The organism is Pseudomonas frederiksbergensis (assembly GCF_003732665.1).
Lineage (GTDB): Bacteria > Pseudomonadota > Gammaproteobacteria > Pseudomonadales > Pseudomonadaceae > Aquipseudomonas > Aquipseudomonas frederiksbergensis_G.
In genome coordinates this window covers 171,036-228,706 of sequence record NZ_MOBP01000005.1, presented here as the reverse complement: position 1 = coordinate 228,706, position 57,671 = coordinate 171,036, and the positions used below count along the sequence as shown (strand labels likewise).

Annotated in this window: 44 protein-coding genes and 1 pseudogene (1 of these 45 only partly in view); 18 read left to right on the top strand and 27 right to left on the bottom strand. The window is 53.4% G+C overall.

All coding sequences use genetic code 11. The annotated features are described in order from the left end of the window. Positions 1 to 45: 45 nt before the first annotated feature. Positions 46 to 255 (top strand): hypothetical protein, encoded by a 210-nt coding sequence (locus BK665_RS08820; protein ID WP_075948110.1) that lies wholly within the window; start codon positions 46 to 48, stop codon positions 253 to 255. A gap of 106 nt (positions 256 to 361) precedes the next feature. Next, the gene (locus tag BK665_RS08815) at positions 362 to 1,303 is read left to right on the top strand and encodes a protein NO VEIN domain-containing protein (RefSeq protein WP_123404670.1); all 942 of its coding nucleotides are present in this window, start codon (positions 362 to 364) and stop codon (positions 1,301 to 1,303) included. 57 nt (positions 1,304 to 1,360) lie between these two features. Here BK665_RS08815 and BK665_RS08810 read toward each other — a convergent pair whose 3' ends face one another. From BK665_RS08810 to zorA, 4 genes are read right to left on the bottom strand one after another with little or no spacing between them, the layout of a single operon-like run. Next, complete coding sequence (locus BK665_RS08810; protein ID WP_123404668.1) at positions 1,361 to 5,122, bottom strand: SNF2-related protein; 3,762 nt, start codon at positions 5,120 to 5,122, stop codon at positions 1,361 to 1,363. A gap of 11 nt (positions 5,123 to 5,133) precedes the next feature. Then, entirely contained in the window at positions 5,134 to 6,792 is a 1,659-nt protein-coding gene (locus BK665_RS08805) for an EH signature domain-containing protein (RefSeq protein ID WP_123404666.1), read from the bottom strand. Beyond that, entirely contained in the window at positions 6,789 to 7,499 is a 711-nt protein-coding gene (locus tag BK665_RS08800; protein ID WP_123404664.1) for an OmpA/MotB family protein, read from the bottom strand. Before BK665_RS08800 ends, BK665_RS08805 begins: the two co-directional genes overlap by 4 nt. A gap of 3 nt (positions 7,500 to 7,502) precedes the next feature. Continuing rightward, positions 7,503 to 9,539, bottom strand: a complete 2,037-nt coding sequence (gene zorA, locus BK665_RS08795; protein WP_123404662.1) for an anti-phage ZorAB system protein ZorA — start codon at positions 9,537 to 9,539, stop codon at positions 7,503 to 7,505. Positions 9,540 to 10,128: 589 nt separating this feature from the next. On the opposite strand from zorA, the gene BK665_RS08785 reads away from it, so the two are divergent. Further along, complete coding sequence (locus BK665_RS08785; RefSeq protein WP_123404658.1) at positions 10,129 to 12,180, top strand: DUF262 domain-containing protein; 2,052 nt, start codon at positions 10,129 to 10,131, stop codon at positions 12,178 to 12,180. Between the two features lie 126 nt (positions 12,181 to 12,306). After that, the gene (locus BK665_RS08780; RefSeq protein WP_123404656.1) at positions 12,307 to 13,497 is read left to right on the top strand and encodes a hypothetical protein; all 1,191 of its coding nucleotides are present in this window, start codon (positions 12,307 to 12,309) and stop codon (positions 13,495 to 13,497) included. Positions 13,498 to 13,590: 93 nt separating this feature from the next. On the opposite strand, the gene BK665_RS08775 is transcribed toward BK665_RS08780, so the two are convergent. Further along, entirely contained in the window at positions 13,591 to 14,064 is a 474-nt protein-coding gene (locus tag BK665_RS08775; protein WP_123404654.1) for a hypothetical protein, read from the bottom strand. Between the two features lie 427 nt (positions 14,065 to 14,491). Here BK665_RS08775 and BK665_RS08770 point away from each other — a divergent pair, with 427 nt between their 5' ends. Genes BK665_RS08770 through BK665_RS08760 form a run of 3 tightly spaced genes read left to right on the top strand, consistent with a single transcriptional unit; the run spans position 14,492 to position 21,464 of the window. Further along, positions 14,492 to 16,825, top strand: coding sequence for a type I restriction-modification system subunit M (locus BK665_RS08770; RefSeq protein ID WP_123404652.1), 2,334 nt, complete (start codon positions 14,492 to 14,494; stop codon positions 16,823 to 16,825). Continuing rightward, positions 16,825 to 18,204 (top strand): restriction endonuclease subunit S, encoded by a 1,380-nt coding sequence (locus tag BK665_RS08765; protein ID WP_123404650.1) that lies wholly within the window; start codon positions 16,825 to 16,827, stop codon positions 18,202 to 18,204. Before BK665_RS08770 ends, BK665_RS08765 begins: the two co-directional genes overlap by 1 nt. Next, on the top strand, positions 18,201 to 21,464 hold the full coding sequence (locus BK665_RS08760) for a type I restriction endonuclease subunit R (protein ID WP_123404648.1): 3,264 nt from the start codon (positions 18,201 to 18,203) through the stop codon (positions 21,462 to 21,464). The genes BK665_RS08765 and BK665_RS08760 overlap by 4 nt, the downstream gene beginning before the upstream one ends. A 210-nt stretch (positions 21,465 to 21,674) precedes the next feature. On the opposite strand, the gene BK665_RS08755 is transcribed toward BK665_RS08760, so the two are convergent. The 5 genes from BK665_RS08755 to BK665_RS08740 form a co-directional block, all read right to left on the bottom strand. Beyond that, entirely contained in the window at positions 21,675 to 22,040 is a 366-nt protein-coding gene (locus BK665_RS08755; protein WP_123404646.1) for a histone-like nucleoid-structuring protein, MvaT/MvaU family, read from the bottom strand. Between the two features lie 125 nt (positions 22,041 to 22,165). Further along, positions 22,166 to 24,088 (bottom strand): AAA family ATPase, encoded by a 1,923-nt coding sequence (locus tag BK665_RS08750; protein ID WP_123404644.1) that lies wholly within the window; start codon positions 24,086 to 24,088, stop codon positions 22,166 to 22,168. Continuing rightward, positions 24,075 to 24,428 carry an ABC-three component system middle component 5 gene (locus tag BK665_RS08745; RefSeq protein WP_221179247.1) on the bottom strand — a complete coding sequence of 118 codons (354 nt, stop codon included), beginning with the start codon at positions 24,426 to 24,428 and terminating at the stop codon, positions 24,075 to 24,077. The genes BK665_RS08750 and BK665_RS08745 overlap by 14 nt, the downstream gene beginning before the upstream one ends. A 7-nt stretch (positions 24,429 to 24,435) precedes the next feature. After that, positions 24,436 to 24,540, bottom strand: coding sequence for a hypothetical protein (locus BK665_RS35320; RefSeq protein ID WP_375538926.1), 105 nt, complete (start codon positions 24,538 to 24,540; stop codon positions 24,436 to 24,438). A gap of 41 nt (positions 24,541 to 24,581) precedes the next feature. After that, positions 24,582 to 25,145: an ABC-three component system protein gene (locus BK665_RS08740; RefSeq protein ID WP_123404642.1), complete on the bottom strand. Its 564-nt coding sequence runs from the start codon at positions 25,143 to 25,145 to the stop codon at positions 24,582 to 24,584. 682 nt (positions 25,146 to 25,827) lie between these two features. Between BK665_RS08740 and BK665_RS08730 the strand changes: the two genes are divergently transcribed. Both BK665_RS08730 and BK665_RS08725 read left to right on the top strand, forming a co-directional pair. Then, entirely contained in the window at positions 25,828 to 26,184 is a 357-nt protein-coding gene (locus BK665_RS08730) for a hypothetical protein (protein WP_123404639.1), read from the top strand. A 30-nt stretch (positions 26,185 to 26,214) separates the two neighbouring features. Continuing rightward, positions 26,215 to 27,198, top strand: a complete 984-nt coding sequence (locus BK665_RS08725; protein WP_123404637.1) for a DUF3644 domain-containing protein — start codon at positions 26,215 to 26,217, stop codon at positions 27,196 to 27,198. Positions 27,199 to 27,259: 61 nt separating this feature from the next. Here BK665_RS08725 and BK665_RS35315 read toward each other — a convergent pair. The 6 genes and pseudogenes from BK665_RS35315 to BK665_RS08690 form a co-directional block, all read right to left on the bottom strand. Further along, positions 27,260 to 27,414 (bottom strand): annotated as a pseudogene (locus BK665_RS35315) (DUF4113 domain-containing protein). A 343-nt stretch (positions 27,415 to 27,757) separates the two neighbouring features. Then, positions 27,758 to 28,735: a DUF4145 domain-containing protein gene (locus tag BK665_RS08715; protein WP_123404635.1), complete on the bottom strand. Its 978-nt coding sequence runs from the start codon at positions 28,733 to 28,735 to the stop codon at positions 27,758 to 27,760. Positions 28,736 to 29,626: 891 nt separating this feature from the next. Next, complete coding sequence (locus BK665_RS08705) at positions 29,627 to 29,983, bottom strand: hypothetical protein (RefSeq protein ID WP_123404633.1); 357 nt, start codon at positions 29,981 to 29,983, stop codon at positions 29,627 to 29,629. Between the two features lie 49 nt (positions 29,984 to 30,032). Then, positions 30,033 to 30,437: a DUF6957 family protein gene (locus BK665_RS08700; RefSeq protein ID WP_123404631.1), complete on the bottom strand. Its 405-nt coding sequence runs from the start codon at positions 30,435 to 30,437 to the stop codon at positions 30,033 to 30,035. Between the two features lie 107 nt (positions 30,438 to 30,544). Then, positions 30,545 to 31,273: a metallophosphoesterase gene (locus BK665_RS08695; protein ID WP_123404628.1), complete on the bottom strand. Its 729-nt coding sequence runs from the start codon at positions 31,271 to 31,273 to the stop codon at positions 30,545 to 30,547. A 17-nt stretch (positions 31,274 to 31,290) separates the two neighbouring features. Then, entirely contained in the window at positions 31,291 to 31,761 is a 471-nt protein-coding gene (locus BK665_RS08690; protein WP_123404626.1) for a hypothetical protein, read from the bottom strand. A gap of 443 nt (positions 31,762 to 32,204) precedes the next feature. On the opposite strand from BK665_RS08690, the gene BK665_RS08685 reads away from it, so the two are divergent. Further along, entirely contained in the window at positions 32,205 to 32,615 is a 411-nt protein-coding gene (locus tag BK665_RS08685) for a sigma-70 family RNA polymerase sigma factor (protein WP_259699583.1), read from the top strand. Positions 32,616 to 32,617: 2 nt separating this feature from the next. Here the strand turns inward: BK665_RS08685 and hrpB (BK665_RS08680) are convergent, their stop codons facing one another. From hrpB (BK665_RS08680) to hrpB (BK665_RS08655), 6 genes are all read right to left on the bottom strand, one after another. Beyond that, positions 32,618 to 35,140, bottom strand: a complete 2,523-nt coding sequence (gene hrpB / locus BK665_RS08680; protein ID WP_123404624.1) for an ATP-dependent helicase HrpB — start codon at positions 35,138 to 35,140, stop codon at positions 32,618 to 32,620. An 86-nt stretch (positions 35,141 to 35,226) separates the two neighbouring features. After that, the gene (locus tag BK665_RS08675) at positions 35,227 to 35,655 is read right to left on the bottom strand and encodes a hypothetical protein (protein ID WP_123404622.1); all 429 of its coding nucleotides are present in this window, start codon (positions 35,653 to 35,655) and stop codon (positions 35,227 to 35,229) included. A 3-nt stretch (positions 35,656 to 35,658) separates the two neighbouring features. Next, positions 35,659 to 37,704, bottom strand: a complete 2,046-nt coding sequence (locus BK665_RS08670; RefSeq protein WP_123404620.1) for an integrase — start codon at positions 37,702 to 37,704, stop codon at positions 35,659 to 35,661. Then, a complete protein-coding gene (locus BK665_RS08665) occupies positions 37,704 to 39,593 on the bottom strand; it encodes a hypothetical protein (protein WP_123404618.1) in 1,890 nt (629 codons plus the stop codon). Before BK665_RS08665 ends, BK665_RS08670 begins: the two co-directional genes overlap by 1 nt. Further along, positions 39,583 to 41,073 carry a site-specific integrase gene (locus BK665_RS08660; protein ID WP_123404616.1) on the bottom strand — a complete coding sequence of 497 codons (1,491 nt, stop codon included), beginning with the start codon at positions 41,071 to 41,073 and terminating at the stop codon, positions 39,583 to 39,585. The genes BK665_RS08665 and BK665_RS08660 overlap by 11 nt, the downstream gene beginning before the upstream one ends. Positions 41,074 to 41,161: 88 nt before the next feature. After that, positions 41,162 to 43,645 (bottom strand): ATP-dependent helicase HrpB, encoded by a 2,484-nt coding sequence (gene hrpB / locus BK665_RS08655; protein WP_123404614.1) that lies wholly within the window; start codon positions 43,643 to 43,645, stop codon positions 41,162 to 41,164. A gap of 109 nt (positions 43,646 to 43,754) precedes the next feature. Here hrpB (BK665_RS08655) and pmcY point away from each other — a divergent pair, with 109 nt between their 5' ends. Both pmcY and BK665_RS08645 read left to right on the top strand, forming a co-directional pair. Then, complete coding sequence (gene pmcY, locus BK665_RS08650) at positions 43,755 to 44,174, top strand: periplasmic Zn2+ metallochaperone PmcY (protein ID WP_123404612.1); 420 nt, start codon at positions 43,755 to 43,757, stop codon at positions 44,172 to 44,174. Between the two features lie 15 nt (positions 44,175 to 44,189). After that, positions 44,190 to 45,095, top strand: a complete 906-nt coding sequence (locus tag BK665_RS08645; RefSeq protein WP_123404610.1) for a cation diffusion facilitator family transporter — start codon at positions 44,190 to 44,192, stop codon at positions 45,093 to 45,095. Here the strand turns inward: BK665_RS08645 and BK665_RS08640 are convergent. Beyond that, complete coding sequence (locus BK665_RS08640) at positions 45,080 to 46,168, bottom strand: DUF6515 family protein (protein WP_123404609.1); 1,089 nt, start codon at positions 46,166 to 46,168, stop codon at positions 45,080 to 45,082. The two genes, BK665_RS08645 and BK665_RS08640, sit on opposite strands and share 16 nt — an antisense overlap. 415 nt (positions 46,169 to 46,583) lie before the next feature. Here BK665_RS08640 and BK665_RS08635 point away from each other — a divergent pair, with 415 nt between their 5' ends. Next, positions 46,584 to 47,063, top strand: coding sequence for an Lrp/AsnC family transcriptional regulator (locus tag BK665_RS08635; protein WP_042934386.1), 480 nt, complete (start codon positions 46,584 to 46,586; stop codon positions 47,061 to 47,063). Between the two features lie 239 nt (positions 47,064 to 47,302). Then, positions 47,303 to 47,509 (top strand): DUF2788 domain-containing protein, encoded by a 207-nt coding sequence (locus BK665_RS08630; RefSeq protein WP_123404607.1) that lies wholly within the window; start codon positions 47,303 to 47,305, stop codon positions 47,507 to 47,509. On the opposite strand, the gene BK665_RS08625 is transcribed toward BK665_RS08630, so the two are convergent. The 4 genes from BK665_RS08625 to BK665_RS08610 all read right to left on the bottom strand — a co-directional run bounded on the left by BK665_RS08625 (position 47,504) and on the right by BK665_RS08610 (position 53,986). After that, complete coding sequence (locus BK665_RS08625; RefSeq protein ID WP_123404605.1) at positions 47,504 to 48,139, bottom strand: pseudouridine synthase; 636 nt, start codon at positions 48,137 to 48,139, stop codon at positions 47,504 to 47,506. The genes BK665_RS08630 and BK665_RS08625 overlap by 6 nt on opposite strands. Before the next feature lie 69 nt (positions 48,140 to 48,208). Further along, on the bottom strand, positions 48,209 to 49,708 hold the full coding sequence (gene amn / locus BK665_RS08620; protein WP_185076473.1) for an AMP nucleosidase: 1,500 nt from the start codon (positions 49,706 to 49,708) through the stop codon (positions 48,209 to 48,211). Positions 49,709 to 49,882: 174 nt separating this feature from the next. Beyond that, a complete protein-coding gene (locus BK665_RS08615) occupies positions 49,883 to 51,529 on the bottom strand; it encodes an acyl-CoA dehydrogenase family protein (RefSeq protein ID WP_123404601.1) in 1,647 nt (548 codons plus the stop codon). Positions 51,530 to 51,601: 72 nt separating this feature from the next. Further along, entirely contained in the window at positions 51,602 to 53,986 is a 2,385-nt protein-coding gene (locus BK665_RS08610; RefSeq protein ID WP_123404599.1) for a hybrid sensor histidine kinase/response regulator, read from the bottom strand. 349 nt (positions 53,987 to 54,335) lie between these two features. On the opposite strand from BK665_RS08610, the gene BK665_RS08605 reads away from it, so the two are divergent. The 4 genes from BK665_RS08605 to BK665_RS08590 all read left to right on the top strand — a co-directional run. Beyond that, a complete protein-coding gene (locus tag BK665_RS08605; RefSeq protein ID WP_123404597.1) occupies positions 54,336 to 55,133 on the top strand; it encodes a hydroxymethylpyrimidine/phosphomethylpyrimidine kinase in 798 nt (265 codons plus the stop codon). 32 nt (positions 55,134 to 55,165) lie between these two features. Next, entirely contained in the window at positions 55,166 to 55,792 is a 627-nt protein-coding gene (gene thiE, locus BK665_RS08600; RefSeq protein WP_123404595.1) for a thiamine phosphate synthase, read from the top strand. 27 nt (positions 55,793 to 55,819) lie between these two features. Beyond that, a complete protein-coding gene (hemL, locus tag BK665_RS08595; protein ID WP_123404593.1) occupies positions 55,820 to 57,103 on the top strand; it encodes a glutamate-1-semialdehyde 2,1-aminomutase in 1,284 nt (427 codons plus the stop codon). A 224-nt stretch (positions 57,104 to 57,327) separates the two neighbouring features. Continuing rightward, positions 57,328 to 57,671 carry the 5' portion of a tetratricopeptide repeat protein gene (locus tag BK665_RS08590; protein WP_123404591.1) on the top strand. Its footprint extends 211 nt past the window's final position, so 344 of the gene's 555 nt are visible here — the first part of the coding sequence; it begins with the start codon at positions 57,328 to 57,330; its stop codon lies off the right edge, out of view.

Sequence of the window (57,671 nt, the reverse complement as noted above, 5' to 3'; positions counted from 1 at the left end):
ACAACCCCTGCCTGCTACGCTTTCCTCTTTCATGGAGGAATCACAATGTCGAACGCAGACCTGCTCCCTTCCCTACTCTTCAAAATCAATCAGAACCAACTCGCCCTCGAAGCCGCGATCATGGAGCTCACGCTCTGGGTCGAGCAGCGTGGATCAGCAGAGGTCGCCGGCAACGTTCGTGGTGCTTTGGACACAATCAGCAAGAATGAAGAATTCATCAACATGACGCTCGCTGTGTTGATGACACCGGAGTAATTCACCCCACATATTGAAAGAAGCCTGTTGGGTACGAAGGTGCCATTACCAAATCAAAACACCGATTATTTCACTCACGCTTCGTCGAGGAATTTCAAAGGCATATATGGACAGAATTGCATTTTTAAAAACAGGTTGGGCCGTCGACTACCAAGGAGAAGAGGTAGTTGGCAGACATCGCCACATCAATGATTATGCTGAAGCGCACGAACGCTTCAATTTCAGAAAAGCTCCGGACGGACGTTACTACGGCTACATACCTCCGATGGGTGAGCATGAGGCAACGCCGAAGCCCTTACGCCTTAATGGGTGGACAATCATTTTAGTCGCGGCACGAGATGGCGATGGCCCTTTGACCGTAGTCGGGCACTACGAAAATGCGACTTTTGAAACGGGCTATCGCGACCGGCCTGAGTATCGCTACGGTTCATTTCCGAAAGACGCAGACGGACAGAATTTTAGCTACATCGTTAGCGCCGACAAAGCCAATATCATTCCCTTACCTTTGCGTCAGACAGAAATTTCAGGTGCTCACTTTAAAAGGTCGCCTATCGTTTACGTTCGAGGTAACAGACCTGGTCAGGATCAAGAGTGGCGTCAGCACTTTGCCGAGATTGCACAGGAAATAGTCAGCGTCTCCTCTCAAGTCGACGTTGTTGACGTACAAATACCAACGTTTTCTTTTCCTGATGCCGAGCATAGAAAGGCGGTGGAAATGGCGGCTGTGGACTACGCATCTGCAGCCTATGGAAAACGTTATGAAATTCAGGATGTCCAGCTGCTCAACCTTGGCTACGACCTGATTTTTCGCGATCGTAAAACAGGTGAAGAACTACACGTAGAGGTAAAGGGAACCAGCAATGCGATACCCCATTTTTTCATGACTAGGAATGAGTACCGATACCTCGAAAATCCTCGTTGGCGCATGCTCATGGTCACCCAGGCGCTCGACAAACCAAAAGGTCGGGTGCTCACTCTGGATGAACTGGAGGATGCGTTTGACGTTAAGCCATTCGCCTTCGAGGGCGTTGCTAAGAGGTTGCCTTAATGCGGAATCCGCATTGCTGTAAAAGTAGTCATCGGCCACCGGCTTCAATTTGTGGCGCTATACAGGATCAGTTTGTCGCCAATCGGAATACAGCATCCTCTCCACTTCTAGCATCGTGACGGGATAACTTTCTAATAGTTCTCTGAGGCTGTTCTGATCTAGCAGCTCTACCGAATTCAACGCAGCATGTTCATGAGCCTGACGATTAAAGAACTGATTCGTGAAGCAAACCTTCTCAAAAACAACGTTGGGGTGGCGACGCTTATAGAAGGCCTCACCTGTCACCACGTCCTTAACGGCCTCCCAGCTCAACATGGCGCCGTCTGTGCCGCTGGTTTTTGCCTGCACCAACTGGCCCTTCGCTTCCCTTAGGGCCACCATATCCACGCCATTGTCTTTGCTACCTGGAGTTCGGTAGCACGAGTAGCCGCGCTTAGCCCACAGCACACCGGCTAAACATTCGAAATGCTGCCATCCCATACGCAGCGCCATGTCGAGGTCGACACGCTCGTCGATACCCTCTTGATCGGCGTTCGGCACTACATCCGCTAAGTTGAAGTCGCTTGGGCTGACATCACCGGCGCCATTGAGCATGTCCTCTGCCAATCCGCGCTTGTAGGCAAGCAACTGATCGAGTTTGACATCGAAGGTCGTGAAGTCATCCGCCCGAACAACGGGGTAATACACATAGACATCTTTCTTCTGGCCGATTCGATAAGCCCGATCTGTTGCCTGATCTTCCTTTGCGGGATTCCAGGTACGGGTGTAATGCACGACATGGTTCGCGGCCTGGATGTTCACTCCGAAGCCAACCGCCAATGGAGAGAGAATCAGCACACCGAACCCACCTGACTCCTGGAACGCCTTGATGCACTTCTGGCGACTATCTGCGTGCCTCGCCGATGCACTGGTATCGCCATTGATAATGTCAGGTTTGTAGCCAAACTCCGTTTCAATATAGTGCTGAAGTAGTCGCTGAATCTCTCGGAATTCGCAGAATACTATGACCTTCTCGCCTTTGGTCTTGATGTCTAGCAATTGAGTCAGAAGCCAGTCGAGCTTCGGAGCCTTGCGGCGGTACTCGTGAGTGGGCTCCGGTTTGAACACATTCAGACCATGTTGTCGCGGATCCGTACAGATCAGACGGAGGTAGTGCAGCAGGCCCAAGTGATTCTTAAACGGTGAAGGAGATTGAGCATCGGCACGTCCTTTAAAGCTCTCCACCGCCTTGGCATAGAGGTTACGTTGCGTGTCCGAAAGCCGAAGCCTGCGACATTCTTCGACGATGATCTTCCTAGGCAATTCCTTGGCCACATCAACCTTTAGTCGACGCAGTATTTGCGGAGCAATACGGGCCCGCAGTTCATCGACACGCGCATTTTCTTCGTCGGTCTTCGCTTCGATAGGCTTACGATACCGCTGACCAAAGTCATTCAACGCACCGAGCAGACCTGGCTGGACATAGTCGAACAAGCACCATATGTCCGCCAGCGTGTTTTCCACAGGCGTTCCCGTGCAAGCGATCTTGAATCCAACCTGCTGTTTTTTCGCTGCTCGAGTTACCATTGCAGCAGGATTTTTGATGCGTTGGGCCTCGTCACACACCATGAGTGACCATTTCTGCGAGGCAAATGAGAACTCAAGGTCACGAAGCGTCTCATAGGTTGTCAGCACGATCTTGGCGCGACCTATCCAGTTCGGCGTCAGAAACTTAACCAGCCCATCTTCAGACTGCAGTCGCTGATCAACTTGAGAGCGCGGTACGCGTAACGGCTTGAGTGAATCACCATAAGCCATCAAGATAGAAAACGTGCCTGGCTCAAAGAACTTCTCTGCTTCTTCCTCCCAATTCTCCAGCAACGAGACGGGTGCTACCACCAGCATCGGCTCGATACTTGGATCGCGTTCGATGAGATAAGCCATCAAGGCCAAGAGCTGGAAGGTCTTGCCAAGCCCCATATCGTCAGCCAACACCGCGCCGCGCACCTGGTACTCGGCCTGCAAGTCATACAAATGCTGCATCCATGCCAGCCCTGCTCGCTGATGAGCAAGAAGAGGGAAATTGGCACGGATGGCTTTGGGCAACCGGGGTTGCGCAGGGACAGCTTCAAGCGCTTCGCGGCGCAACTCCTCGTAATCGAGCGACTGAATATTTGCCCTCAAGATAAGTTGCTTCTGGGCGACCTGATCAGAACTCCTGGTGGGACGTCGATCTTTTCCTGGGTCGAATGTGCCCCCATCAAGCTCCTTGAAGACCTCCTTGAAGGTATCGGTGATCCGCTCCGCCTCCTCAAGAGGGATTGCTGTAGGCAGCCACGATGGGTGAACAGTTTTCTCACCTGCTGCCCTAGCTTTCTTGACAGCTTCCTCCAATCTTTCGATGGCGTTCCTGTCGATGGGAACCGCTAATGGCTCGGTGGCACCATCTGGCAGATAGACCACAACGGGAATGACGTTTTCTGGGAACCAGCCCTCATCATCTTTTTTCTTGGCGATATAGGGCGAGTAGTACGGCTTCTCAACGCCAATGGATTCGATGCGTGATGAGTAGCCACTGAGGTCGTGAACTTGAGCATAGGAAACAAGGATAGGTGGTGCCCGCCTTTGCTGTAAGGCGATTTTCAGTTCTTCGATATGACGCGGTGTATCCCCCTGTATCTCCAGTTCATAACCATTCCAGCTGATCAGTTGGTAGCCCAGGCTGAATGCACGATCCGCAATGTGTATGAATGAAGACAACGTTTCATCATCCAGCCACAGGCTTTCAGAAGAGGTGGGGCCACTTAGATTGGCTGTTTCGACAAGCAGTCCGGTACGGAGCGGATATCCCGAAGCGTCCCGCTCGAAGGTTGGCACGAACCGCTCGTAATCAAGTCCCGCCGCCTCCCGCGCCTGCTCGAATTGGGACTCAACGATGACATCAACCGCATCGTCACCCAAAGTGGCGTAGGGATTGAGTAAAAAAGCTTGGGCACGTGAGCCTGCGACTCGCCGACCAGGCAGGCGCTTGATCTCCTGGAGGACAGTACGCACTTTAGGGGTCACAAGCACCTGTACGATGCCGTCTGGGGTAACAATGTCGTAGCGATCCCGCACATCGCGGCTGCGGTCGAACGCCTCCAACCAGCCAGGCGGCGCACCAGAAAAACCGGGTTCTATTTCGACCACTCGATCATCGGCCACCACATCAGAATGCCGTAGGCCGATCTCCAGCTTCTCCGGCGCCAGGACAACTGAGCGATATAGGAAATCATCGAGACGGGCATTGGCGGCCAACGCCAAAAACCGAATCCGGCTCCAGGCTTGGCGGTGGGATAGATCGTCCCGCTCATCTTCAGAGCGCCTTGCGAAGCCAATCACTTCCTTGAAGAGTTGCCATTGCTCCGAGCTCATCATTTCGACCAGCTCGTCACGAGACATCAACGGGCCGGTCGTTTCCCATTGAGATGCCCTCCCATCGACGGATTGCCAACCGGCGACCACTACCGAGAAGTGACGATCAGCCAACGACTGATTGCTTCGAAGTAATTGCCTGGCCGCAGTGCGCGGAGGCAGCAAGAGCAGTTCAGACAATGCCGCATACTCAAGTCGACTGGTCGCCATATAAAACGCGTCCCATCCGAGCAGGTAGCCATCCGCCGTATCCAGCACCAAGCCGTCATCGGTAAGCTGACTCAGGAAGCCGTTGAGTAGCGGGCTTTCGATCCGAACACCACCTTGCCCCTCGACACGAGAAAGCACTATCCCAGCGGGTGACCAACGCCTGCTCCAGCCAGCGGCGTTACTGGATTCTTGCGACTTCCTGAAGATCTTGAGCATTCGTTCCCTCCTTACTTCCACCAACCCTTGCCGGCCTTGTAATGGAACCCCCAATGAGTCAGAACGCCAGAGATATGCGTGTCATCCACACCTGCTCTCACCCAGAGACAGCCGCCTTGGAAGCTTTTGTCCTCAATATGAAAGCCGTGCGCGTTTACGAAAATATCCAGCGCTGTGCGGCTGTACCGCTGTACATCACCAATATAGGAATCCGAATTGGAACGACTTGAATGAATAATGGGGCGTGAACCTGAGACAATTGCAGCGTCGGGATTTATGCCGAATTCTTGCTTTAGTGTCGCCTCAAACATTTGCTCCCACTTTTCCCAACCACGTATTCCGTCTTGATGTTGCAACCACAATACTCTGTGGGGCAGCTTGTGCTTCAGGGAATTCGGATCGTTAACGGCCAAGCGAAGAGTCTTTGTCGAATCAAACGGCAATAATTTACTAGAGTCGTAGCCATACAGTGCGTTCCCTATACCGCTGAACTCGACTACGACCAGATCACCCATCGTCATGATGAATGCGTTGTTTGCACCGGACGCGTCCAGATCGCAGATGAGTCCCTTCATCTTGTCCCGCAGCATAACGAAGTCCCTCTCACGAGAATTCCTAGCGGTCGAACCAAGTGCAAACTCGATAGGCTCAATTGCTTTGACGTAGCGCTTCCAGAACTCCATGCGCCGGCGATCCCCAAGTCCATCTTCGGCAAGTTTCGTGAAGAACGTCTCGATGAACTCTAGCTTGAGCCAAACCGCGACCATCGTTCGCGCTTCGGGAACGACAGCGCCCCAACGTGTCTCGCTTGAAGGAAGCCATGGATTGCCCCACCACTGAACCGAAGCATCCCGAAGCCTCTGATTCAGGGGCTTTTCCAGAACATCCACATATCTATTCAGGATCAAGGCGAGACCTCTATCACGTAACACCACGTTGTTGGCCAACAACTCCAGAAGGCGTGGAATGAGCTCCTTAAACTGCTCATCACCAAGCTGGGTCGCGCCACGCACCTGTGCGAGTACAAGCTCTCGGAGAAACCAAGAGGCTTTGCCTATTCCGAGTTGCTCGCACAGGTGGTCTATCCCACCAACATCGCCCCTCAAGAGTGCCTTTACGTAGGGTTCGCAAGGGTTGTCGCCAAATAGCTGTCGATTTCCAATCGCCGTTTCGACCCACTCGGGTTTGATCTGGGCATCGCGAATCAGATCATTTCGGTGACGCAGGTAATCGCGAAGAAGTTCCCAGTTACTGCGTCCGGCTGGTGAAACCGAGTCTGACAGGGCGTCATAGGTGAAGTAGCTCCTGATCAGTCCCTGGTAGAGCCGGCGGTACGCCGGCGGCCGGTCATTCCAGCTATCCAGGCGGTCTAGAACCCGCTGGAGTCGAGGACGATCTTCGAGTACACACGGCCCCATCGGGTGATGTGGCAGACACAACCCCCAAGAGAGCAATAAGGCGTCCCGAAAAGAAGGCACCTCCCGGCTGTCCCAAAAGCGACACACTGCTTCGAGCTGATGATCTTTCGAGATTGATCCAGTAGTTTTCGACTTTGCACGAGAAGCCATCTCCGCTAGGACATCATCAATTCCAGAGAAGGTCTGCATCGGTTTGGCACCCTTTTGGATGCCAACCTGCAATAGTGCTACGAGATAATCGAGACTGCTCATCGCAATGCGCACTCCCCGAAGTTTTCGGAAGTAGCATCCGCACCGGCACGCTGTTCGCCAATACCGAGAAACTCGATTCGCATCTCTACACGGCGGCTCTCTTCGTCACTGTCCCTGCTCGAATTGAATGAATAGCCGCCGACAAGAAACAAACTGCGCACATCCAGCTTCTGCGTATTGCTCAGTAAGTAGGGGCCTGAATTTGTGAACATCGTGCAGAGTACGCGCTGACTACGCTGTAGGCTCAGATTGAGGTTGCTAAGGTATGAGCCCGTTTTATCGGTATAACCTTCCACCACTATTCGCTTGAGCACGCGCTTTCCAAGTTCGTCATTCGAAAGGGTAAGGATCTCGGGAACGAACTGACGCAAGACGTTTTCCTGATCCACAGATAAGTTGGACTTACCGAATGCGAAGCGGGCCCGGTCACCGAAGTCGATTACCCGCCGCTCTTTGTCGATCTTTATTCCGTCAAAATGCTTGGCGGCTTCAGTGAAGCGCTCCAGGATGAGTTCGATATCCTGGCGATGCAATTCTTCCTGTTTCTCGCGCTCGGTAACGTTCTTGGTGACGGCCAGTAATGCCACCCCCATCACGACAAGGAACAAAACCATGAGCGCTGTCATCAGATCGGAAAAAGAAATCCAAAATGGTTTCTCTGCCTCGTCTTTACCCCCGCGCTTAATGACTATCTTGGCTCCGAGCATCGCTTAACTCCCAACGGGTGTCAGAGTGCCAGTTGATGCGAGAGTCAACTCAAACTCTTCTAGCGATGAAGACAATAGGCCCACCGCATCAGTAAGTTTGATGTGGAACGCTAGGTTCGCTTTGTCAAGCGTGCGTTTGACCTCCTCAGCGAATGAGGCATGTGCATCACCGAGAACACGACTAACCCCATTGAGGTATTCATCAGCCTGCTTCTGGGCCATGGCCAGCAGGTTCGCAGACCCTTCGATACGATTGAGAATGTCGGCGGTCAATGTCGCTTCTTTACGAGCGCCCTCTACCGTGGCCCGTAGCTCGGTGAGCATTGACACCACCGCTTCACGCTGCACACGGTAGTCGCGCAGCAGTTCTTGCATCGTTGAAGCACCGGCGTTGAGGGAATTCGAGGTTTCCGATAGCTTCATGGAAACGTCAGCAGCATGTTCCATGACACCGGCGACACGTTCACCCGCTAATGCAAAATCCTTCGAGGCAGCGCCGAGTCTTTCAGCACTGGTTTCCATCTTGCCGATGGAGGTACTTGTAGCCTGGGTCAGAGCCGCCACATTCTGCGCCATATGGGTCGAGGCCACGCTCATCTCCTTGATGGCGACCTCGACCGACTCCGACATCCCATCAACAGCACTTTGAGCACGTTCGGCCATAGATTGCTCACGAGCCCGATTGCCCTCGAACACCTGCGTCTGGCTCTCGCTCAAGGTTGCGAGCATGCCGGCAACTTGTGTGCCTATGGTTTCCAAAGTGGTATGAAGTTTCTGGCTGGTTTCGGACTGAGAGGTAGAGACCAATTGGCGGATCTGCTCGACGAATGCAGCAGACTGTTCATTCATCGCGTCCTGCCGAACCTCCATCTTCTCGATGGCTTGGGCCATTCGATCTGCCATAGAGTCAGTGGATCGGCGACTGGATTCCTCCATGTTTTCAACCAGTGACTTCAGCGTAACGACCGCATCCTGAATGCTTCGAGCCGTTTGCTGGTTTAAGTCGCTGAGTCCGGAGATTTGTCCACCGAACAGGTCGTTCAGGCGCTGGCTGAAGCTCGTCATCACATCCTGTAGCATCCGTGCCGCCGTTGCGCTCTGATCGCCGCTGGCGGACTTCACGGTCTCGGCAATATCCTGCAGCGGGCCTCTCAAACTTTGTTGGATACCCTCTACAATGGTAACGCCCAGCGCCTCGTTGTCCCGCCTTGACTCTTCTGTTAGTCGGTCAACCAGTAGTGTTTGCTGCTCCTTCGACGACGCGATCTGAGCATTGGTAAGCTCTCGCAGTAACTCCCCCAACTCCGTGACCAACGCATCCTTTAGAATTTTGGATTGGCTGGCAGAGTCTTCCGACGCCTTGACCAGCCTGGAAAGGTATTCTTCCCCCGCACCAGAGTCGAAACGGGCATCGATGTCATGCGAGATTTCTTCAGTGCGGCGGTACAGAGACGCAAGGAGGAGCTTCTCAAGCAAGGTCACCAGCATGGCCGCAGTAATTGCTGCGGCAGAGATCAGAAATGCCTCGCCAACAAGATGCATCAGTGTCTCGAGGCTGGAGCGAACCGTTGCTGCGTTCTCGCTCACCTGAAACTGCCGTAACCCTTCGATCAAACCAGAGAATGTTCCAATAATTCCGATACCAGTGAATAACCCTGGCACGTGTTTAAAGAACTCAGATCGCAGGCGGCTATCTACAACGAACTGACTGTTGAAGAAGAGCTCCGCCGGCACCGTAGCTCTCACGGCAGAGACAACAGCCTGACCGTCGCGGTCTTCGTGTTGAAAATGAAGGGAGTCCTGATATTCCTTCCACAAATGGGATAAACGCTTATCCCCCGCGAACACCTTCTTGAATTCGGAAGCGAAGTTCTGAGATGAAAACGTCGCTATACGTCGCTGTATTCTTCGCAATCGAAACCAATGCAGCACTCCGGGAACCAGAAAGAACAGGATGAATGCGACGACAAGAATGACCAGGACAGAGGCCACAATGAGCAAAATTGTTGGCGCGGATCCTATCAGCTCTTGGATGTTCACTTGGACTTCTCTCCCTGATGGCTTTCGGCCCTAGGCCCGGTAGGGGCCTTCCTCCCTTGCTCCTCGCAATACACAAAGAGCAATATTTTCAAGCATGCCTGCAAGGTGGGCCACTCACGGGCCACCGCCTCTTCGAGCAAGTGCCTAATGTGGGGATTCTCTGAAGCTGACAGAGACACCCTTTCCCTCAAACATGGTCGTTTGCCTTGCAAAGGTATAGCTCATTGAACCGCCCCTAGTTTTGTAGAGACATTTGAAGAGCTTCTATTGGCCGATTTCTGCTTTGGGCGATTGAAAGAAAAAGATCTAAACAAAACTGAAGCCGTTGAGGACTGAAGAGTTCGCGCGCCACAATCGCCCCCCACTGGGGCTAGATCACGGAAGCTTGCCCCGCCTACAGGGCCTGTTTGATAGCTGGAGTTTCGCCCTCGTAAACTTGAAATTGCCCGCAGGCTTCGACTTGAGATTGGAGCGTCGGAATCTACGCAGGTATCGGCACTTCAAGAAGGGTGACAAGACCACCGTGATCTACAATCAGCGCATAAATCTACGCGGCATCTATTTTTGAAACACAGACAAGGATTTCAGGATGCAACCCAGTAAAACTACGGTCACCGGCCTGTTCAGTACCCCTCATCAGTATCAGATTCCCATTTTCCAGCGGGGTTACGTCTGGACGCTGGAAAAGCAGGTTGGCCCGCTGTGGACTGACATCCAAGACCGTGCAGATGCCGTGCTGGAGCAACAGTCGCTAGCATCAACGGGCACCACCGCAGCATTGAAACCGTTACAGAAGCACTTTCTGGGTTCAATTGTGATGACTCCTGTGCCCAACAGTTTCGGCAGGGCACCAGCTTTCGAGGTGATCGATGGCCAACAGCGTTCGACGACCTTACACCTCCTGCTACTTGCCTTCCGCCAGGCAGCGCGTGAGCTGATAGACAGCCCCATACCTCAAATGCTCGATGGCTTGGTGCGAAACCCAGGCCCTTACCAGCGCGCGGAAGATCATTACAAAGTTTGGCCTACCCAGGCGGGGCAGGACGAGATGCGCCGCCTAAGCGATACCGCCACTCACGCTCAGGACGTGTACACGACTTATCCGGCACGCGATGCACGTACTCGGATTGAGCGGCCCCTGATGGTGCAGACCTACCTATACCTCTACCACGCCTGCCTTGCCTATATGCGGGGTGTTGACCTCACTGATGTTGTCAATCCTACAGCCGACCCCACGTTCGGGGATACGCTGATCGCGGATATCCGCCGTAATAACGACGTGTCGCCGTTGCAAGGCCATATGGCTCTTGAGTCGAAGCGCGCTCAGGCGCTTTACATGGCATTGGCCGACCACGTGCAGATCATGACCCTGACCTTGGAAGCCGAGGACGACCCTCAAGTCATCTTCGAAACACTCAATGCGCGTGGAGAACCACTGCTGGCGTCTGACCTAGTACGCAATTTCGTGTTCCTTGAAGCCGCTCGTCAGGGACAAGCTGTGCCGCAGCTATATGAACGGTACTGGAGCCCATTTGATCTTGTTAAGACCACCGGCCAGGGCGTTTCGGCAAATGCCTACTGGCGGGAAAAGGAACGCCAGGGGCGCTTGACCTATCCGCGCATTGATCTGTTCTTCTACAACTATACAATCCTGCGCAGCCACGAAATTACCCTAGCCAGTCATGTGTTTCAGTCATTCAAAGCATGGTGGCTAAAGCAGCTACGCGATCTTGAAGTGGAGCTGGCGCAGCTTGTTGCATCCAGCCGGCACTTTCAGGAGCTGGTATCTCCAGAGGGTACCGGATACTTGGCTGAGTTTGCGCGCTTGGTTAAGTCACTTGACGTGGGTACGGTTACACCAGTTTACCTTGCCCTGCGCGAGCGGTTGGCAAGCGACAGCGTGGAGCTGAGACAGGCTCTCGGCGACTTGGCCTCCTATCTGACACGACGTGCTGTCTGCGGTTTGACTACCAAAGGCTACAACCGCTTCTTCATGCGTGTACTGCAAGCTGTGTTGGGCGCACCCGAAGCCCCACACATAGCTTTACGCAATGTGCTTCTAGCAGCGACGGCACTCAGCGAGGTTTGGCCGGATGACGCCCTGTTTAGTGACAAGTGGTGTCATCGTCCGGTTTACAAGGAGCTTCGACCCGTTAAAACATGCGGTGTCCTACGGGCGCTGGAGTATGCCGCTCGTGGCTCTCAGCAAGGGAGCAATCATGTGCCTGCCCAGTCTGATTTGACCATCGAGCATGTGATACCGCAAAGCTGGGAAAAGCTGCCTACATACCAGATAACAGACATGACCGAGGCACAGCGTCAGATCAGAGAGACGGTAGTTCATGGTTTTGGGAACCTGACGCTGCTTACTCAGCCGCTGAACAGCTCGATCAGCAACGGCCCCTTTGCCGACACACAGGGTGTAGGCAGTGAACAGGTTCTGGGTAAACGGTCTCGACTGGGTCAAAGCGCTCTACTATTGAATACCTATTTTCAGCAGACAGCGCTTGGAGTATGGGATGACGATGCCATCGCGAACCGTTCTAAAGCCTTGCTTAAAGCAGCGCTACTCGTGTGGCCGAAGCCTGTAGGCGGCAGCGCCGCACCCGTAGCTGTGGCATCGGCGATCTCAGGGAACTGACCTGCCCTCCTCCCGCTGGGACGTGGAACCAGCCCCTGGGGACTTGAAATGACTCGCTGGCTTCGACTTGAGATTGGAACGAGGGAATCTACGCTGGTATCGGAACGCCAAACCCCGGATAAGTCTATGTACAAGATCGTAACCTTCACTCCCAAGGAGCTGTTCGACAAAGCTTGGGAAACACCTGTACTAAAACTGGCTCAAGAAATCGGTATATCAGACGTTGCGCTTTCCAAAGCATGTCGCAAAGCCGGCCTAGCTCTGCCACCTCGAGGACATTGGGCAAAACCAGTGTCTAAACGCCCTAGCAAGCCTATGCCTCCCACCGAAGAACACCCCATCAGCTTCACGGTATTGGATCGAAGCACACTTCCAGTGCAAAGCGCTGCGCCTATAAAACCGAAAGCAATCCGTTCAACCATCGAAGTACCTCACACCCTTCTTGCGCCTCACCCACTGGTAATCAAGTGGTTGAAATGCGTTAAAGCGGCCAAGATCCATGAAGGCCTTCTCGTGACCACGGGAAAACATGTGCTCGACGCGAGAATTTCCTCTGAACTAATTGATCGCTGCGTGCTGATTTTTGACACCTTGATAAAAGAGAGCGAGGCACTCGGCTATAACTGGAAGGTCACGTCGGACGAAAAAACATTGGTAGAGGTCGACGGCGAGCCCCTCGCAATCAAACTTGTGGAGCGCTTGAATAAACACGCTATCCCACCACCTCCACCACCCCCTCCAAAGCGCAACGCTCGATGGGAGCCTAAATTCTCGGCTCTGCGTTCGCCCCAATTTGAATGGTCTTCCAGCGGCGAATTAAGCCTGCAGATTGACGCACGTACTGATTACGGAAAGCGGAAAAACTGGACAGACACCAAGACCGGAAAAATCGAGAAGAAACTGGCGAGCATTCTCGACGGCTTCGAGGTGATAGCCCAATCGGTGAAAGCTCTGCGTTTGAAGAATGAAGAGGCTCGTCGTGAGCGAATAGCTGAAGAAGCGGTACGACTTGAGCGCGCCAAGCGTGAAGAGACTCATAGGCGTCTACGTCACAAACTCGTGGAGAATACAAAGCGTTGGGAGCAGGCTCAGCGATTGAGAGCATTCATCCAGGCAACCTGCAATGCCAGCGCTACTACTTCAGAGCACAGCCAGCAACAAACTACACTATGGGCGGCTTGGGCATCAGCCCAAGCGAACCAGCTTGATCCTCTTCACCCAGATACCTCATCAGTCACTTCGCTCACCGTCGCCATCGAGAGTTGGTTCAACGGCTACGGAATGATGCGCGTAGAAAAGGACTGGTGGTCTGAATGAAAGAGCGTGCAGAAATTAGCCAGATAGCTACTGTGGGTTAGGATTTACAGGAGGCTCTGCCTGAAAAATCATCCAGGTAAGCTCGCAATAGAATTACCAATCGGGCTCTGGCTCTGTACCTAAATGAATCGACATAACCAGCGCACGCCGGTAGTGCAACGGGGTGGCGTTCAACTCGAGGGACAGAAGTCGGTCAGCTGCACCAACCAGGGTGTCGATCCGCTCGCGAGGCACTGCTATATACGCAACCAGCCGTTTCCCGCTTGCTGCCATAGACCCGATTCCTTTTGGAGGATCTATGTCTTGCATCAATCGAGGATCTGCGTAGAGCTGGCACTCGACCTCTGGGTATTTGAAGCTCTCCGGGTAGAGAACTTCGCCCTTCAGCGTCAGGATCAGATGTTCATGATAATGACCTTCGTTAGTCCTCAAATTGTTGGGCAGGGCTAGGCTGAGTGACCACGTAAGATCCCACCCGGACAGCTTGATTTGATAGAGGGTACGTTGCGTTTCGAGCCGGGGCCGGCCTCGCCGAGTTTTAGATTTTTGCTGGATTGTACGGGTCATAACGACCTCCACCAGACAAACGGCTGCCTTGTGAAAAGGATCAACTAACTCCCCAACTGACCTCAAAAGCATAGCCGTAGTGAACGCTGGAGCGCGATGAGCCGTAAACCGATGAAGGGAAGCTGGCCGAAATTGTTAACCCGAAAGCGCCAAAGCTCTGCACCTGGCGCTCCCGCGACCAATTGTCAGAAGCTTTGCGGAACAACGGCGCGCCGATAAAACTGATGACGCGGCTAAGCAAACGTTACGATTTAGGTATCACCCCGTCACAGGGGGAACATTCACTCGCGCAAATCTATCGATTGGAAATATCCAATTTCAGGCATAACCACGTGCTGCTGTTGCAGCATAATGCCACCCAGTTTTATTAATAATCGTGCTTCGCACCGCGTCAGCAATCGCCAAGCACTGCAGGGAATGTCAAAGAATGTCGCAAGCCTCCAACAACCTCGCCGCCTACATCTGGTCTTTAGCCGATTTACTCCGTGGCGATTTTAGGCAAAGCCAATACGGTCGTATCATTCTGCCGTTCACCTTGTTGCGTCGCCTCGAGTGCGTGTTGGAGGCAAGCAAGGCGGCAGTGCTGGCAGAGCATGCACGCGTCCAGCAACTCAATATCTCCGAAGAAGCCCAGGAAAAATTGCTCCTGCGTGCCAGCGGTGGGTTGTCGTTTTTTAATACCTCGAAAATGGATCTGTCCAAGCTCGGTGAATCCGGCATCAAGGCCAACCTGGACTCCTACCTGCAGGGCTTTTCCAAAGATGCACGGGAGATTTTCGAACACTTCAAATTCACCGAGTTTCTCGGACAACTGAACGATGCCAACCTGCTCTACAAGGTTGTGCAGAAGGTAAGAAAGACGGACTTAAGCCCTGTTGCGGTTTCCAACCACGACATGGGCTTGGTGTTTGAAGAGTTGATTCGCCGATTTGCGGAAGGCTCGAATGACACCGCTGGGGAGCACTTTACCCCGCGCGACATCGTGCGGCTCACCACTTCCCTGGTGTTTATGGAAGACGATGATGCGCTGACCAAACCAGGCATCATCCGCACCATCTACGACCCTACGGCAGGTACGGGCGGCTTTCTCTCATCCGGTATGGAATACGTGCATGAGCTGAATCCACAGGCGGTTATGCGAGCTTATGGACAGGAGCTAAACCCTGAGAGTTATGCAATCTGCAAAGCGGACATGCTGATCAAAGGGCAGGACGTCAGCAACATCAAGCTAGGCAATACCCTCTCGAACGACCAGCTTTACGCCACTGAATTTGACTACATGCTCTCCAATCCGCCCTTTGGCGTAGATTGGAAAAAAATCGAGCAAGAGATCAGTGAAGAGCACACGCAAAAAGGTTTCAGTGGCCGTTTTGGCGCAGGTTTGCCAAGGGTAAGCGATGGCTCTTTGTTGTTCTTAATGCACCTGCTCAGCAAGCTACGCGACGGTTCTCAAGGCGGCGGGCGGATTGGCATCATCCTCAATGGATCGCCTTTGTTTACCGGTGGCGCTGGCTCTGGCGAATCGGAAATCCGCCGCTACATTCTCGAAGCGGATTTGCTCGAAGCCATCGTCGCGCTGCCCACCGACATGTTCTACAACACCGGCATTTCAACCTATGTCTGGGTGCTGTCGAACAAGAAAGTCCAGGAACGTAAGGGCAAGGTACAGCTGATCAATGGCGTGAACCTTTGCGGAAAAATGCGTAAATCCCTCGGCTCCAAGCGCAATGAAATGGACGAGAGCGATATCGCCACGGTGATCCGCGCCTTCGGTAGCTTTGCCGCAGTCGACGCCTACGAATTGGACAAACAAGCCGCACAAAAAAGCAGTCGAGGCCGCCAGGCTGCCAATCCGAAAGTCGAGGCCGCCAAGACCTTCGCCAGTAAGATCTTCAACAGCCATGAGTTCGGCTATCGTCGCATCAGTATTGAGCGACCATTGCGTCTCTCTTACAAGTTCAGTGACGAGCGAGTGGCTACCTGTCGCTTCGCCCCCGGCGCCCTCAATAGGGCCATGCATTGGGTCTATCAAGAGTTCAGCGCAGTAGAGGGCGAAAGCTGGAGCGACGGCGACAACTGCAAGCGTTACGGAGACCTAAGCACCCATGAAGACGCTATTCGACGTTACTGCAAGTTGCACTTCCCCGATCTGAAAGAGAAGCACATCAAGGATCTGCTCAACAGAAAAACCTGGATGGATCAGAAGCGGCTGTTACTCAAAACACAAAGTCTGCAGGCCAGCATTGGCACCGCCCAGCATGACGACTTCAACACCTTTGACGAGGCCGTCAAAGCAGTCTGCAAGCAACAGAGCATAGTCCTAGACGCCAAAGACAAAAAACAAATCATTGATGCCGTGAGCTGGAAGAATCCAGAAGCGGCAAAGGTCATCAAAAAGGCGCACAGAACCAAAGAAAATCCCCTGTACGGATTGTTTGCCGTCAACGGTGAGGTGTTGGAATATCAATCCGATAGCGACCTGCGTGACAACGAAAACGTACCGCTGGATCCGAGCCAAAGCGTCAACACCATTAACGAAGCTTACTTCCTTAAAGAAGTGCAGCCCCACGTGCCCGATGCCTGGATTGATGCCAACAAAAAAGACGCCAAGGATCAACAAGTCGGCATAGTCGGCTATGAAATCGCCTTTAACCGTTATTTCTACCAGTATCAACCGCCAAGGAATTTGCTCGAGATTGATGCTGATCTGGATGCCGTGTCAGCCGAAATCATGAAGCTGCTGCAAGAGGTGCATTCATAATGGCAGGGAAGTATAAGGCTTATCCAGAGTATAAGAACTCTGAGAATTCCTGGCTGGGTGACGTACCCAAGGATTGGAAACTAATACCGCTTAAATACTTATCTCAGTTTAGTGGCGGAGGCACACCAAGCAAAGACAATCCAGAATACTGGAATGGAGACATCCCTTGGGTCTCACCAAAAGATATGAAAACATCCAGAATCGTATCAACTATCGACAGCGTTACAGAAAAAGCGATCAAGCACTCCTCGACCAACCTGTTAAAAAAAGGGGCCTTGCTGTTAGTTGTTCGCTCAGGGATTCTCCAGCATTCAATACCTGTTGCAATAAATGATGTACCTGTCACTTTAAATCAAGACATGAAGGCAGTCCGATTCAGTAGTGAACTGAATGCCAAATACGCAATGTATCTTATAGCTGGCAATCAGGCAGCACTACTGCTTGAATGGAGAAAGCAAGGTGCTACGGTTGAAAGTATTGAGCAGGAATATTTGGCAAATACTACTATCCCCGTACCCTCAATCAAAGAACAAGATGGAATTGTCAATTTTCTAGACAGCGAAATGGCAAAAATAGATTTACTGATTGAAAAGCAAAGGAAGCTTATTCAGCTGCTAAAGGAAAAGCGTCAAGCCGTCATTAGTCATATCGTCACCAAGGGCTTAAAGAAAAACGTCAAGATGCGCGACTCTGGCATTAAATGGCTTGGCACTGTGCCTCAGAGCTGGGATGTTACTCCGCTAAAATATTTATGCACGTTTTCAGGGGGTGGGACACCGAGCAAAGAGAACCTTGACTATTGGACTGATGGTGATATCCCATGGGTGTCGCCAAAGGACATGAAGTCATTTTGGGTGTCTGACACGCAAGATAAAATTACGGAGAGAGCTGTAGCTGAGTCCTCCACAAATCTTATAGAAAGTGGCGCTCTACTAATGGTTGTGCGTTCTGGAATATTGCAAAGAACAATACCGATTGCAATAAACACCGTCCCCGTATCGCTTAATCAGGACATGAAGGCACTGCGATTTAATGGGCGCATGAAAGCAGAATATGCTGCAAATTTTATCCTTGGGCATGAGAGTTCATTATTGCTAGAGTGGTCAAAAGAAGGGGCGACGGTAGAAAGCATTGAGCAGGAATACCTATCAAGTGGATTCATCCCCGCCCCACCACTGGAAGAGCAAATTGGCATTAATAAAGAAATAACAGAGCGAATGAAGCTTTTTAGAAACCTGGAAGACAATGCAACTCGCGGGATAGCTTTGTTACAAGAGCGCCGGGCAGCTCTTATCTCATCCGTTGTCTCCGGAAAAATCGATGTAAGGAATTGGGCAACATCCAAAGATTGCCAAATCAACAAGGAAGTAGCCGCATGACTACATTGGGTGGCGGTAAGGCCAACGAGTTGACGTTCCAGAATGAAATGCTTAAGCATCTCGTTGCCAGAGGCTGGTGGCTAGGCAAAATGGAAAACTACAACCGTGAATTGGCCTTGTACCCCGAAGACCTGCTGGGTTTTGTCAAAGAAACCCAGGATGAACAGTGGCAAAAATTCTGCGCGCTCTACCCGAGCAACCCAGAGCGCCACTTTCTTGAACGTGTTGCCACCCAACTGAATAAAACTGATCCCAATGCCGCCAGCAAAGAAATGCGCACCTTCGGCACGCTGGGCGTGTTGCGCCATGAACTGCGTCACCGGGGCACCCGGTTCAGTCTGTGTCAGTTCAAACCTGAACACGATCTAAACCCCGATACCTTGGCTCGCTACGCTAAGAACCGCTGCCGTGTCGTGCCTGAGGTGGTTTATTCGCCCTGGGCAAGCAAAGAACATCTCGAACAGTCCGGCAGCAAGGCCAAAGCCTGGCGAATTGACTTGGTGCTGTTTGTAAATGGCTTGCCGGTCGCCACACTAGAGCTGAAATCCGAATTCAAGCAGGCTGTGCACAGCGCCATTAAGCAATACAAAACCACACGCTTTGCGACAGATCCTGTCACTAAGAAGCCCGAGCCACTACTGACCTTCAAGCGTGGTGCTCTGGTGCATTTTGCCGTGAGCCAGTACGAGGTTTATATGGCCACGCGGCTGGAAGGCGCGGAGACGTTCTTCCTACCATTCAACAAGGGCACCACTGTCGGCGGTGCCGGTAATGATGTGCCAGCAGACATCAACCAGTACGCCACCGATTATCTGTGGAACGAGGTGCTGCTGCCCGGTAATCTGCTGTCGATTCTCGGGCACTTTGTGCATCTGCAAATCGAAGAGAAAGAAGACTGGGAAGGCCGTAAATACAAAAAAGAAAGCCTGATTTTCCCGCGCTATCACCAGTGGGATGTGGTGAATAAACTGGTCACTGCCGCTCGCACCGAAGGCCCTGGCCATAAGTATCTGATCCAACACAGCGCCGGTTCCGGCAAGTCCAACTCGATTGCCTGGATCGCGCATCAGCTGTCGGCGCTTTATGACGCGGAGGGCTGCAAGCAATTCAACTCCGTGATTGTGGTGACGGATCGCACCGTGCTGGATGATCAGCTTCAAGACACCATCAACCAGTTTGAACATGTCGATGGTGCGGTTGGCCGTATCAATAATCAGGAAGGCGACGGCTCGAAATCAGAGAAGCTGGCAGCCGCGCTTGAGAACTCACAGCCGATTATTATTGTCACAATCCAGACCTTCCCCTACGTGCTGCGCGCCATCGAGAATAGCGTCAGCCTGAAAGAACGCAGCTACGCGATCATTGCCGATGAAGCCCACTCCTCGCAAACCGGCTCTACAGCGCGACAGCTGAAAGAAGTGCTGATGATTGAGGCCAAGGCTGATGTTGAGGACGAACTCAACTCTGAGGACATTCTCGATGCCGCCGTGGCGTCACGCCGGGCGTCAAAAAACCTGAGCTACTTTGCCTTCACCGCCACGCCAAAAACCAAGACGCTGGAGCTGTTTGGCCGTTTGCCCAATCCGGAAGAGCAACCCTCTAAAACCAATAAGCCCGAGGCCTACCATGTGTACAGCATGCGTCAGGCCATTGAAGAGGGCTTTATTCTCGATGTGCTGAAGAACTACACCAACTACAAAGTGGCCTACAACCTGGCGCAAAAAATCGATAAGGCCGATCAGGAAGTCGAAAGCAAAAAAGCCAAGGTCAAGCTCAACCAGTGGGTGCGCCTGCACGAGTACAACATCGCGCAAAAGGTGCAGGTTATCGTTGAGCACTTCCGCAGCAACGTCATGGGCCTGCTGGGTGGGCAAGCCAAAGCCATGGTGGTCACCAGCTCGCGCAAAGAAGCCGTGCGCTACAAGCTGTGTTTTGACAAATACATCGTCGAAAAGGGCTACCAAAAAATCCATGCCATGGTGGCGTTCTCCGGTGAAGTGGAATTCACCGAGAAAGACCCAAACGCCGTCGCGCTACTCGGAAACAAATATACCGAGAGCAGCATGAATCCCAACCTCAAAGGCCGCGACATGCGCAAAGCCTTTGATAGCGATGATTATCAGGTGATGATCGTTGCCAACAAATTTCAGACCGGTTTCGACCAGCCCAAGCTATGCGCCATGTACGTGGACAAAAAGCTCGGCGGCGTGGAGTGCGTACAGACCTTGTCGCGCTTGAATCGTACTTATCCGGGCAAGGCGGAAGTTGGCACCTTTATCCTGGATTTCTTCAACGAGCCGCAGGAAATCCTCGACTCGTTCCAGCCGTATTTTCAGACGGCAGAGCTGGCGGATGTCTCAAATCCAGACTTGATCTTCGATCTGTTTGAGAAGCTCAACGCGGCGGGCATTTATAAGTCGAGCGAGGTTGAGCAGTTCTGCGCAGCCTTTTTCGTCAAAAACAAAAGCAATGCGGCGATTGCCAACATTTGCAAGCCAGCGGTCGAGCGCTGGACGAAAAGCTACAAGCAGGCGGTTGAAGCCTACGCGCACTCGAAAGAAATATTCGAGCGGATTAAAAAAACCCAAGATGCGGTGTTGATCGCCAACGCGGAAAACGACCTGAAAGAATGCAAGCAAGCCAAAGACGCCCTGGACATCTTCAAAAAGGATCTGGGCACCTTCGTGCGCTTCTATGAGTTCATGTCGCAGATCGTCGATTACGATGACAAGCAGTTGGAAAAGCTCAGCCTGTACGCGCGCAATCTGAGCCCTATGCTCCGCGAAACCGCTGTGGCGGAGGATGATATTGACCTCAACAGTATCCTGCTCAGCCATTACCGCGTTTCGAAAATACGCCAGCAAGACCTGAAGCTAATAGAAGACTCGCTCGACCATAAACTGGTGCCTGGTGAGGGGCTTGGCTCAGGAACGGCAAAGGACATCAAGGAAGAGTTGCTTTCACAGATACTAGAACGGCTCAACGAGCTGTTTGTGACTGATCAGCTGACTGACAAAGACATGGTGAATTACGCCTACACCATCCGCGACAAGGTCAGTGAAAACCAATTGGTCATGCAGCAACTGGCCAACAATACCGCTGAGCAAGCACTGCTGGGTAACTTTGCCAACGCAGTAGATGACGCAATTATGGACAGTGGCGATGCTCATCAGAATCAGATGATGCAGTTGCTATCTGATCCGGCTAAAGCCAGTAAATTTGCGAAGGTGGTTTTTGATTTGCTTAATTTGACAGCATAATGACTGACTGAAGCAGCCATAAAATGGCCTGGACGTATACCCCGATCTTAAGGTCTTTTTGAGTATCACCTTATGGGAATACGTTAGGCATCACGCAAAGATTTCGACCGAGCTGACACCGTTTTTGCAAACAGCCTCCAAGTCGCCTTCCGGTAGTAGTCCTCAACGAAAAGGGCCCTCGAAGGGCCCTTTTTGTACTCAAATCAAAAATCACTTGCTCAGCCAGGACTCGACGGTGTCGGAGCCGTGCTCAGCTTTCCACTCTTTCAGAGTCTTGTGGTTGCCGCCTTTCGTCTCTACGACCTCGCCGGTGTGGGGGTTCTTGTAGACCTTCACTTGGCGTGGCTTACGGCTGCCAGACTTGGACTCTACTGCTGGAGCGCGACGACCGGCCTGTGGATCAAGCAAATTGATCACTTTCTGCAAGCTGTAACCGTACTCAGCGAGCAAGGCGCGAAGCTTCGTTTCGAATTCGATTTCTTTCTTGAGGCCAGCATCGCCTTTCAGTGTTTCGAGAGCTTCGAGCTGCTCGGCCAGGTGTTTTTCGAGCTGGCGAAATTCTGCGAGCTTAGACATTGGGGTCTCTTCATGATAAATGGATAACTGCACATTAATAATAGGATGTATCACCAAAAGCAATCAGAAAGCGTCACCTCCGCCTTAACTGTTCATTGCCACATCGTTTGACCTCTTATCCAAATTCAATTTAGCAAATTCACAACATCTAAAGATCGTGCTTCAGGATTGAAATAGCGCCCCACTACTAGATCCGAACTTTCTATAGAAGGATTAATCTCTGAGGTTGCGAAAATAATCTGGTAATCCACCAAGTATTTTTTACTCTCCGACACGATTATTTCTTGCAAGTTATGGCTACGCTCTTTCTCCATACCACCATCATCAATCCCATCAAGCATCATAAATTTAGGCACTCGCATGAATGGCATCTCCATGCTTGCAGTGAAGAGCGCGAGATGAAAAATATGTCTAAGAACGACTGCCGAGCTTTCGGAGAAATTTTTTGAACCGTTCACATAGACAGAGTTATCAACAAAGTCAAAAGAAACAGTATGCGGATTAATAAATTCAGGCTGGAGTGGTAAATCCAATTGCAACAAACGTATCATATGTTTTTCTACAGACTTGGATACTTCTACCTTCCTAGACTCTTGACGAGACTCAAGTGTAGTTATCGTATCCTGCAACCCGTTCAGCTCAATCTGCAATAGATCACGTTGCTTTTGAAGCTCCGATATCACACCAGATAGTTTTTGCTGCTCATAAGCCTGACGAATTTCCTCATCGAGAGCACCAAGCTGTCTGGAATGCCCTTCTAATATGGTCTCAACATCACTAGACCAAGTAGACGACACCGAACGGTACTCTTTCTCCAGTCGTTTAACCTCTTTGGAAGCGATTGGAATATCTTGTTGAAGTTGGAAAACACGCTGCTCTTTTTGTGACAGTAGAAAAGATGATTCTTTAAGTTGTATTTGTATCTCGTTTTTCATTCTTAGGACTTGAGAGTCCCCACCATCGCTCAACTCTGCAGTACATAATCGGCAGTGGTGCTTATCTGACGCCCCAGGTTTTATTTCTGATAGACAGCTCGGGCAAAAATGGAACGATATTTCACTAAATAACGAACGTGTATCCTTTGACTCCTCGAGACTTTGGAGACGGCTATTCAGCTCATTCAAAAATAACTTTGAATCACTGATATCAAACTCTTCCGAAGCCAGCGCATCTTTTAGGACAGACTCGTACTTCCGCGCAGAGTTTAACTGCTTCCTTAATCCATCTGTTTTACCAAGGGCAGCCCCAGACTCTTTTGCGGTAACTGTTCGAGTTTCTTTAAGTGCGATGTACGCCTGTGTTAAAGCATCTCGTTTGGCCTCAAGATCAGGAATTCTGCTGCTCGCCATGTCGAGATCGGGAGTTTGGCCTGATCGTCCAAGAACGCTAAAAATCCCACGCAACTCAGAGATTTTTTTCTCCAACTGCTTATTTACTTCTCTGATTCTGAGCTGCGCAGCATAGAGCTCATCATCATAAACACCGCAAAGATACCCCCCAATCATCTCTCGCGTTAACGAACTGTCGAACGAATCCAGCCTAAAAATTGGACTATGGACAGAAGGCTGGTCGGCGTAGAGCACCCGGAGTAGCTGATGCATCGTCAGGTTCGAAGCGCCATCACCTTGCGCTTGAGGCAACTCTAACGCACCGAATACAGCTTGGGAGAAACTGAATTTCTTTTCCGACCGTTTGAAAGGGTAACGTTCCCACTGACCAGGGCCTGCTTGAAGGGCTGCCTCTAAGGGCCCCCAAAATATACTAATTGGGCGTTGAATCTCCGTAGAAATTTCTCGCTGGAGAGTAGCTACTCCAGCATTGAGTTGTATCTCTACAAAGGTGCTAGAGCATTTCAGCGCTTCTGGTTTCCACCGTATATTCTCCGCACCCAGTGAGTAAGCTATTAAATCCATGATCGTGGTTTTACCAGAACTATTTCGACCACGTACAACGTTTACGCCAGAATGAAATAGGCAATCGAAAGCCCGGTGATTCCCCTGAAGAACAAGAAGCTGATTGATTCTGAGCAGAGGCTTAAGCAACGTCATATCTATACTCCATCAATCCTGTTCTATCCTTTAAGCCATCCAATCCCTTAAGGGGAATCGTTGCCAGCTCAGCGAGGACAAATTCTGAAAGCTCTAAATTTTTTTCTAGGTATGCAGAAATCGCTTCAAGCATGCTATCTGGCAAAGATAATTTAGTTCGAACCACCAGCCCCGCTTCGTAACTTTTAGCTTCCACAAATCCAGAAGCAACCATACACTTTAATGCAGCTTCCTGAATATAACGCAGTTCGCGAAAGGTAGCTGAAGGATTAATAGGATCCCGATATACATTCGCTAGCAACTTCGCAAGTTGACGCCCAGAAGAGTGAGTTTTAGGCAATCGAATTTTAGAAATAGCAGAAGGAAATAGCAGAAGGGAATAACAGATAGAAATCTAATAGCCGAGCCTTATCCAGCTCGATACTCGGCAATATACTTACTATGCAAAGCATTCTGAAAACGCAATGATACGCATCATAAGCCGGATGATAAATCAGCATTTATCCCACCTTATATGACAGTTACCACCTAAAAAATACAAAAGTGACAGAAGATCTTTAACGGTAAACTCAAGAATATTTTCACCTAGCATAGCTTTTGTTTGCTGAAGAACTAGGTTAATCCTTTGATCTACTTCGTCTCGACTAGCGCCAGCCTGGATGACCGGCGTTACAGACAACATAAAGCTGGTATGCAGCTCATCCAGAATAATAGTGTATACGCGCTGCGCAGTACGAGATGTCTGATACCGCATTAACGACTTGGCTGCGCGCTCTTTCAACCCCATTGCGAAGTTCAATAGGTCTTCCCGTCCACTTTCCTCAAGCTTAGCGGCTAATCCTCTCACATCGCCATCTGTTACCGCAGAGAGGTAATGCTCCAATTGCTCGCAAAATGTGCCGTCCGACAAATCACCTGAACCATTTGACTTAAGCTTTGCGTACAACAATGTAAGTTCATCGGGAGATTGAGATCCCGTGATATTGATTGTAGTTTCAGACTTATTCCCACCAATCAAATCACCAGACACCTGATTTTTTGCCTGATTAATGAACAAAATATCTTATCCTTTTGAATTCTTGTTCATGTCACCTCCGACAATGTCTCCCCCTGCGGTGTTGTTCTTCTGAACAACATTTCGCTTTATGGAATTTTTTGTAGTCCTGCTACTTATCACGACTTTTAACGTCCAGCCGGCCCCTAAACCAGCGAGAAATGTGAAAACGTGCGTCAAATATTCCATTACTTTATCTCGCTATAAAGCCTGATCAGAAACGAGGCCTCGTGATGGTCATGCGGTTGAGATTCAAGAATAGCAATATGCCACATCACCATAGAAGCGACCAATCCTTTACTCATCCGATTTCGAACATTCGTTTACACCTAGCAGCCAGCTGCACCTAGCTAAACAAGTCACCAACCGCCTAGCCAGAATGCGCGTCATCGCCTGGCACGTCCATGCGTGAACATAAGACCAAATCATCAGCTCCCCCCTGTGCATCTTCCGCTAATGCAATGGAAGACGTGCAAGCCCAGTACCGTGGCCAGCTGAGGCGACGCGGCGTTACCATTTCTCTGAGCTACGATAAACCTAGCTCCACTCTACAAGCCATTGGATAGCATGCTCGTATAAATAGCTCTGGGAGAATCGGCGACGGGTATCTTGTTTTCCTTCTCGTCGATGAGATAGCTTCGTCACGACGGAAACCGATTATTCATGGATAGAGAAGGAAAAAAGCATGGGCAAAAATCTTAGAGTTCTCGACGAGAATTTCGCTACCCAGAAAGCTGCACACCGCTTTTTTTACGACATTCGTGACAAATATTATGCGTCCAAACTGAAAATCAGCTCATCTAGGGAATTTGACCTTTTAAGTGACCTTTATTCTAGGTACTGCACATATACCAATCACCTAACGCCGGGACAGGCCATAGCTTTCTATGTTCGCGACGTTCACCGAGGATCAGGAAAATACGGCGGCATAACACAAGGCTTTGTGGCGGTTTTTGCGAATGGTGAGGAAATAGAGTTTTCTGCGGAAAAAGCGATAGTCTCCTTAGGCAATCAGGAGGCGCAGTCAAAAAAGCCCAATTAGTTCGACCTTTGAAAATCAGAGGAGACAAACATGGCACTTAAGAAAAGAATTCGGACTATCGGGTCAGTTGCTAGCGAGTTAACCAAAAAGTCAAGAGAAGCAGCTTTAGCCTCAGTTCAAATATTCAATAACCCGGCGTTAATATTTAAGTCTGAAATATTCATTGTTTTGATGATGATATCCTGGACATATTTACTTCACGCTTACTACAGAAAAAAAGGGGTGGAATACCGACACTTTCGAATGGAGGGAGCGAGAAAGAGATTTGATAAAACAGCTAAAGGCGCGATAAAATATTGGGAGCTCGAAAAATGTTTGAACCATCCTGAGTCCCCCGTAGATGTAAGTGCTGCTAACAATCTCCGCTTTCTGATCGGACTTCGGCACGAGATCGAACACCAAATGACGACTCGAATTGACCAGTTTCTCAGTGCTCGGTTTCAAGCTTGCTGCCTCAACTATAACGAGCTGATAAAGAGTTTGTTTGGTCAGGACTTCGGTATCGATAAACACCTATCTTTCAGTCTTCAATTTTCGTCCTTAAATAAAGAGCAGGTCGACAAACTCTCTCAGGCAGACGGCCTGCCTGAAAATATTCGCGCTTACATAACAGCGTTTGATCTAAATCTCACAGAGGAAGAATTTAACGACCCCAAATTCTCTTATCGCGTTTTTTTCGTGCCAAAGACCGCCAATCACAAAGGACAAGCAGACCAAGTAATTGAATTTATTAGACCTGGATCTGAGATGGCTGAAGGGGTGAACACGAAATACATTCAAATTAAAGAAACTGAGCGCCCGAAGCATTTGCCCTCCAAAATCGTGAATTTAGTTCAGGAGGGAGGATACAACCGTTTCACTATGAGGGATCATACTTTACTGTGGCAGAATTGGGACGCGAAACACCCTGCAAAAGGCTTGGGAGTTAAAATTGGAACCACTTGGTATTGGTATGAAACATGGTTGGAAAAGGTTATGAAAGAATGTGAGAGTCAAGATCGGCGGTTTCGTTAATAGAACTTCTTGACACACAAAAATCTTAGAGGCCTCCCCGTTTGATGGAATCCAGTTACTACTATTTACAGTACACAGTCCAAAGCTGATCCACCCTGGTAGTAAAACTTTGACTCATCATCTCCCGGCGCATGCCCAGTCCGGATCGGTTGGCACACTCGCTAGCCGCAAGGTGCCTCTGCCCCATCGTGTGTTGATAGCGTCCAACACACTCATGACGTTCTCAGTGGTCTCTGGCTGAGAGATAGAAAAGAGGTCTCCGGTGTATTCGCCTTTTTTGCAAAGGTTGAGCAGGAGCACCGCAGCTTTACTGTACTTGAAACCTGGCCGGTAGACCCAATCTACCGTTTCCACGGCAACCTTTGTCATCAATCGAACATCGTCGGTGGGGTATACACCTCAAGCCGACTCGCCACAATCGAATCACTTATTGAGGGTAATCTGTTGGTCGCCAGGTCGCGAACAATGTATAAACCTGACACTATAGGGCTCTAAAAACATTTAGATAGCTACTATAAGCAACTATCCCAAACCAGTATCATGTCCGCGCCATATACTTCTAGAATGGGTTTTCATCATCAAATATAAAATCAAAATCTTCATCATCATACAATTGCAATTCATTGATCTCATATAGCGATATTTTTTTTCCTTTACCTATTTCAACCGAGCTTTTTGTCAAGAATTTGATAACACCAGAATCAACTTCTTGACTTAGCTGTAATTCAAATTGATCAAAGCTCGGCCCCGAAGGTATTAGTTTTATCTGTTTACCCAAAAGCTCTGCCAGGCTAAAAGCTTTATCGGGCACATGATTGTGCGCACATGCTTTTAATAATTTTATAAAGTCAACATAATTTTCCGTTACTGTATTAAGGTATCCTGCCTTACGCTCCAGTATGAAAACATTATTAAGTAGATGTTCAATGATATCCAGAGCGACTCGTATATCATGATACTCAGGCTCTTTTATCTCGTGTGCAGCATCATTTCCGAGAAATCGAATCGCGTGTAGTCGCCTTTTTTCGCCATTCGAAACGTGGCCGTTCTTGAATAGAGCGTCAATTCTCTGCTGAAGATTGCGCCCGGATATTTCTAAATGATTGCACACTGATTCAATGCATGCCCTTAATCCAATACTAGCCAGCACATTTGCATTCTGAGTTAGAGACTTTAGAGTTTGTTCATATATAGTTTTAATAAGTATTGGTAGAGAGCCAGTGTGCGTAAGTGTACGATGGTTTTTTATTACACTTGGATAAATATCAGTTCGAACATGATTTAGGTAATAAAAACTATCCTCCTCTGTACTTTCCTCTTTCAAATCCTCGATTATTTCATCCTCAATTCGATCCAACTCGTCAAATCGTCGATGGAATGCATACGTATGGCAACCAAGGCACCGTATGATACTCCAAGTCTCTAACTTGATACGCCAATATTCTGAATCCCTATCTTCAACTTTAGAAATAATTTCGTGCCTTGTATTTCGGCTGCAAGATCGGCAATCACTTTTAATTATGCATTCTTCTTTCATATTTTAATCATCATCGTTTAGTGCAGCGAGTTATGGGCAACTTGCAAGCGGATGGCTCAAGGCTACTATAACGGAGTGATTGCTGTCCATTGCTTGGACGAAGGGCTGAAATGTTTTTACTTGTAAGTGGTTGTAGTACAAAATAACCATATTGAAAGAGAACTCTGCTGCAATCAACAGCTGTCTATTAGTCAGTTCCTACCAGTCCTGACTAACGGCTTTGGGTCGATCTCTGCCGGTCGCTCATCTAGATCCAGCGTCAAAGTCGATGCAAAAAGCTGGTCAGAATGGATTTAAGCTGGCGTGCGATCCTGTGCAATTTCCCGGCAGAAAGGCAATCGCTTCTTCGCGCAAGCGGCTTGCCGTAACGGGGGAATAATCCAATCAGGTAGGTGGTTCACCAATGCCCCAGGTAGTGACAGGCGATTGAGTGTGCGCATGATAGCCTCGGCTCAGACATCACTGTTCTGAGAACCCAACTTGAGCACAGCTAGCCTACCCAACGATTTCCACGCACTGATCAACGCACCAAAATTTTCGGACGACGCGGTTGGATAGCGTCAAATGAAGCGGTGGCAGCTCATCGCTGGCAACATCTACAAAAGCACATCCATTGAGGCATTGCTCGAAGCAAGGGGCCAAAGCTGAGGGCTACATTCACGGCCTTTTGGACGCTGGACACCTGTCGATGAGAGACACTGACCGGGACTATTTGATCCTGTGAATCGTGCAAAGGCGGCGCGAGTTTTTGCAGAAATTGTTGAGCGAGTTCGGCTACTGAGCCCGGTCTCTAGTCTCGCGGCAACAGCCAATAGATGATGAGAATCACAAGATAGAGCCGATCAAATGAAGGGCTCCGAAATACGGTTTCGGAGCTCTTTGACTGAATACTCAGATACGCTCGCCGGTGCGCAAAAACTTAAGAAAACTCACCCGCCCAACACCCCGCAGAAAGCTGCCAATTACGTAATTGCCTTCTCGTGTTTCAAGCAGCCAGAAACGCCCTTCTTTCCGTACGGTGTGAATTTTTCCTGTCCGGAGGATGGCGCCATCTGCTTTAAGGTATCCCTCGTGTTTCTCTACGTGGTCAAAAGACACACCTACGCACGTATCCTCAGCGATGAAAGCATCACTGATGAAAGCACTAATCGGCACGCTGTATTTTCGCAGGCTCGCTCGCACCAAGCGACTCAGCTGAAAGTCACTCACATCCTTACCGTGGATCTCCACTGCAATTTCTTCTAGCATCCGGCCATAGCTCCAAAACGATTCAATATGTGTTTTTCGTAGTCACAGCTCACCCAGCGGACATCGAAAACGCGGCAGCCAAGCTAGCTTTTTTTCTTTGGCCTGCGGCATGAAGCAGGTACACCGTATTTTTAGTTTCAAACATACAGCCTGCGGTGAAGGACACTCCAAAATTGCTGCGTACCCACATGGCTGGTTGAAAACGACCTTTGCTGTCCAGGACTATCTCATGAGCGTAAAGCGTGGCGGGAAGTAGACCGAGCTTTGTAAGTTTTACTTTTTCATCAGGTGTCACTGTGAGGTCGATCAAAATCCACTGCCGCACTACGCAAAATGCTTTCCCTGGGAACGCTTTTACAGCCAATGCAATCAGCTCATCCTGGGTGCCCTGCCAGCCAGCCATCACCTCCCCTGCGCCGTAAAGGAGCTGGGAAATCTCTTCTAACGTAACCATGTAATTTCTCGAATTCGATTCAGGTGCAGCTGACACCGATAGCGGAGCCCGACGCCTACATGCAGCGAAATTCTGACCGCTGAGGGTCATGACTGACCGATTGCATATCAAAGCTCGATCAAAAAATCCGGATCGAAACCAGTCTGTTGATTTGGATATCCTCGAGCATTGGAAACGACTCGGCATCCACGCTTTAAGAAATCCGCTGCAATGTGGGTATGTCCGTAAATCCAAAGATCCGCCTTGCCCAAAAGCTCCGGCCAATCGTTGGCGTAGGCTGCGATCAGGTGTGCGGGAAGATCATCAGCCACGTGATCCAACGCTGGCGCATGGTGTGTAACTACAACAGTTTTGCCATCGAATGGCTTATCCAATTCCTGTGTGAGCCAGGCATAGGCCGCTTTGGATTTAACGATCAAGTCATCTGGACGGAGGCGACGGTAACTCTCATCAGTTCTGATGACGGTGTAGTCGTTCATCCACTCCCAGGCGACGCGTTTCGCGGCAACGACATCTCCGGTCGACGAGTAATCTGTCCATGCTGTAGTGGCCAAAAACCTAGTTTGGTTCAGGATCAAGGCTTCGTTTTCGAGAACGTGGACATGAGGAGCTGCCGCCTCCTTCATTTTGCGGAGCGTGCGCTCGGTGTGGCCGCCGTAGTACTCATGATTTCCGCAGATGTAGATCAACGGGCACTGGAACGCTTCGTTAGCCCATTTCACGCCACGTGATTTCAGATCGATGTCGCCAGCGAGGATGACCACGTCTGCAGCGCTTGGGGTGGGATCGAACCGAGCGAACTCGAGATGCAGATCTGAATAGATTTGAAGCTTCATCGGAGCCACCGTGTAGTTCAGTGCTCCGCACATTCCTGAGCTGATGGATGAGCAATCTGCATATCCTCGTAGATCATGCGAATGTCGATGACTGAACGAGCGTCGAGAATATCTGCAGCACTGCTGTAAACAGCTCCGCTCGCAACTTTGTGAAGCGAAAAGACGCACTCACCGTTTTGGTCGTATCCGACGAACAGGCAAATTAGTTTTTCCATGCGTTCTGAATCACTTCCGTTCAGCCGAGGTGAGGTCACGACCTGAACCTCCTCAACTGAGAATTTTGAATCTTGTGTCGCGAGCACATCGGACAGCATGGACACGTCTGCTGGCATCATCTTCTTGGTACGGTGCTTGCTCCCTTCATAGAAGCGGACGGTCACGTAATAACAAGGATTCACAGATTCAAACTCCACCATTCTCCAAGCAGTACGGTCAGAGCCAAGAGAGTCTGGCTCGCTGTCTAAGTAAGCCTCATGAGTAATAAACATTTCGCGACTTTTTCCTCGTTGTGCGGTGCTGTAGCTCGAAATACGGCGGGCCGGTAACCCATCCGAAGATAGGAGGTCTCACGCTGACTCCGAGTGGCAAGGTGTTGGCGCACGAGCAAGACACAAGACCGTTGTCAGCCCGACCTGCGCAGATTCGGAAGCAACGTACTTCAGCGATTTAGCCTATAAATTGACAAACCGGCGCTACACCGCTGATATCAAAGGGAGCCGTAATCTGCCCCTCAGCTCATGTATGGAGCGGTCGTAGTCATCATACCAATAATTCTCAATCACGCACCATATTGCATGGATAGGAATTGATCAATGTGGCCTTATCCTTCCCTTTGCGGGAAGCACTCATGCCTTCGCGATCAACGCTGGCAGCAATCCTACGCTCGACTAGGACAGCTCGCGGTCTCTCTCAAGAGCAACTAGGCGGCGCAGTGGAAGCCCGGCACTTGCACAATGTTGAGCACGCGAAATCCAACATCACACTGGATATGCTCGAGCGCATCAGCGCACGACTGGATGTCGATCCCATTGCTTTGTTGTCGATGGCATCCAGTTACGAGCGTCGAGAATCTCTCTCTGCGTTCATTACCCATCTGCAGACAGAGATGAAAAAGCTTGAAGCCTTGGGGGTGCTCTCCAGCTTACCGAGCCATTTTGAAGGCGGTAATCTAATAACTGGTAGATCCGGCAAGCGACCGATACCTACCGAGAGAATTCAAGCTGTGCTTGCCTGCAAAGCTGAAGGCATGACGCAAAAGCAGACATCTTTGAAACTCGGGATGGCTGCTTCAACCGTCCATAAAATCTGGCATTCAGACGCTGAGTCCGCCGTTAGTCATTGAGTCTATGTACCTCGCGGCTTAGCCCTAGCGGTGGCTTCTGCGATCAAGGGATCGTCTGGCCAAAAATGCTTAGGATATCTGCCCTTGAGGTCTTTCTTAACCTCGGCATACGTCGACTGCCAGAAGTTAGCTAAGTCCTGGGTGACTTGCACAGGACGCCTCGCTGGCGATAACAAGTGAAGCTTGAGCACCTGACGTCCGTTGGCGATGCGCGGTGTGTCCGCAAGGCCAAACAATTCCTGGAGCTTCACTGCCAGTACGGGAGGCCGTTCGCTGTAGTCGATTCGAATATTCGACCCTGAGGGCACCGCGATTGTTTGGGGGGCCTGCGCATCGAGTTGCTGCGGCAGTGGCCAGGAAAGCAGGTTGCGCAAAATTGATGACAGATCGAGCTGACCAAAGTGGCTGAGCCTGGTTACCTTTTCGATGTATGGGGCAAGCCACTCCCCTAGAGATTCCAGAAGCACCTGGTCACGAAGATCTGGCCAATCACTTGTGCTCCCCTTCTCCAAATCCAGATCACGCAGAAGTGCTACACGCGCTTGCCACTGGCGCAATTCTGGAGTCCAAGGTAAGAGTTCAATTCCCTTGCGCCGGATGTAATTGATCAGCGCCTGGACGCGAGCTCCGTCATCAAGGTTTGCCAGAGGTGCGGAGGAAAGCACTAACTCCCCCACCTTCAACTGCCGCTCTGCTCTAAGCACGCCTTCTCGCTCATCCCAGTCCAGCTCATCCACCTGACGGACTTGCTCCCTAAGAATTGAGTTGAACAGCTCCTCATCGAAGTCCGCCGCCAAATAAATGCGCTCTTCACGTTGGCCTTGGCGACTGCCTAGATCAGCGATCACCAACCACGAATGCTTCATCAGCACATCGCTTTCGGTAAACATGGCTGCACGGCCATTGGCGAGACGGTACTCAGCACCACCAGCACGACGTTGTTGAGCGACACGGTCGGGGTATGCGAGGGCCAATAGAGCTCCCACCCATCGTGGATGCTCAGGATCTGTCACCGGGTTGGCAATCGGGCCACGCAGATAAGAACGGTATTGCTTGGCAAGCTGCTTAGCACGTTGTGCACCGCCTTGCTCGGAACGCTCGGCACGCTGCTCTCCAGAGACGATTGCAAGGCGAGTGTGGATATCTGCACCAGCTCCACGCTGAATATCACGTTCCCCGAGAAGAGCGGCGATATCACATGCAAGATGTCCAAGGCCAAAAGCATGACCTCGGAGAAGCAGGTGGGCTATGCGCGGATGCGCCGGCAATTCCGCCATGTCTTGACCATGCTTTGTGAGCTTCCGCTCCTCACCCAGAGCGCCCAAGCGAAGGAGAAGGTCACAGGCCTGGGAATAGGCAGCTGCAGGCGGGACATCCAACCATTTCAGATCAGTAGGAAGGACACCCCATCTGGACAGTTGCAGAGCTAGCCCAGCAAGGTCAGCCTGCTGTAATTCAGGAGTACCGTAGGATGGCAGTTGATCGTGCTGAGCCTCTGACCAAAGCCGGTAACAAACACCTGGCTCGAGACGACCCGCACGTCCCGCTCGTTGAGTCGCGCTCGCCTTCGATATCCGCTGCGTGTCCAATCTGGTCATTCCGCTGCGCGGGTCGAATCGAGGCACGCGTTCAAGTCCCGAGTCGATAACTACTCTAACACCCTCGATAGTCACGCTGGTCTCAGCAATGTTGGTGGCCAGCACAACCTTTCGCTTTCCTGCAGGAGGTGGGTTAATCGCAGCTCGTTGTGCGCCTAGCTCGAGCTCTCCATGCAAAGGGCAAAGCAGCACGTCTTCTCGATCACCCAAGCGATCTTTCAGAGACTGATGTACTCGTCGTATTTCGGCCTGCCCGGGTAGAAATACCAATAGACTTCCAACTTGGTCTTCCAGAGCATCCAAGCATGTCGAAACCACACGCTGGTCAAGATAATCATTTGCTTGATACGGAGCTCCCCAGATCGTCGTGACCGGGTACATACGGCCTTCACTGGTGACAATGGGGGCATCGTCGAGCAATCGAGAGAGCCGCTCACCTTCTAGCGTTGCGGACATCAGCAATACTTTGAGAGAGACATCGTCTCGTAGCATCTCGCGCCCATTAAGCGTCAGCGCCAAGGCCAAATCTGCATCAAGATTGCGGAGATGGAACTCATCGAAGATGACTAGGCCCACGCCTTCAAGTGAGGGATCCTCCTGCAGCCTGCGGGCAAGAATCCCTTCGGTAACCACCTCAATGCGCGTTTTCGGCCCTACTTTGCTGTCAAGGCGGATGCGGTAGCCGACAGTTTCACCGACCTTCTCACCGAGTTCACTCGCCAACCTTTCAGCCGCAGCCCGAGCTGCTAGCCGACGTGGTTCGAGCATCAGGATTTTCTGGTCGCCCAACCACGGTTCGTTTAGCAGCGCCAAGGGTACTCGAGTGGTTTTGCCCGCACCTGGAGGTGCTTCAAGGATCACTTCGTCGCGCTCTCGGAGGGCTTGGAGCAGAGCTGGCAATACAACATCGATAGGTAACGAATTCATGTTTACTCCTGCAACGAGGTGCGCAGTATACAAAGGCTCGTACACCTCCCTTTACCACCCCAATCTATCGAACTGACCGAGCATGGTCAGGAGGGCTGTCTCTTTGCTCCAGTTTTCAACTGAGTGACGTTGCTAAGGGCCTTCAATTGGCCTTGCAGATCCCGTACTCGCTCAACAAGCTGAACGTTCTGAGCCATCACGTGATAGAGCTGGCTACGGGCAATTTCCAAGTCGGAAACAGCCTGAGTCACCTTGTCATTTGCTCGCTTGACCTGCAGCGCCTTAGAGGAACTCTCGGTGCCAAAGCTTTTACGATAGGCCTCAATGTCGGCGATCAAAGCTCGGTGACTCAGTCGATCCTTCTTGAGGTATCCACGGTCGAAGCCAGCCTCCACGCTGACGATGCCAGCTGTGATCTTTGTTGGATCTAAGCCCACATGCGCGGCAACATGTGGCTTTCCGGCCTTGATTCTCTCAAAGGCCTCTCTGCATTTATCCATCCCGTTAGTGGCCATCGGCTATACCTTCACTACAGCTATGAATTTCTGGTGAAACTTCTTCAAACTATCGAGCTCGGTCTTGACCACTTGATATTCTCCGGAGCCAGGCTCATACAAGGCGAGGTCTGCCTCATTATCTGCAATCGCCCTTTCGAGCTTATCTTTCTCGATAATACCGTCCGCGCAACTCGTGCAAGGGGCTGCATCGCCAAGAAGATAGGACTCACACTTTCCAGCGTAGGTACAGGCGCCTAGCAAGGTAGGCCTGCAGGAAATCTTACCTTCCGCAGCCAGCTTTTCAGTTTCTTTCCTGACATCAACGATGTGGATATCGCCCTGCTCCATTTTCTTGCGCTGATTTGAGATGTAGGTACCAGTACCCCCAAAGATCGGGCTATCGCTGCCGAAAGCATGATCCAATAGATCGTAGGCGATACTCATAGGGACACCAGCCTGGTATTCAAACAGAACATGGTTTTTCGGCAGGATGAAATCATCAAGTTCTGGGTCGTAATAGCCAAAAATTGTCTTAAGCCTCTCAAAATTATTGCCGTAATAACGAATCATTTGAGTGGTAAGATGTTTGAATTGCTTCCGAAGCGTAGGCAGCGAAACAAAACCACTGTTTCGACCATAAAAAGCTAGAGAGCGACGGAACTGATGAGTAGCGAAAGGCCACATCGAGCCAATCTGAAATTTGGACTCAAGAGAAAAATCGCGTCCCGGATCGCTAGCCTGGAGCTCTTGAAAATCAGCTTCCGTGATACTGTGAAACTGCTTTAATCGTTTTGGCTTATTTTTAAAATCTAACTCGGATACACCAATTTTTGTATCGGGATAGTTGATAATTGCAGGAGTTAAGAAAAGAGGCATATCTTCAGGTGACACCTTGAACAGCGCTGATAAGCCGCGACAGATACATCTAGCAACCTCAACCGCACGAACAACTTCATCAGTAGCCAGCCAAGCAGCAGCTTTGCGGTAACCAGTAAATTTAGTAGTAGTGGAGAGGACTTGGACAATCATCGGCTTATCACGTGTGATTCCTTGGTCATCAACAGTTTCGGCGAACACCTCTTCTTCACTGACACAATTGTATGGCAACCGCATGACTTCTTGGTCGCGCATGCCCGTGTAAAGGTGAATCACAGTTGTGAGAATCCACTGAATTTTCAAGATTGCTCCAGACAAATGGTTTCGCTGCCCGCAACTTAGATCATCAGCAAAAATGTTTTCCAAATGGTGAGAAAGCAGTGCCTGTTGAAAATCTAGTTCATACGATGAGAGATCTGAAACAATGGAGTCTTGAGCTTTTTGGCTACGACCATAGAGAGGATTTTCAAATGACTTTAGAAAAGTTTCAAGCGCCTTGCTGTTGTCATATAGCAAATCCAACCAGTCCCCTGAAGAGTTAATTAAACCAAGGTATATGCGCGTTGGTATAATTGGCGTTTGGTTTGAGGTTTTGTCATCGACTCCAAATTTTACGTGAAAGACACCATGCAGCTTGTACCCAAGCCGCTGTTCACCAATGGCAACCATGAGATTCAATATCGATCTGGTGCCCTTTCGAATCGTTTCTCCAAAATCATTCTTGATTATCCATTGACTGTAACCATCAAGGTAAGCTGGATTGGAAAACAACTGCTGAAGACTCAAAGCGCCAATTAGTGGATTCGATTTTTGATCGTAGCAGTACCGTGCAGCGATTCGCAGCACGGTAAAATACTTGATCAGTGTACTCACACTGAGTCTGCCGAGTTTTCCTGTTCGAACATAAAAATATACACAAAACAGGAGATATCGAACCTCTTCAACAAGTGAAGCCCGCTCAGCATCTACTTCATCAAAAATACTGTCGAACGAAATGAGACTTACGACGTTTGCCTTGAGCCTGACTGGATTGAGATCCCATGTTTTGCCACCGTAGACGGCAGTAGGTACGCCGTTAAGGTCTCGACAAATCACGAAGTCTGTTGGAGGCCTCCAAGCCGGATTTACAGGGATGCGAGCCGCTTCAGTGAATTGCTTCTCACTATCAAGGATTTGAAAGAACTTAGACATTAGAAGTAGATACCCATTTTCTCATAACGCTGAAGACGTCGCTCCCAAAAAACTGTAAGGATGCCAAGATCAAAAACCTTTGTTCTCATCATCACGACCAAATCAGCAGTCTCAACAGACCGCTCAGAGATCGCTCCCAAAATAGATTCAATGCGGATGACAACATCTTTGAAAATTTCTTCAGAAAATTCGAAATTAGGCGCATTAGATCTAACAGCCTCAATGACAAAAAGGAAACTTAGGAGCTTATGAATATCCGTCTCGTCTGAATGCACGAGATAATGAACGCAAAACAAGCACCCATATTGAGTCTTGCAGTCTGGCTCAATCGACACAACGGGAATATCCTTCTGCGGATTATCAATGGCCTCGCAGTGTCCAACGGCTATAGATACCCCTGCCGTATTTCCTGCGTTTTTAATCCGCTCGGCAGCTTTTTTAATAGCTGCCCAATAATTCCCAAGCTCTTCCTTTTGATTTGAAAGCGTAGTCCCAGTGTAATAGGCGGCATTCGTACGTTCGGAATGGTTCATTACCGCACTAACTAAAAGTGGTGAGTGCCGTAGTTGATGAAGGGTCAGGCTCTTATGCTTACGCATCAGCCGAGGCGGGATATTGCCTGAACCTTTGGGAAGAAAGATGCCATTCAGAATAGTATAAAATTTAGTGGAAAAACTATCTTCTAGCGGCTTGGGACTGTCCGAGTTTGCCTCGAAATCAATCGCTTGGAAGAATAGGTATTCCGACTCCCGCCCCCGTAATACCCAATCGCGAAATTTCAGGTACTCCCGCAAAATTTCCATACCAGGGCCACGCCCGATTGAATAGTTAACCTCTAAACCTTTGGCCCTAAGTTTGATTGCGGATAGCTCATTCTTCAATGGTGACTTAACAACTTCTACAGCATCATCGTATAAAAACTGAATCAACTCACCGGAATTAGCACCTATCACAGAATTTAGCAGACAAGCAAATGCTCTCATCGCTACAGAAGCTAATCTCATCCTGAAGAGATGATAATTATCCGAATTGGCATCATCCACTGCCCAGATGGCGCTATGTATAGCCTTATTGTAATCTCGAGGACGTTTACCAGGGTGACTTAAGATCAGTTCTTTGAGACTCTTAATACGACCGTCCTTGTAATCGTAAGCCATAAACTCATGTCGCCCCTCAGTGAGAGGAGTGATGTACTTCCCAGTACCAGGAAAAATATGCGTGTGGTAGTCATTGATCTCAAGCTTCAGCGGATATGGAGCACCGTCAATCAGAAACCTCGAAAAGGTAAAAGCAAGCACGAGAGCGGTATCTACATACCTCTGAACAGCGCGCTCGTTTGGGGGATCAAGTCCCTCTTGGTTAGGCACTACAGAGGGCACCGCTGTGAGAATGTACTCCGCCTCCAACGGAAACTGTAATTCAATGGCACGCCTAAGAGACCGTTGATAAAGCTGACCTGTATGCGGGGACATTCGATCTGGGCCGAGAATGAGCTGAAAGAGATGGGTTGAAAACCCGACGTAACCTAGCCGAGCCGACTCGGTGTTGCAAAGCACACCAGAAATGCCATTTTTGTCGCACCAGTCTAATCCCGACTCCAGGCTCTTGAGCTCTGTCTCGATGGTCTTATGGCTCGACCCTTCTACATAGTAGCGATCCAACAACGCGATGAGAGCATTTCTTCTGCTAGGGACTACGGATTTAACATCGACCAAGTACCCGCCTTTGACTTTCTCGCGGGTAGAGTAAACAAGCACTCCTACATCTAAAGGAGAGCGCCGATGATCCAGTTTCAGCGTAATCAGCTCCGGGTAGATGATGTCATCTTGCTGTCCGATAAACGACAAGCTAGCCGTATAAGTTTTGCGCCGAATCAGCTCAATTTGCATCGCGATTCACCAAAATCAGATGCCGATACGAAGACATCTTGAAAAGTGCGTCCTCGTAACTCTCTTGGGCCCTCACCTTTTCCGGGATCATAGTGAAAAGCTTCAGGTAGCCTTCGGTGGTTTCTCGCCGCTCATGATGGAGTCGCTCCTGAATAATCGAAATCTCCTCGCCAGGGAGTAGGCTGCGGTTTTCCAGCCTTGGAACCAAAAGCTGATACAGCTGATAAGCGAAGGTCGCTCGAAGCCAGTGGTAAGTGAAGTCTTTAGGAAAATCTGCCGGAACGGATCGCATCAGTTTTTTCTTGATCGTATCGGCCACAGCCCCCAGAGGACGGGTCTTAACGAAGGGGTACCGTGGGTCAGAGGCGGCCATGTAGTAGCAGTTAGCTCGCTCTGAAAGGAAGACGTATTCCTCCCCTTTCGGAATCGCCTCTAGATCGGGGAAGCCAACTGCATAGCGCTGAAGAAAGCGTTGGCGTCGACTCTTTGCGTAGGCACTTTGCACATAGGTGAGCAAATCCTCTACGAGATCTTTGGGAACGTGTAGCGTCTGGGGTTTGTCGTTCTTGGTATCGATCCCGGTACCGGGCCCAGCCTTCAAGATATATGTGCCCTCGGGTTCAAGCATTCCTTTAATCAAGGCCTCTACATGCTTAACCCTCAATGTCAGGACTGTCTGTTTTCGTGCCCCGGTCATGAGGGCAAACAGAACTATCAACCGTTCCTGTGCATCCCATCCATCCGAGTTCACTATCGAGACAACACTCGCTAATTCAGAATTGCTTAATGGCCTTAGGCATTCACCTTCGTCATCAACAAAACCAGCGGGAACAACTTTGGTTTTATTGTAACGCTGTGTTTGGCTTCGCTGCTCAACGGTGATCTGCCGAGTGAAGCCATGAGCGCCGTCAATGAACATACTAATCTGTTTGACAGTATCCACACGATTAATATCAATGGAGTGCCAATATCGCGAGACAAACTTGTAAAACTGATACACGACCCCGGTGTATTGATTGCACACTGCGGGCCCACGACCTTTCTTCTCCATAAGATGAGCATGATAGCGATATGTTGGTCGTAGAGTGATTCGTTTTCCTGAAAAATCGAGCCAGTTGATATTGTTTTCTTCTGTGAAAATCAAGTAATCCAACAAACGGCTGGCCTTTCGCTTAGCCTCATCAGTAGGCCGATTATGGGCGTGCTTATTCCTAACAAGGTCAATCAGAAATGAGTTTGCCTCTATCCATGGCTCTCCACAGCGATGGAACAAGAAGGGCATATTGAAAATGCTTCGCGTAATGGCATCACCAACAGATTCCTTCACTTGAAATCCGGGGATAGGGCGCTCCAGACCAATGATGTCAACAGGCGTCGATCCCTCCGGCTGTATGCCGAAATAAAGATCACCAAACGCCTCACTCACTTGAGGGATTACAACCAGACGCTTCGAATGGTCAGGATTTACGAAGGCAGCCACCGCACACATCCTATCAGGCAAATCTGTCAAACCTAAACGTTGCGCGATAAAACCTCAAGAAAAATGTCAATCCGTTAACGTTACAGGATCATGCCAATAGCAGAACGTTACGTGATAGCTTCGGATACCGCCCCTTCAAATCCTTCTTCACCTCGGCGTAGGTACTGCGCCAGAAGTTCGCCAGATCCTGGGTCACCTGCACCGGCCGCCGCGCCGGGGACAGCAGGTGCAGCTTGACCACTTGCCGGCCACCGGCAATGCGCGGGGTTTCGGCCAGGCCGAACAGTTCCTGCAAACGCACCGCCAGAATCGGCGGCTGCTCGCTGTAGTCCAGCCGAATCGACGAACCGGACGGCACGCTTAGATGATGCGGTGCCAACTCATCCAGCCGTTGCGGCAACGGCCACGGCAGCAGGTTATGCACGATGCTCGACAGGTCCAGGTTGGCGAAGTGGCTGAGTCGCGAGACTTTGCCCAGGTATGGCATCAGCCAGTGTTCAAGATTTTTCAGCAGTGCGGCGTCGCTGACATCCGGCCATTCACTTTCCCCCTTGGCGCCAAGGTCCAACTGGCGTAACAACGCCACCCGTGCCTGCCACTGCCGCAGTTCCGGGGTCCAGGGCAACAGTTCCAGGCCTTTGCGTCGCACCAGATTGACCAGCGCCTGACTGCGGGCGGTTTCGTCGAGACCGGTCAGGGGTTCACGGCTGAGAATCAACTCGCCGACCTTGCGCTGGCGCTCAGCTCGCAGCACCCCTTCGCGCTCGTCCCAATCCAGTTGATCGACGCAACGCACCTGCTCGGCCAATACCGAGTCGAACAGCGCCGGATCAAAATCCGCCGCCAGATAAATCCGTTCTTCGCGCTGGCCCTGGCGACTGCCGAGATCGGCGATCACCAGCCAGGGTTGCTTCATCAAACTGTCGGCCTCGGCAAACAGCGCCGCCCGGCCATTGGCCAGACGATATTCCGCACCACCGGCGCGCCGCTGTTGCGCGACCCGATCCGGATAGGCCAGCGCCAGCAACGCCCCGAGCCAGCGCGGATGATCGGGATCGCTGACCGGTTCCGAGGCTTTACCGCGCAAATAGCCACGATACTGCCGCGCCAGTTGCCGAGCCCGTTGCACGCCGCCCTGGGCACCGCGAGCGGCGCGCTCTTCACCGGACAACAGCACCAATCGGCTGTGCAGGTCGGCGCCAGCGCCACGCAAAATATCCCGCTCGCCGAGCAGTGCGGCGACATCGCACGCCATGTCCGCCAGCCCCAACGCCTCACCGCGTAACAGCAAATGCGCGATACGCGGATGGGCCGGCAATTGCGCCATGGCCTGGCCGTGACGGGTCAGTGCTTCACCGTCCAACGCACCGAGGCGGTCGAGCAAATCCTGAGCCTGTGCATAAGCGGCGGCGGGCGGCACGTCGAGCCACACCAGTTGCCCCGGCAGAACGCCCCAACGCCCGAGTTGCAACGCCAACCCGGCGAGGTCCGCCGACAGAATCTCCGCACTGGCGTAGGCCGCCAGTTGTTCATGCTGATCCTGGGACCACAGGCGATAACACACTCCCGGCTCCAGGCGCCCGGCCCGGCCGGCACGTTGCGTGGCGCTGGCGCGGGAGATGCGCTGGGTGTCGAGGCGGGTCATGCCACTGCCGGGATCGAAACGCGGCACCCGTGCCAACCCGGCATCGATCACCACGCGCACGCCGTCGATGGTCAGGCTGGTCTCGGCGATGTTGGTTGCCAGCACCACTTTGCGCTTACCGAGCGGCGCCGGATCAATCGCGGCGCGCTGCGCAGCCAGATCGAGTTCACCGTGCAGCGGACAGAGCAATACCTGCGGGCTGTCGCCCAACGCATCGGCCAGCTGCTGATGCACCCGCCGGATTTCCGCCTGCCCCGGCAAAAACACCAAAACGCTGCCGGTTTCATCATTCAAGGCTTCGAGGATCGTTTGCACCAGGCGCGGTTCGATGAATTCACCGGGCTGGAACGGCCGCCCCCAGCGCATGGCTACCGGGTACATGCGCCCTTCGCTGCGCAGGATCGGCGCATCATCGAGCAACCCGGCCAGGCGTTCGCCTTCCAGCGTTGCCGACATCAAGAGGATTTTCAGCGGCTGGTCGTCACGAAACAGCTCGCGGCCATTCAAGCTCAAGGCCAGCGCCAGGTCCGCGTCGAGGCTGCGCTCGTGGAATTCATCGAAGATCAGCAGGCCCACGCCGTCCAGCGCAGGGTCATCCTGCAAACGCCGGGTGAGGATGCCTTCGGTGACCACTTCGATGCGGGTGTTGGGACCGACTTTGCTGTCCAGGCGAATGCGATAACCGACGGTTTCACCAACCTTCTCCCCCAGCTCACTAGCCAAACGCTCCGCCGCCGCCCGCGCCGCCAGCCGACGCGGTTCAAGCATCAGAATGGTCTGCCCGGCCAGCCACGGCTCGTGGAGCAAGGCCAACGGCACGCGGGTGGTTTTACCGGCGCCGGGCGGTGCTTCGAGCACGGCTTCGTGACGTGTCGCCAAGGCTTCACGCAGGGCGGGTAAAACTTCATCGATCGGCAAAGAAATCATGCTGGCTCCCAAACAGAGGGCCGAGTATAACGGCGAACTGCTTGGCGTTAATCACAGTCCTAATTCATACAGACGCCCATTCGTTTTCAAATGACCCAGGAGATTTCCTATGCGTGTTCCCTTTCGCCTGATTGGCGGTGTTCTGGTCGCCACCCTGCTGACCCAGGTGACCGCCTGCGGTTCGATTTTCTACCCTGACCGTCGCGGTCAGATTGACGGCAAGGTTGACCCTGCGATTGCGGTGCTCGATGCCGTGGGCCTGCTGTTCTATATCGTGCCTGGCCTGATCGCTTTTGCGGTCGACTTCGCCACCGGCGCGATTTATTTCGAGCCGGGCAAGACCGCTCAGGTGGCACCGGAGAAACTCAAGGAAGCGATCGGTCCGGATGGTCAGGTCGATAACCGCAAGTTGCAGACTATTCTTGAAACCGAACTGGGCCGCAGCTTTCCGCTGGACGACCCACGCCTGATCCAGCACAAGGGCAGCACCCAGCAACTGGCCATGTTCGGCCTGCAACCTGCCGCATAAGGAAGAGCTTCACCCATGACCACCAGCCTCGAACACGCTCGCCTGCTGCGGTTGGCGACCCGCGCCTCCGTGGCGGTGGCCTGCACGCTGATCATCGCCAAAGCCATCGCCTGGTGGCTGAGCGGTTCGGTGAGCATGCTCGCCGGGTTGACCGACTCGGCCCTCGACGGCATCACCTCGCTGCTCAACCTGCTGGCGGTGCATTACGCCTTGCGCCCGGCCGACGACGATCACCGTTACGGCCACGGCAAGGCTGAGTCGCTGTCGGGCATGGCCCAGGCGTTGTTTATCGGTGGCAGTGCGGTGCTGATTGCCCTTCAGGCGTTTGATCGCTTGAAGCATCCGGAACCGGTAGGCGCGCCGTGGATTAGCATCGGCGTGATTATTTTCTCCCTCGCGCTGACCGTGGCCTTGCTGATGTTGCAGCATCGGGTGATCAAGGCCACCGGCTCCAATGCCGTGCGCGCCGACTCCCTGCATTACCGTTCCGACCTGATGCTCAATGGCAGCATCCTGGTAGCGCTGGTGCTGGCCGGGTTCGGCTGGCATCAACTGGACGCGTGGTTCGGTCTGGGGATTGCCGCGTACATCCTCTGGAGCGCGGTGCAGATCGCCCGGGAAAGTTTTGCGGTGCTGATGGATGAAGAACTGCCGCCGGATGTCAGCCAGCACATGCTGGAATTGGCCTGCGGCGTTCCGGGCGTGTTGGGCGCGCATGATTTGCGCACGCGGATTTCCGGCAATCACTGGTTTGTGCAGTTGCACCTGGAATTGCCGGGGGAGCTGACCTTGTCAGTCGCCCACGGCATCAGCGATCAAGCCGCCGATGCGATTCACGCCGCTTACCCGCGAGCCGAAGTGCTGGTGCACGCCGACCCGCAGGAAGTGGTGTTGGCCGCCAAGGCTCAGAAGGTCACTTGATAACCACGACTGCTCAGGCAATTGCCCTGGGCCTGACGGTAGGCTTGGACGACTGACGGATCAGGCTGGTACGTCGCGGTTTGCGGATTGAAGCCACTTTGCTGCACCGCGTATTGCGAGCACTCGTAACCGTCCTGGGCGACTTGCTCCGGCGACTGACCATTGGCGGGATACGCCGTCACATCAATGCCGTTGCTGGTCGGTTGCGGTTGTGGGGCGCCTGTCGGCGGCTCGACCACCACGTAATCCTGAGTGCTTTCTTCGTAGGCGTAGTACGAGCCCGCCGCGAGGAACAGCAGCGCGCCGCCGATCCACACTTCACGGGCGTAGTCGGGCATGTAATGCACGCGAATCCCGCGTGGCGGCTGAACCACTACGTAGCGCGGACCTTGTGGGCGATACCAGTAGCCGCCGGAGTAGAAGTAATCCTGGCCACGATACGGCACGCGGAAATTGCGGTCCGGGAAGCGATCGACCATCTGGCCGGGACGATACTGCGGGCCGGGGCCCCAACCGTTGCCGTGTCCGTTCGGGCGACCTTCCCAGCGATGGTCATCGGGGCGCGGGCCCTGATTGCCGTTCTGCCAGTGCTGGTTGTTATCGTTGCGGCGCGGGATGTCCTGATAGTTACCGTAGCGCGGTTGCTGGGTCTGGCGCACGGTGTCGGGCCGGCCCTGGATTGGCAAACTGTTGGCAGGTAATTGCGGCGGAGGCGGTGCAGGTCGAACCTGCGTATTGGCATCGCGCGGCTGGCGGTTCTGCCACTGGCCATTTTGATTCTGACCGTTGTGCTCGAACTGGCGACTGTTGTCGCCACGGATGATTTCGTTGTTCTGCTGACGCGGTTGATTCTGCTGCGGGTTGTTCTGCGGCCGCGGCTGATTATTCTGTTGTGGGTTGTTCTGCGGGCGTGGTTGGTTATTGCCACCATGGCCCTGATCATTTCGCTCATGATCCCGCCCGTGCGGTACGTTATCGGGACCACGGTTCTGCGGCTCATCGGCCAACGATTGCGCAGTGACACTTACACACAGCAAACCAACACCGGCCAAACGCCAGATGCGCGACTTCATGCTTTTCCTCACTGCGGGTTAGGGCCTGTACGTAAGACTGGAAAAGCACAGGCCGGTTCTGCAACAGGTTATCAGTCACGCAACTTATTTATTGAGCAATAAAAAAGGGAGACCCGTCGGCCTCCCTTTGAGAACTTCGTCCGTGCTCGACGCTTATGACGTCGGCTCACCTCACGCCGTCTTCTGGACAGTGTGTAGCTCGGGGGCCGGCACATCCCCGGTGGGGGTGGCGGCCGCGACTGGCCTGATTGGGCGAGTCGCTGTGGACTGTTTGTCCGAGCAGTGATTCTGGTAATAAGAATAGGCCTGGGGCGCTGGCAGAGGATTGCGAAGATTGCTCAAATAAACATCACTTGCGCAATTTTTAACCCTGGATAGATAATCCGCCGCAATAGTTACGACAAAGGACTGATTGATGAGCAAACTCGACCGTTACGACCTGAGCATTTTGGCGGAATTGCAGCGTGACGCACGCATCTCCAACCAGGAACTGGCCGAGCGCATCGGCCTGTCACCTTCGCCGTGCTCACGCCGCGTCAAACAACTGGAAGACGACGGCTACATCTCCCGCCAAGTGGCCCTGCTGGACCGCAAGATGCTCGGCCTGAGCCTCACGGCTTACGTGTTGATCGGCATGGATCGGCACACGCCTGAGCGTTTCGAAAACTTCGAAGCAGCGATCCGGACCTTGCCGCAGGTGCTGGAATGCAGCCTGGTGACCGGGATGGATGCGGATTATCAGCTCAAGGTCGTGGTGCCGGACATGGATCACTACCAGAAACTGCTGCTGGGGCATTTGACCCGGATTGAAGGGGTGACCAGCGTTCGCTCGAGTTTTGTGTTGAACCAGGTGTTGAACAGTACTGAACTGCCGTTGACCCATCTGCGCAACTGAGGATCGCCTTTGTAGGAGCTGTCGAGTGAAACGAGGCTGCGATCTTTTGATTTTGATTTCTAAAAACAAGATCAAAAGATCGCAGCCTCGTTTCACTCGACAGCTCCTACGAGAGCGAGCCCAGGCCGGCACAGGCGACGAATAACCGCGACACACTGCCGCAGGTCAATGCCCGCCCCACTCGCCGTGCCGTATACTCGCCCCCGCCCTTTTAGCCGCCTGCGCGCTGGAGATGTTCGATGGATCCTGCAGTATTCGAAGAGTGGATGATGACTGGCCTGGTCAGCATCCTGATCATTTTCATGGGTTTCATCGTCTGGGATTTAGCGAAGAAATCCAAGGCCGGCAAGTTCGGCACCATGATTCTGTTCTTCGTGCTGGGCCTGGGGATCTTCGCGTTCATCATCAAAAGCGTGGTCATCGCGTACATCGAAAACCAGTCATAACCGCGCCGGCACTTCCTTCCACTGGCCCTGATCGAGCCCTTCGATCGTCCAGTCGCCGATCCTGACCCGCACCAGACGCAAGGTCGGCAAGCCAACTGCCGCGGTCATGCGCCGCACCTGACGGTTGCGCCCTTCGCGAATCACCAATTCCAGCCAGGTGGTCGGCACGCTTTTGCGAAAGCGCACCGGCGGATTACGTGGCCACAGCTCCGGTTCTTCAAGTTGTCGTGCCTCGGCGGGCAAGGTCATGCCGTCGTTCAGCTCGACGCCATCGCGCAAGCGCTGCAACTGCTCAGCGCTCGGTTCGCCTTCCACTTGTACCAAATAGGTCTTGGCCAGTTTGTGTTTCGGGTCGGCGATTCGTGCCTGGAGCTGGCCATCGTTGGTCAACAGCAGCAAACCTTCGCTGTCGCGGTCCAATCGCCCCGCCGGATAGATACCGGGAATCTCGATGTAATCCTTGAGCGTCGCCCGCCCTTCACCGTCGCTGAATTGCGTCAGCACATCGAACGGTTTATTGAACAGAATAAGCTTCGGCTCGGCCGGCGGCGCTTTGGCGACACGGCGCGGGGCGGATGGCGAGGTATTCGCGCCAGAGCGGCGGGAAACGGGACGTGGAGGACGCGACATGGGAAAAGGAACATCTAACGGTCAGGGCTGACAATGCTAGTGCCCTGACCGTCAAATGACCATCGCGAATCAGCGGAACGGCGGCTCGTCGAAGCTGCGCAGTTTGCGCGAGTGCAACGAGTTGAGTTCGGTGCGCAACAAATCCACCGCCTCGATACCGATCTTCAAGTGCTGGCTGACCGCGCGTTCATAGAAGGCGTTGGCCGAGCCGGGCAGCTTGATTTCGCTGTGCAGCGGCTTGTCCGAGACGCAGAGCAACGTGCCATACGGCACCCGCAAGCGATAACCCTGGGCGGCGATGGTGCCGCTTTCCATGTCCACGGCCACGGCGCGGGACAGGTTGATCAGCGGTCGCTCCTGGGCCCAGCGCAATTCCCAGTTACGGTCGTCGTAGGTCAGCACGGTGCCGGTGCGCAGGCGTTTTTTCAGTTCGTCGCCCTTCTCGCCGGTGATATTGGCTGCTGCTTGCTGCAACGCCATCTGCACTTCGGCCAGGGCCGGGATCGGAATGTTCGGCGGCACCACCCGGTCGAGAATCCCGTCGCGGCGCATGTAGGCGTGAGCCAGCACGTAGTCGCCAATGGTCTGGGACTGACGCAGGCCGCCGCAGTGGCCGATCATCAACCAGCAATGCGGACGCAGCACAGCCAGGTGGTCGGTGATGTTCTTCGCGTTGGACGGGCCGACGCCGATGTTCACCAACGTCACGCCGTGGCCATCGCTGGCGATCAGGTGATAGGCCGGCATCTGGTAACGGTGCCAGACCACGCCCGCCGCAATCGCCGAGGCTTCACCGTGGTCCATGCTCTTTTCGATGATCACGTTGCCGGGCAAGACCATGCGCACAAAACGCGGGTCGCTGCGTAACTGTTCCAGGCCATGGACGATGAACTGGTCAACGTAGCGATGGTAGTTGGTCAGCAGGATCCACGGCTGCACATGGCGCCAGTCACTGCCGGTGTAATGCACCAAACGGCGCAGGGAGAAATCCACCCGCGCCGCATCGAACAGCGCCAACGGCAGCGGATCGGTGTTTTCCCAGTCGTACAGGCCATCGGCGATGCCGTCGGTGGCGGCGGACAGGTCGGTACTCGGGAACACCCGCGCCAGCGTGGCAGCGGTGACGCCGGAACCGGCCAGCTCATCGCCCTGCTCGACCACGTACGGATACGGAATGTTTTGCTGGCTGACGCCGACTTCCACCGTGACGGTGAAGTCGTGCATCAATGGCACCAGTTGTTCCAGCAGGTATTTACGGAACGCCGCCGGGTGGGTGACGGTGACGCTGTAGGTGCCTGGCAACTGCACCTTGGCGTAGGCGCGGGTGGTCTGCGGGACTTCGCCCTGGCAGAGGTAGGTCAGGCGCAATTCGGGATAACGAAACATCGCACGCTGTTCGGCGGTCGGTTCGATTCGATCCTTGAGGTAACGCTTGAGCGCCTGATTGAGCGCAGAAGTGGCCTGCTCATGCAGGACGGCGAGCCGGTCTACGGCTTGTTCGGCGGTTTGAACAACAATAAACGCTTCGGTCACGATCAGCTTCCTGTGTTCTGACTTGCAGACCTTCATCTTGCCTGCATCGTCGTCTGACGGGAACAGTGGTGTGTTGTTACAAATGCCCTGATCACCACAGATCCCTTGTGGGAGCGGGCTTGCTCGCGAATGCGGTGTGTCAGCCACACTAATGTCGACTGACCCACCGCTTTCGCGAGCAAGCCCGCTCCCACAGGGGATCTGGGTCGTTTATACAAACGGGGTCGAGCGGGCGACTATCGCCTCGACATCCAGTCCTCGCGGCAACGCGCCATACACCCGACCGGCGGAACCGAGGCGGCTGGCAATAAACCCATCACTGACCGCCGCATTCCCCGCTTCCAGCAACAACTTGGCCTGTAAGCCCAGGGCAATATCCTCGGTCAATTGCCGCGCTCGATACTGAATGTCGCTGGTGTCCTTGAACGCCGCCTGCAATTGGCTGATGTGCGCGGCCAGGCGTTTGTCGCCGTGCCCATCGCCCAACTCGCTGAACAGCACATCCAGCACACCCGGTTCTTTCGACAAGGCTCGCAACACGTCCAGGCATTGCACGTTGCCGGAGCCTTCCCACGTCGAGTTCACCGGCGCCTCCCGGTACAGACGCGGCAGGATGCTTTCTTCGACATACCCGGCGCCGCCCATGCATTCGGCGGCTTCGTTGATCATTGCCGGGGCGCGTTTGCAGATCCAGTATTTGCCCACCGCCGTCACCAGCCGGGCGAATTTGGCTTCATGACTGTCATCCAGATGATCCAGCGCCTTGCCCATGCGCAGGCTCAACGCCAGGGCCGCTTCGCTTTCCAGGGCCAGGTCGGCCAATACGTTCTGCATCAACGGTTGTTCGCTGAGCAGCTTGCCGCCAACCGTGCGGTGGGCGCAGTGATGGCTGGCCTGGGTCAGGGCCTGGCGCATCAGCGCGCTGGAACCGACCATGCAATCGAAGCGGGTCATGGCGACCATTTCGATGATGGTCGGCACGCCCCGGCCTTCTTCGCCGATCATCCACGCCAACGCACCACGGAACTCGACTTCGCTGGAGGCGTTGGAGCAATTGCCGAGTTTGTTTTTCAGGCGCTGGATGTAGAACTGATTGCGCGTGTCGTCCGGGCGATGGCGCGGTAGCAGGAAACAGGTCAGGCCTTTGTCGGTCTGGGCCAGGGTCAGGAACGCATCGCACATCGGCGCCGAGCAGAACCACTTGTGCCCCACCAATTCATAGGCCTGGCCCGGACCGCTGGCGCCGACCGGATAAGCCTTGGTGGTGTTGGCCCGCACGTCGGTGCCGCCCTGTTTCTCGGTCATGGCCATGCCGATGGTGACGCCGGCCTTGTGGGCCATGCCGACGTTGCGTGGGTCGTATTCGGTGGCGAGGATTTTCGGTAGCCACTGCTCGGCCAGGTTCGGTTGCAGGCGCATGGCCGGGACGCTGGCGAAGGTCATGGTCAGCGGGCAACCGCTGCCGGCCTCGGCCTGACTGTGCAGGTAACTCATGGAGGCCCGGGCGACATGGGCACCGGACTGCGGATGCGCCCAAGGCAACGAGGTCAGGCCATGTTCCACGGCGGTACGCATCAACTCGTGATAAGCCGGGTGAAATTCCACCAGGTCGATGCGATGACCATAACGGTCGTGACTGACAAATACCGGTTTGTTCTGATTGGCCAGGAACCCGGCTTCCATCAGCGGCCCGCCGGCCAGTGCGCCGTACGCGTCGATCCGCGACTCGGCCCAACCGGCGCCAAAGCGTCGCGACCACTCCTGCAACGGCAGGTCGATGCGATACAGGTTGGTGCCGTCCAGCGACGGTGGCTGGTTGGTGACTTCGTGGGTTTCGGCGAACTGATGCAGGTTCATGACGGGGCTCCTTTGGTCAGCCAGGAATCCAGTTAAGCACCGGCCCTTGGCTGAACAAAGTGTCATACCTGCCTAAATGTCGGCGCTTTCACCTTGTTTCGGGCTGAGGACTCGCCGATACAGCGCCGCCTGCAAATCCTCGAATTTCACCGGTTTGCTCAGGTAATCGATCACGGCGCCGGTCGGGCAGCGTTCCCGATCCACACTCAGGGCGACCATGAACACCGGCACCTCGGCACACCCCGGCAGGCCGCGGATCTGACAGCAGAATGACGCACCGCCCTGGGCTGGAAGCTGACCATCGAGCACAACGGCATCGAAGGTTTCACGCTGCAAATAATCGAGGGCAGTGGCGCTGCTGTCGGCAGTGCGCACCCGAAACCCGAGCTTGAGCAACATGCCGCGCATCACCAGTTGGTTGATGCTGTTGTCGTCCACCAACAGCACCGTGCAGTCCTGAGGCAGTCGTAGCGCGGGTAAATCCCGGGGAAACACCAGCTCCGGCGGACGTTCCACCACCGGCAAATCCACTTCGATGTCCAGTTGGAAGCGGCTGCCACGGCCCGGTTCGGAACGATGGGTCAGGCGCCCGCCAAGCAATTCGACCAGTTGCCGACAGATGGCCAGGCCCACCCCCAACCCGCCGTATTCGCGAGTCATCGAGCCGTCGAGCTGGAAGAAGCGCTGATACATCGTCGCCTCGCCCAGATCGGTAAAGCCGATGCCGGTGTCGATCACTGCGAAGGACAGGGCCAGGCGCCCCTCTTCTATGGTTTTACCGGTGACCCGCAGTGCCACGCCGCCCACTCGGGTGAACTTGATGGCGTTATCCAGCAAGCATTCCAGGCATTGCGTGAGCTTGGTGCGATCGCCAAGCAGGCGATCAGGCAGACCCGGCGTCACCTCGACTTTCAGGTCCAGGGATTTGCCCGCCGCATTGCCCTCGAACTGCACGCGCAAGGCCTCGACCACCCCGCGCAAGCTGAAGGGCTCCGGGTAAGCCTTGAGCTTGCCAGCCTGCAGCTCGGTCAAGGTGAGGATGCCGTTGACCATGCGCATCATGTCCCGTGCCGAACCGGCGGCGGTTTGCTGGTATTGCTCCAGTTCCGGGTCCATTTCGACGGTCTGCATCAACTCCAGCGAACCGATCACCCCGTTCATCGGCGTGCGCAGTTCGTGGGTCAGGGTCGCGAGGAATTCATCCTTGAGCTTGTTACTGCGGGCCAGTTGCTGGTTCAGTACTTCAAGCTTTTGCCCGGCATCGAACAACGTCTGCGCCTGTTGTTCGCGCATGGCGTTGATGCGATCCGCCAAGGCCAGGGACAGCAGCGCCACTTCGATGGCCGAGCCGATCTGGCTGGCGTACATGGTCAGGAACACGTTCGGCAGGTAACCCAGCACCATCAGGGTATTGACGACGCCGCCGAGCAAAAACGCCGACCAGGCAATGATGAAATAGCGCGCCACCCGCAAGCCACGGGCCCAGGCGAAGATCCCGGCGGCGAAAATCACCACGGTGAAGAGCAACGCCAGGGTCGTCGCCAGGCGCAAGGCCAGGGCATAACTGGTCATCAGCGACAAGCCGACCACCACCGCGCCAAACGCGATCAACGCCAATAGAACACGGTCGAGCCAGCGGCTGTGTTGCTTGGTTTGCAGGAAGCTGCGGGCGAACTGGCTGCCGAACAGCCCGGCGCACCCTATAAAGAAAGGCGTCGCCGCGTTGGCCCACCAGGGGTTGTCCGGCCAGAAATACTGCACCGCTGCGCCGTTCACCGACAATTGATACAGGCCGAACGAGGCGATATAGAAGATGTAATAGAGGTAACTGGTGTCGCGCACGCTGAGGAAGATGAACAGGTTGTAGACCACCATCCCCAGCAACACACCGTAGATCAGACCCAGCACATACAGGCGCACCGGCTGTTCTTCGAGGTAGGCGGTGCTCGACCACAACGTCACCGGCGCCTGGATCGAACCTTCGCTTTGCAGGCGCAGGTACACGGTTTGCGCCTGGTCGGGTTTGAAATTCAGGTTGAACAGGTAGTTGTTCTGGCGGATCTCGCGGCTGGCGAACGGCAGCGCATCGCCGGTGCGGCGGATCACCTGATAGTCACCGGCGGCATCGGGCAGATACAGATCAAGGTGATCGAGGGGCGGATAAGCCAGTTCCAGCAACCAGGTGCGTTGCACTTGCGGGTTGAGCGGACGGTAGTGCAGGTCGATTTTCAGCCAGAACACCGAACGCGAATAACCGGCGTTGAGGGTGGCCTTATCGTGGGTCTTGAAGTGGCCGGCGGCGGCTTGCGCACGGACATCGGCGATGGTCGCCTGACCACCCGCGTCTTCGTACACCTGCATGGTTCGACCCAGGGGAAGGCTCTGGGTGGTTTCGTCAAATTCAACGGCGCTCGCCAGGAGGGGCAAGCACAACAGCAACATCAGCAAATAGCGCATTTAAGCCCCAGCGTGGCCTGTCCGGTCGTGTCAGGAAGCCCCCCATTCCTTTTGAGTAGACGTAAAACCGGTATTACCTGTTATTGGTTTGGATCCACTCTAGCATAGCCGTTGATGGCCATTGAGCACCATTGAAATTTTTCCTGTAGAGGCTCTAGAACGGGCGTTTCAGCGCAGCGTATTGAGATAGAGCTGTTGGTCTGGTCAGAATATTTCAAAAAGATCGCAGCCTTCGGCAGCTCCTACGGTTTTGGATCTGCTCACGGTCTCTGTAGGAGCTGGCGAAGCCTGCGATCTTTTGATCTTCCCAAGATCGAAAAAAACCTCTTTGGTGGTAAGCTCGCGCACCATGAATATCTACAGCTCTCGCCCCGTTGTCCTCTGTCTCTCCGGCCACGACCCAAGTGGTGGCGCCGGCTTGCAGGCAGATATCGAAGCCCTGCTCGCCCAGGGTTGTCATGCGGCCCCGGCCGTCACTGCCCTGACCGTGCAAGACACGGTCAACGTCACTGACTTCCGCGTCCTCGACCGTGAGTGGGTGTTGGCCCAGGCCAACGCTGTGCTCAACGACTCCGAAGTAGCGGCCGTGAAACTGGGCATGCTCGGTTCCCTGGAAATGGTCGACACCGTGGTCGAACTGCTCTCGGCGCACCCGCACTTGCCGGTGGTCTGCGACCCGGTGCTGCGCGCCGGTGGCGGCGGACGCCTGGGCAAGGACGAAGTCGGCTACGCCATGCGCGAACGCCTGCTGCCGCTGTCGATCATCGCCACCCCCAACCTTCCCGAAGCCCGCATCCTCGCCGAACTGCCCGACGGCACCGAGGACGAGTGCGCGGAAAAACTCCTGCCGTTCGTCAAACACCTGCTGATCACCGGCGGCCATGGCGATGAACACGAAATCCACAATCGCCTGTACAGCCGCGACGGTCGCCGTGAAACCTTCACGTGCCAGCGCTTGCCCGGCAGTTATCACGGTTCCGGTTGCACCCTGGCCAGCGCGTTGGCCGGTCGTCTGGCCCAGGGCGAAAACCTCGCCAGCGCCGTGCAGACCGCGCTTAACTACACGTGGCGTACCCTGCGTGATGCCGAGCAACTGGGCAAAGGCCAGTTCGTGCCGCGCCGCCTGCCGCTGGATTTCTGTTCCTGACTTTTGATGCGTAACGCGCCGAGGCTTGTCCGATGAAACTACGTGGCCTGTACGCCATTACCGATAGCCAGTTACTGGCCGGTAAATTTCTTTCGTACGTGGAGGCGGCGCTGGAAGGCGGCGTCACTCTGCTGCAATACCGCGACAAGAGCAGCGACGAGGCCCGCCGCCTGCGTGAGGCCGAAGCCCTGCGGGATTTGTGTGATCGCTACAAGACTCAACTGATCATCAATGACGACGCCGAACTGGCCGCACGCCTGAACGTCGGCGTGCACCTGGGCCAGACTGACGGCCCGCTGACCCCGGCCCGCGCGCTGCTCGGTCGCCAGGCGATCATCGGTTCGACCTGCCACGCGCAACTCGAACTCGCCGAGCAAGCGGCCAAGGAAGGCGCCAGTTATGTTGCCTTCGGCCGCTTCTTCAATTCCAACACCAAACCCGGCGCCCCGACGTGCAGCCTCGACTTGCTCGACCAGGCTCGCAGCAAATTGCACCTGCCGATCTGCGCGATTGGCGGCATTACCCTGGACAACGCTGCGCCACTGGTGGCCCATGGGGTCGATCTGCTGGCGGTGGTCCACGGCCTGTTTGGCGCCGAGAGCACGGCTGAAGTCACCCGCCGCGCCCGCGCCTTCAACGAACTGCTTTCTATTAAGTAGCTTAAAATCCGATTTGAGAGCCCGATCATGTCTCGTTCCGAAACCCTGTTTGCCGATGCCCAAAAACACATTCCCGGTGGCGTGAACTCGCCTGTTCGCGCGTTCAAGAGCGTTGGCGGCACGCCGTTGTTCTTCAAGCATGCCGAAGGCGCCTACGTCACCGACGAAGACGACAAGCGTTATGTGGATTACGTCGGTTCCTGGGGCCCGATGATCCTCGGCCACAGCCATCCGGACGTGCTCGACGCCGTGCGTAAACAACTGGAACACGGCTTGTCCTACGGCGCGCCGACTGCGATGGAAACCGAGATGGCCGACCTGGTCTGCTCGATCGTGCCGTCGATGGAAATGGTGCGCATGGTCAGCTCCGGCACCGAAGCGACCATGAGCGCGATTCGCCTGGCCCGTGGTTTCACTGGCCGCGACGCCATCATCAAGTTCGAAGGCTGCTACCACGGTCACTCCGACAGCCTGCTGGTTAAGGCTGGCTCCGGTCTGCTGACCCAGGGCGTACCGAGTTCGGCGGGTGTACCGGCTGATTTCGCCAAACACACCCTGACCCTGCCGTTCAACGACATCGACGCCGTAGAAACCATGCTCGCTGAAGTCGGCCAGACCGTGGCCTGCATCATCGTCGAGCCAGTGGCCGGCAACATGAACTGCGTACCACCGGCGCCGGGTTTCCTCGAAGGCCTGCGGACCCTGTGCGACAAGCACGGCGTGGTGCTGATTTTCGACGAAGTGATGACCGGTTTCCGCGTGGCACTCGGTGGTGCCCAGGCGCACTTCGGCGTCACGCCGGACCTGAGCACTTTCGGCAAGATCATCGGCGGCGGCATGCCGGTTGGCTGCTTCGGCGGCAAGCGGGAAATCATGTCGCACATCGCGCCTCTGGGTCCGGTGTATCAGGCAGGCACCTTGTCGGGTAACCCGCTGGCCATGGCCGCCGGCCTGACCACCCTGCGCCTGATCAGCCGTCCGGGCTTCCACGCCGAACTGAGCGACTACACCAGCCGCCTGCTCGATGGCCTGCAACAGCGCGCTGATGCAGCGGGTATTCCGTTCGTGACCACCCAAGCGGGCGGCATGTTCGGCCTGTACTTCAGCGGCGCCGACGACATCGTGACTTTCGATGACGTGATGTCCAGCGACGCCAACCTGTTCAAGCGTTTCTTCCACTTGATGCTGGAAGGTGGCGTTTACCTGGCACCGAGCGCCTTCGAAGCCGGTTTCACCTCGATTGCCCACGGCGAAACCGAGTTGCAACTGACCCTCGACGCCGCCGAACGCGCATTCGCCGCACTGAAATAACGCTGTGCCGCTGACGTTGGCGATTGCCAGCGTCAGCTTTTACCTACATTCCTGCGTCTTTTCCTACCCTTGTGCCAATAATCTCTCGCAAAGTGGGCGATATATTCCCCGCGCAGCAGAAAAACGAGTAAAGACTTTGTAAGGTTGGCCCTGCTTATTTCATAATGCGCGCTTATTGGATCCCTCGATGGGTCCGCGCGCCCTTCAGAGGTAAGTCGATTCCCATGAACCGCACCGGCCGCACCCTTGCATTGGGCTGCCTGTTGCTCCTTCAGCCCCTGCTCGCGTATGCACAAGCAGGCGGCAACTCGTTGTTGATCCCAGCGATGGGTCGCTGCACCCTCAATACTCAGCCGCAAGACCTGACGCAAGCGCTGGCCGCCTGCCAGAAAGCGTCGGATGAAGGGGATGCGCAAGCGCAATACGAGTTGGGTGAGTTCTACTACGACGGCAAAAATACGCCGCGTGACCTCGATAAAGCACTTAAATTCTTCGAAAAGGCCTCGCTGCAAGGCCACGCCCAGGCGCAATTCAAACTCGGCACCATGTTCTTCCACGGCGAAGGCGT

Bases quoted from the DNA above. Each gene is read 5' to 3' on its own strand.
- BK665_RS08675 (WP_123404622.1), bottom strand. From the start codon at position 35,655: ATGGCCACTAACGGGATGGATAAATGCAGAGAGGCCTTTGAGAGAATC.
- BK665_RS08700 (WP_123404631.1), bottom strand. From the start codon at position 30,437: ATGGTTACGTTAGAAGAGATTTCCCAGCTCCTTTACGGCGCAGGGGAG.
- BK665_RS08615 (WP_123404601.1), bottom strand. From the start codon at position 51,529: ATGAACCTGCATCAGTTCGCCGAAACCCACGAAGTCACCAACCAGCCA.
- BK665_RS08780 (WP_123404656.1), top strand. From the start codon at position 12,307: ATGTACAAGATCGTAACCTTCACTCCCAAGGAGCTGTTCGACAAAGCT.
- BK665_RS08765 (WP_123404650.1), top strand. From the start codon at position 16,825: ATGGCAGGGAAGTATAAGGCTTATCCAGAGTATAAGAACTCTGAGAAT.
- BK665_RS08670 (WP_123404620.1), bottom strand. From the start codon at position 37,704: ATGTCTAAGTTCTTTCAAATCCTTGATAGTGAGAAGCAATTCACTGAA.
- BK665_RS08610 (WP_123404599.1), bottom strand. From the start codon at position 53,986: ATGCGCTATTTGCTGATGTTGCTGTTGTGCTTGCCCCTCCTGGCGAGC.
- BK665_RS08665 (WP_123404618.1), bottom strand. From the start codon at position 39,593: ATGCAAATTGAGCTGATTCGGCGCAAAACTTATACGGCTAGCTTGTCG.
- BK665_RS08785 (WP_123404658.1), top strand. From the start codon at position 10,129: ATGCAACCCAGTAAAACTACGGTCACCGGCCTGTTCAGTACCCCTCAT.
- BK665_RS08630 (WP_123404607.1), top strand. From the start codon at position 47,303: ATGGATCCTGCAGTATTCGAAGAGTGGATGATGACTGGCCTGGTCAGC.
- BK665_RS08640 (WP_123404609.1), bottom strand. From the start codon at position 46,168: ATGAAGTCGCGCATCTGGCGTTTGGCCGGTGTTGGTTTGCTGTGTGTA.
- BK665_RS08690 (WP_123404626.1), bottom strand. From the start codon at position 31,761: ATGTTTATTACTCATGAGGCTTACTTAGACAGCGAGCCAGACTCTCTT.
- BK665_RS08770 (WP_123404652.1), top strand. From the start codon at position 14,492: ATGTCGCAAGCCTCCAACAACCTCGCCGCCTACATCTGGTCTTTAGCC.
- thiE (WP_123404595.1), top strand. From the start codon at position 55,166: ATGAAACTACGTGGCCTGTACGCCATTACCGATAGCCAGTTACTGGCC.
- BK665_RS08715 (WP_123404635.1), bottom strand. From the start codon at position 28,735: ATGAAAGAAGAATGCATAATTAAAAGTGATTGCCGATCTTGCAGCCGA.
- BK665_RS08705 (WP_123404633.1), bottom strand. From the start codon at position 29,983: ATGCTAGAAGAAATTGCAGTGGAGATCCACGGTAAGGATGTGAGTGAC.
- BK665_RS08750 (WP_123404644.1), bottom strand. From the start codon at position 24,088: ATGACGTTGCTTAAGCCTCTGCTCAGAATCAATCAGCTTCTTGTTCTT.
- pmcY (WP_123404612.1), top strand. From the start codon at position 43,755: ATGCGTGTTCCCTTTCGCCTGATTGGCGGTGTTCTGGTCGCCACCCTG.
- BK665_RS08635 (WP_042934386.1), top strand. From the start codon at position 46,584: ATGAGCAAACTCGACCGTTACGACCTGAGCATTTTGGCGGAATTGCAG.
- BK665_RS08645 (WP_123404610.1), top strand. From the start codon at position 44,190: ATGACCACCAGCCTCGAACACGCTCGCCTGCTGCGGTTGGCGACCCGC.
- BK665_RS08755 (WP_123404646.1), bottom strand. From the start codon at position 22,040: ATGTCTAAGCTCGCAGAATTTCGCCAGCTCGAAAAACACCTGGCCGAG.
- BK665_RS08625 (WP_123404605.1), bottom strand. From the start codon at position 48,139: ATGTCGCGTCCTCCACGTCCCGTTTCCCGCCGCTCTGGCGCGAATACC.
- BK665_RS08605 (WP_123404597.1), top strand. From the start codon at position 54,336: ATGAATATCTACAGCTCTCGCCCCGTTGTCCTCTGTCTCTCCGGCCAC.
- hrpB (WP_123404614.1), bottom strand. From the start codon at position 43,645: ATGATTTCTTTGCCGATCGATGAAGTTTTACCCGCCCTGCGTGAAGCC.
- BK665_RS08800 (WP_123404664.1), bottom strand. From the start codon at position 7,499: ATGCTCGGAGCCAAGATAGTCATTAAGCGCGGGGGTAAAGACGAGGCA.
- BK665_RS08810 (WP_123404668.1), bottom strand. From the start codon at position 5,122: ATGCTCAAGATCTTCAGGAAGTCGCAAGAATCCAGTAACGCCGCTGGC.
- BK665_RS08820 (WP_075948110.1), top strand. From the start codon at position 46: ATGTCGAACGCAGACCTGCTCCCTTCCCTACTCTTCAAAATCAATCAG.
- BK665_RS08730 (WP_123404639.1), top strand. From the start codon at position 25,828: ATGGGCAAAAATCTTAGAGTTCTCGACGAGAATTTCGCTACCCAGAAA.
- hemL (WP_123404593.1), top strand. From the start codon at position 55,820: ATGTCTCGTTCCGAAACCCTGTTTGCCGATGCCCAAAAACACATTCCC.
- amn (WP_185076473.1), bottom strand. From the start codon at position 49,708: ATGAAGGTCTGCAAGTCAGAACACAGGAAGCTGATCGTGACCGAAGCG.
- BK665_RS08760 (WP_123404648.1), top strand. From the start codon at position 18,201: ATGACTACATTGGGTGGCGGTAAGGCCAACGAGTTGACGTTCCAGAAT.
- BK665_RS08775 (WP_123404654.1), bottom strand. From the start codon at position 14,064: ATGACCCGTACAATCCAGCAAAAATCTAAAACTCGGCGAGGCCGGCCC.
- BK665_RS08805 (WP_123404666.1), bottom strand. From the start codon at position 6,792: ATGAGCAGTCTCGATTATCTCGTAGCACTATTGCAGGTTGGCATCCAA.
- BK665_RS08725 (WP_123404637.1), top strand. From the start codon at position 26,215: ATGGCACTTAAGAAAAGAATTCGGACTATCGGGTCAGTTGCTAGCGAG.
- BK665_RS08815 (WP_123404670.1), top strand. From the start codon at position 362: ATGGACAGAATTGCATTTTTAAAAACAGGTTGGGCCGTCGACTACCAA.
- hrpB (WP_123404624.1), bottom strand. From the start codon at position 35,140: ATGAATTCGTTACCTATCGATGTTGTATTGCCAGCTCTGCTCCAAGCC.
- BK665_RS35320 (WP_375538926.1), bottom strand. From the start codon at position 24,540: ATGCTTTGCATAGTAAGTATATTGCCGAGTATCGAGCTGGATAAGGCT.
- BK665_RS08695 (WP_123404628.1), bottom strand. From the start codon at position 31,273: ATGAAGCTTCAAATCTATTCAGATCTGCATCTCGAGTTCGCTCGGTTC.